Below are 55,836 nucleotides of genomic sequence, written 5' to 3' on the forward strand. Positions count from 1 at the left end.
CTGGAGACCGGCAAGCTCGCCGACCTGGTCGTGGTCGACTCGGAGGGCTACGACCTGGTCGCGGTGATGCGCCGCGGCCGGTGGATCGTCGGCGGCGAGAGGTTCTCCACCGTCGAGCCCGCCTGAGCGACGCCGACGGCCGCCCTCCCCCACGCGGGGACGGGCGGCCGTGGTGTGTCCGGAGGAGGGGCGGGCTCAGCCGCCCGGCTCGATGGTGATCTGGTCGACCAGGACCGCGCCGGAGGGCACCGTGAGGGTCACCGTGTTCGGCCCGGCCTGGAACTGCGGCAGTATCCAGGTGCTGTACCAGGCGGAGGTCTGGTCCTTGGGCTGCGGCCCGTAGATCCTGTACGTCACCCCGCTCGGCCAGTCCTTGCCGTTCACCGCGGCCGAGCCCTTGAACTCCGCGCCCGAGTAGTTGTAGTGCACCGTCAGCTTGTACGACCCGGCGGTGGCGATCTCGCCGGTCCAGGTCACCGAGCCGCCCGGCTGGAGCGTCAGGTAGCTGCCGTCGGCCGACTTGGCGCCCTTGACGGTGTTGCCGGAGGGCGCGTTCTGCCCCTGGAGCTGGCCCGCGTCCACGGTCGTCGGTCCGGAGACCGGGGTGGCGCTCGCCGAGGGGGAGCCGCTGGCGGTCGTGGCGGTCGGCCCCGGGGTGGTGGGGGCCGGCGGGGCGGTGGTGGCGGTGCCGCCCTTGCCGGTCTTGTTGTCGTCCGGGTCCCCGGTGGAGAGGGCTATGCCCGCCCCGATCGCTATCGCCGCGACCACGGCCACCGCGCCGATCACCGCGCCCTTGCTCCGGCCGCTGCTGCGCGGCTCCTCCCCCGGCTGCGGCCGGGAGTGCTCGGCGTAGCGGGTCTGCTGGGTGGGCGCCGCACCGTACTCGGGCTGCTGCGGCGGGCCGGGCTGACCGTACGGGGCCTGCGGCTGGCCGCCCGGGTACTGCGGCGGCATGCCCTGCTGGCCGTACGGCTGCTGCTGTTGCTGCTGTGCCCGCGGCGGGTAGCCGTACTGGGCGCGCCCGACCTCCATCGGGCGGCTGTACGGCGTGCGCGGGACCCCCTGCTGCGGCTCGGCCGGCTGCCCGGTGGAACCGTCGGCCGGGCGGTAGAGGTAGCCGAACGGGTCGTCGTCCTGCGGGGCACCGCCCCCCTGGCCCTCGGGCACTCCGTTGCTGCCGGCGGTCGTCACGGTGGTCTGCTCCCCCATCCGGTGCGCCGCCTGCTGCGGGCGGCGCAGATCATGGACGCTGTCGTACCGGGAACCCTACCTGCCGTATGTGACGGCGGGAAAAGAACCCTTGACAACTCACGGGTAACCGGGACCGACCAGGGCCGGCCCGGGCCCGCGGGGGCCGCCGCCGGCTCAGCCCGCGCGCCGGTGCGAGCGCTCGCCGCGCGCCCCGCGCACCGCCCCGCCCCGGGCCCGCTTCTCGTCGTACATCCGCTCGTCCGCGGTCTGCAGCACCTCCTCGATGCTCATCCCGCAGCCGGCCCACCCGACGCCGAGGCTCACCCCCACCCGCATCGCCCGTCCGTCGATCCGCATCGGCGGGATGATCGCGCCCCGCAGCCGGTGGGCGAGGTCCTTGGCCTCCTCGCGGCCGATCCCGTCCGCCAGCACCACGAACTCGTCGCCGCCGAGCCGGGCCACCGTGTCGCCGTCCCGGACGGCCTGGCTCAGCCGCCGGGCGACCTCGACCAGCACCGCGTCGCCCGCGTTGTGGCCGAACCGGTCGTTGATCGACTTGAAGCCGTCCAGGTCGCAGAAGAGCACCGCGAGCCCCTTGTCCACCGCCGCCGCCGCGCCGGAGCGGAACGGCGCCGACCAGGCCTCGCCGCCCGGCCCGTACTCGGCCGGGACCACCGCGTGCACGTGCTCCCCGAAGCCCGGGCCGAGCCCGCCCGGCAGCCCCTCGGGCAGGCCGTAGCCGTGCGCCGGCCCGGCGTACCGGTCCGCGCCCTCCAGCCCGTCGTGCGCCGCGTGCGCGCTGTAGGAGTCGGCCGGGTAGCCGTACGGCTGCGGGTAGGCCACCTCGACCTGCCCCCCGGTGGCGCCGACCGGCTGCGGCTGGGCGCAGAGCCGGCGGGCCAGCCGGGCCTTGAGCTCGGCGCCGTTCGGCAGCCCGGTCAGGGCGTCGTGGCTGGCCCGGTGGGCGAGCTGGAACTCGTGCCGCTTGCGGTCCTCGATGTCCTCGACGTGGGTGAGCAGGAAGCTCGGCCCCTCGGCCGCGTCCGCGACGATCGAGTTGCGCAGGCAGACCCACTGGTAGCCGCCGTCCCGCCGGGACAGCCGCAGCTCCGCGCGGCCGCTCTCGGCGCTGGTGCGCTCCAGCAGCGCCCGGTCCTCGGGGTGCACGAGGTCGGCGAAGCTCTGCTGGCGCAGCACCGCCCGGGGCCGGCCGAGCAGTCGGCAGAGCGCGTCGTTGACCCTGGTCAGCTGGCCGCGCCCGACGCCGTGCAGCTCGGTGATCGCCATCCCGCTGGGCGCGTACTCGAAGGCCTGGCGGAAGCTCTCCTCGCTGGCCCGCAGCGCCTGCTGCTCCTTCTCCAGACGGGCCAGCGCGCGCTGCATCTCGGCCCGCAGCCGGGCGTTGCCGATCGCGATGGAGGCCTGCAGGGAGAACATCTCCAGCGCCTCGCGGGTCCAGGCGCCGGGCCGCTTGCCGCTGCGCGGGCGGTCCACCGAGAGGACGCCGAGGAGGTCGCCGCCGGCGCTGTACATCGGGGCGAGCAGCCCGTCGGCGGGGTGCCAGTCGTTGGCGTACACCGGCAGCGGGCCGTCCCCGATCCAGCGCGGGATGTCGCTGGCGACGGCCCAGCCGCGGTCGTACGGCAGGAAGCGCAGGGTGCCCCAGTGGTCGCTGACGCCGAGCAGCCGGTCCCAGGACTCCCGGGAGCCGACCTGGCCGAGCAGGACGGAGGGGCCGCCCATCGGGCTCTCCTCCAGCTCCCAGACGGCCGCCACCACGAGGTCGCCGTCGGGCCGGACCAGGCTGACCGCGGCGGCGTCGAAGCCGAGCCCGTGCACCGCGCCCTCGACCACGGCCTGGAGCGTGCCAGCGAGGCTGCGGGCAGCGTTGAGGTCCGCCACGACCCGGTGCAAGGTGCGGAGGGTCGCGAGACGGACGTACGGCTCCGACTCGGCTTCCATGCGGGGGCTCCCCGGCTGCTTCGGATAGTTCTTGATTGGTTATCGTCCGATTGCCAGAAGAACTGAATCACAGGGAGCACAGCGCTCGGCACGCTCGGTCAGCAATAGGCCATCACTTGTGACTTAAATCACACGAGACTAATGCGCCCTTAATCAGTTCATCTGTCCCGTAGTGGGACATACAGCGCCATCGGAACTTTTCTGGTGGTCGACCGCATTGGCCGCCGACTGAAGCCGACTGCACCCGCCAGTCCGGTCGCTTCACTCCTGAGGGTGAGTTCGGCCACCGGGCGTAACCCTTCGGCCGGACCGCCGGTCCTACGACCAAGGCCCGATGCCGATCCTCCCGGGTGACGACTACCGTGCGGTACGTGTACCCGTCGCCGCAGCCCGAAGCTGCCCCCCACGCCACGCCCGACGAGTTCCGGGCTGCCCTCTCCCAGCTCGCCGCCGGCGTGAGCCTGGTGACCGTCCACGACCCGGAGGACGGCGAGGACGTCGGCATGACCGCCACGTCCTTCCTCTCGGTGTCGCTGGAGCCGCCGCTGGTGCTGATCTCGGTCCGCGAGGACTCCCGGATGGACGAGGTGCTCTCCCGGGTGGACACCTGGGCGGTCTCGGTGCTGACCGAGGGACAGAAGACGCTCGGCTCCCGGTTCGCCATGAAGGGCCGGCTCAGCGACCGGCTGCTGTTCGCGGACACCCCGCACCACCGCGGCCCGCGCACCGGCGCCCCGCTGGTCGACGGCGCGCTGGCCACCGTCGAGTGCCGCACCGAGCAGCGGATACCCGCCGGCGACCACACCCTGCTGCTCGGCCGCGTCCTGGAGGCCACGGTGCCCGACCCCGGCGGCCGCCCGCTGCTCTACTTCCGCGGCGGTTACCGCACCCTCGGCTGAGGGCCCGGCCGGCTACTCGCCGCCCCGCGGCGCCCGGCGGCCCTGCTTCAGCTCGGAGCGGTGCTTCTTGTTCTCCAGCCGCCGCTGGACCATCCCCCGGCTCGGCCTGGTCGCCCGCCGGGCCTTCGGCGGCGGCGCGCACGCCTCGGTCAGCAGCGCCGACAGCCGGGCCGCGGCCGCCTCCCGGTTGCGCCACTGCGAGCGGAACTCCGAGGCCTGGACCACCAGCACCCGGCCGTCCACCAGCCGGCCGGCCAGCCGCTCCAGCGCGCGCTCGCGCCACACCTCGGGCAGCGCCCTGGTCGAGGCCAGGTCGAAGCGCAACTCGGCCTTGGAGTCGGAGGTGTTGACGTGCTGGCCGCCGGGGCCGGAGGAACGCGAGAAGCGCCAGACGAGCTCGGCGTCGGGGACGACCACCGACCCCCGTACGCGGATGGGCTCGGACATGCGCCCATCATCCCGCGCCCGGCCCGTCCGGTCACCCGGATATCGGTACGCCCCCCGCTTCCGCACCCGGTTACCCCCGGGCGCCCCGAGCCCCGACAATGGCGTACGTGATCGAGCTCGGCTACTCCCTCTCCAACCAGTTCCCCGACCCCCCGCAGACGGACTACCGCACCGCGTCCGTGCACGCCCTGCGGTACGACCTGTTCTGCGGCGACGTCTACCTGGACGGCGAGGGCTCGGAACTGTCCACCGCCTGGGGCTGGGTGCCCGTGCTCGACTTCGCGTGGGCGCTGTGCGACGTCGCCGAACTCCTGGACCGCGACCCGGACGGCGTCCGGGCCGCCCGGGTGCAGACCGCCGACCTCGACTTCACCCAGAACACCGAGCTGCTGCGCTTCGCCCGCCGCTTCAACTGGGTCGAGGTCACCGCCACCTGGCTGCCGGACGAGCCGCCGGTGGTGGTCCGCCACGGCGAGCTGCGGCGCGAGGCCCGGGACTTCCTCCAGGACACCCTGGCCGACCTCTTCGACATGCACCCCGACCTGGCCGACAACCCGAACATCTGGACGCTGCAGGGCCGGTTCCGGCGCATCTGACACGTCCTTTGCCCGGTCTTTGCCCTCCGTTGGGCGCCCACGAAGAATTCACGGCCCCTGCGGAACCAAGCCACCGCGGTATTGCGTTGTCCCGGGAAATAGCGAACGAAGCGAACGAAGGGACTGCAATCGTCATGCCAGTGAGCCTCTCCAAGGGTGGCAACGTCTCGCTGACCAAGGAGGCCCCCGGCCTGTCCGCGGTCACCGTCGGCCTGGGTTGGGACGTCCGCACCACGACCGGCGCCGAGTTCGACCTCGACGCCAGCGCGATCGTCCTGAACGCGGACGGCAAGGTGCTGTCCAACGGCCACTTCGTCTTCTTCAACAACACCAGCACGCCGGACAACACCGTCGTGCACACCGGTGACAACCGCACCGGCGAGGGCGCGGGCGACGACGAGTCGATCAACATCAACCTGGCCGGCCTGCCGGTCGAGGCCGCCAAGATCACCTTCCCGGTCACCATCTACGACGGCACCGCCCGCGGCCAGAACTTCGGCCAGGTCCGCAACGCCTACATCCGCGTGGTGAACGCGGCCGGCGGCGCCGAGATCGCCCGCTACGACCTCTCCGAGGACGCCGCCACCGAGACCGCGATGATCTTCGGCGAGCTCTACCGCAACAACGGGGAGTGGAAGTTCCGCGCCGTCGGCCAGGGCTACGCCTCCGGCCTGGCCGGCATCGCCCAGGACTTCGGCGTCCAGCTCTGACGCACCCGCGGACAACGCCGCGGCGCGGGAAGTCGGTCCGTCCGACTCCCCGCGCCGCAGTTTCTCCGTTTCCGGGGCCCGGCGGGCCTCAGCGCGAGGCGCGCAGCTCCGGCAGCTGGATCAGCTCGGTCTCGTCCTCCGGCGTCAGGTCCACCACGGTCGGCCCGCCCTGCTCCGGCCGCTCGGCCGACTCCGCCGCCCGGGCCTCGGCCACGGCCTTCTCGGCCACCGCCTCGTCGCCCACCACGTCCGCCAGGTCGGCGCGCTCCCCCAGTTCGGCGACGCTGCCCACCGCCGGTGCCGGGGCTGCCGGGCGCGCCGGGGCAGCCGCACCGCGGCCGAAGAAGCTGAAGCCCTGCCCGCGGGCCGGACCGGACTGCGCCGGACGCGGCCGCTGCCGCTCCGCCGGCGCGGGCGCCGCGGCCGGCCCGGCCGACGCGCCGCCGAGCTGACCGACCGTCGCGGTCAGCGCCGGACGCACCGGCTCGGGCCGCACCGGCGCCGGGGCCGCCGGAGCCTGCCCCGGGGTCGGCACCGAGGGCGCCACCGGGGCCGGCACGGCCACCGACGCGGCCGGGGCGACCGGCGACTCCTTCGCGGGCTTCCGCAGGGCCACCTCCGCGCCCGCCGTACGCGCCCGCCGGGCCTCCTGCTCCGCCGCGCGGCGCTCCAGCAGCCGCAGCACGGACGCCGCCCGCACGTAGGCGGCCGGGCTGGCCGGATGCTTCGGACGGCTCGCGGCGAGCGCCTGCTGGGCCGCCTCGGCCTCCTTGAGCGCCTGCTCGGCCACCGCCACGGCCCGCTCGCGCAGCAGCCGGGCGATCTCGGTCTCGGCCTTCGCCAGCCGCGACTTCTCCGCCGTCAGCCGCCGACCGAACCGGGTGGCCCGCTCCTCGGCGACCTCCGCCGCGTACTCGGCCTCGGCCAGCTGCTCCTCGAACCGCTCCTCGGCGCGCAGCCGCTGGGCCGCGGACGTCTCGGCGGCCGCCCGGGCCGCCTTGTCCCGCTGGCGCAGCAGCAGCGCGAAGCCGAGCGTCGCGATCACCGCCGCGACGCCCACCGAGCGCACCAGGACGGTGTCCTGACTGAAAAGCAGAGCGGCCAGTGCGGCGACCAGCAGCACGCCGGCGGCGGTGGGGGGAAAGACCCGGCCGAGGACGGAGGAATGACGGTGGCGTCCGCGAGACATGTCCAAGAAACTAGCGTGCGAATTGGGGGCCTGTCAGCCCAGGGTCCCCTTCCGCCCTTGACAGGGTGCGGTTTTTACCGCACGTGCCCGGATTCTCACGCAAGATCACGAAGAAAGCCCTGCTCAGCGGTGCCGACGAGGCCGACGGTGCCGGCGGGGCCGTCGAGGCCCCCGTGACGCCCGGGCGGCGCCCCGGCGCTGCCCCGGCCGCGTCTCAGCGGTGCGACGCCGCCGGACCACCCGGGTCGTCGTGGTTCTCCGGCAGCTTGCACACGTGCTGGATCCAGAGCGCCGCCGCGATCACCGCGGCCCCCGCCAGCACCGCGAGCCCGGCCGTCACGGCCTGGTCCTTGCGGGCCGACACGTCCAGCTCGCCCAGCAGGTAGATCCCGGCCCCCGCGTAGATCCCGGTGACCACCGAGGAGACCAGCGCGCTGGCCTGCCCCAGCACCACCGCCCGGGCCGCCAGCAGCGGGTCGACCCCCTTCGCCCCGGGCTGCCGCTCGCGCACCGCCTTCAGCCGGGCCCGCAGCGACAGCGCGGTCGCCAGCAGGACCACCGCGACCGCCGCCAGCACCACCGGCGCCGCGGCCGGCACCGCCGGCAGCGTGTCCACGGAGGCCCACAGCTTGGAGCCGGCCCAGGACAGCGCCGTCGTGGCGGCGGTGATGCCGATCAGGAGGCGGAGGCGAAGCAGCTTCACTCGGAGGAGGTCCTTCCCGGGTACCCGAACCGGCCGCCCGCCCGGTGGCGCGGCGACGCCAGGCCACCGTACCGGGCCCGGCCGGGCGGACACCCGCGTGAACGGCGGACACCTACTCGTACGGCCGGGCCCCCGGCCGAGTTCCCCGGGCAACGGCCCCGGTCACCGGCCTCCGGACCTACTCGGGCAGCGTCAGCCCGATGTCCTCGCGGCGCTTCACGCCCTGCGCGTCCGGACCGCCCAGCGCGGTCAGCAGCGCGTCCACCCGCCCGTGCCCGGGCACCTCGGCCTCCGGCTGGGCGTCCAGCCAGGGGGCGAGCACGAAGGCGCGCTCGTGCGAGCGCGGGTGCGGCAGCAGCAGCTGCGGGTCGTCGCTCAGCACGCCCTCGTAGGCCAGGATGTCGACGTCCAGGGTGCGCGGGCCCCAGTGGACGGTCCGCACCCGCCCGAAGGCGTCCTCGATGGCGTTGCCGCGCTCCAGCAGGTCCCGCGGGGGCAGCGAGGTGCGCAGCACCACGACCGCGTTGTAGTAGTTCGGCTGCTCGTCCGGCCCGCCGACGGCCTCGGTCTCGTACACCGCGGAGACGGCCTTGATCTTCAGCCCCGGGGTGTCGGCGAGCGCGTCGACGGCCCCCTGGAGGGTGTCCAGCCGGTTGCCCAGGTTGCTGCCGAGCGCGATCACCGCGCAGCGCTGGCTGTGCAGCGTGGTGTCGGCGGAGTCCACCCGGCTCTCCAGGTCGAACGCGTTCGGCGTGGCGGTCGGGTCACTGGTGCTCATGCGCCCGCCTCGCTTCGCTCAGCAGGGGCACTCACCCATGCGCACCTCTTGATCATCCGCTCGCTTCGCTCGCTCATCGGAAAACGTCCTCTACATCGGATACCGGGCGCGCGGTGGGGGTCATGCGCGGCCCCGGTGGATGGTCACGGTCACGTCGTCGAACGGCACGGTGATCGGGGCGTCCGGCTTGTGCACGGTGACCTCGACCTCCTCGACCGCTTCGTGCTTGAGGCACTGGTCGGCGATCCGCTGGGCCAGCGTCTCGATCAGGTCGACCGGCTCCCCGGCGATGATCGCGGTGACCTCCTCCGCCACCAGCCCGTAGTGCGCGGTGCGGGTGAGGTCGTCTCCGGCCGCGGCGGGGCGGGTGTCCAGGTGGAGCACGAGGTCGACCACGAAGGTCTGCCCCTCGACGCGCTCGCGCTCGAAGACGCCGTGGTGGCCCCGGGCTCGCAGCCCCCGCAGGGTGACGCGGTCCAGCAAACGAATCACTGCTCCCAGTCGGACGGGCCCCGCCCGGAGAAAGGCATGGACGGGCAGGGCGAAGGCGGGCGGCACGCCCGCCACTCCGTTTCGAATCTACCCGCGAGCACGGACAACGCCTGACCGTCCTACCCGGCACGAACCGACGCCACGCGCACCGATATGGCGATTGACGTGAACGTTCGGTGACCACTCGGAAATTCCCGGCGACTTCCCGGCACCGCATTTCCGCAAGTGCCGGAATCAGCTCTCCTCGTCGTCGTCCCCGCTGGTCAGAACGGGTGAACCGTGATGCGACCAGAGCTTCCACCCGGCCGGGGTACGACGGAACAGATTCGTCGACACGACCTTTCCGCCGACCAGCGGCCCGAGTTCCCCCTCCTCCTCCGACTCTCCGCCGGACAGGATGTTCTCGGTGCACGTGACAAGGGCCACATCACCGTGCACCTCGGCCTCGACATCGGTCAGGAAGAACTGGATGTACTCCGTGTTCATCATGATCAGCATGTACGAACGGGTCACCTGGGCCCGACCGCGGAGCACCGGCCAGCCCGGGTGCACGCACACCACGCCACCCTTGTCGTCGGCGTCCGCGGCGCCCAGCCAGGCGTCCTCGACCGCTTCCAGGTCCCCCCGTTCCAGCGCCTCGTAGAGCCCCTGGTTCGCCGCCAGAACGGCCTCCAGGTCCGCCTCGCGGGCCCGCCCGGCCGTACCGCCGCTCAACCTGCCGTCACCTGTCACAGACCCTCCCTCACCCCAACCGCGCCGCGTGCTGCCAGGCCGCGACCACCCGGACGGCATCCGCCGTGCCGGACACGTCGTGCACCCGCACCGCCCAGGCTCCCGCCCGTGCGGACAGCACCGACACCGCGGCCGTCGCGTCGTCGCGCTCCCGGGCCGGGCGCAGTTCCCCGGTTGCCGGGTCGGCGAGCAGCGTACCCAGGAACCGCTTGCGCGAAGCCGCCACGAGCACGGGACGGCCGAGCGCGGTGAGCGCGTCCAGCCGGCCGAGCAGCGCCCAGTTGTGCTCGGAGGTCTTGGCGAAGCCGAGCCCCGGGTCGAGGATCAGCTGGTCCTCCTTGACCCCGGCCGCCAGCAGCGCGTCCACCCGGTCGGTCAGCTCGGCGACCACGTCCCGCACGACGTCGTCGTAGACGGCCATCCGGTCCATGTCGGCGGACTGCCCGCGCCAGTGCATCACCACGAAGGGCGCGCCGGTCTCGGCGACCACCCGGGCCATCGCCGGGTCGGCGAGCCCCCCGGAGACGTCGTTGACGATCGCGGCGCCGGCCTCGACGGCCCGCTCGGCGACCGAGGCGCGCATGGTGTCCACCGAGACCACCACCCCGGCGTCGGCGAGCTCGCGCACCACCGGGATCACCCGGCGCAGCTCCTCCTCCTCGGGGACCCGCTGCGAGCCCGGCCGGGTGGACTCGCCGCCGACGTCCACCAGGTCGGCGCCGCGGGCCCGCAGCGCGAGGCCGTGCGCGATCGCCTTGGCGGGGTCGTGCCACATCCCGCCGTCCGAGAAGGAGTCGGGCGTGACGTTGACCACGCCCATCACGGCGCAGCGCTCCAGTCGCGGCAGACCGGCCGGCAGGGAGAAGGAGGGCGAATCGTTCATGCTTCCCATTATCGAACGGGGCCCCCGCCGAGGATTCTCGGCGGGGGCCCCGTTCCGTGCCGTCGCGGCCCCGAAGGCCCGCGACGGGCCTCAGGCGGCCTCGGTGACCTCACGGGTCGACGGGACCGGCATCAGCCCCTCGCGCTGGCGCCGGCGGCCGAGACGCGGCATCCCGAGCGTGATGAAGGCCTCCGCCTGCATCGCGGCGAAGCCGATCCGCGGCAGGTCCCGGGTGCTCGGGAAGACCAGGAAGCGCGGCTCCCACTCGGGCTGGAACTTGGCGTTGAACTTGTACAGCGACTCGATCTGGAACCAGCGCGACAGGAACACCAGCAGCCCCCGCCAGGCGCGCAGCACCGGGCCGGCGCCGATCCGCTCGCCGCGGGCCAGCGCCGAGCGGAACATCGCGAAGTTGAGCGACACCCGGCGCACGCCCATCGCGGGCACCGCCTGCAGCGCGGCGACGATCAGCAGCTCGTTCAGGCCCGGGTCGGCGGCGCGGTCGCGGCGCATCAGCTCCAGCGAGATGCCGTCCGGCCCCCAGGGCACGAAGTGCAGCACGGCCTTCAGGTCGTCGCCCTCCTCGCCCTCCTCCGGGGCCTTGTGGGCGGTGACCACCACGCAGTCGTCGTCCAGCGGGTCGCCGAAACGGCCGAGGGCCATCGAGAAGCCGCGCTCGGTGTCGGTGCCGCGCCAGCGGGCGGCGGCGTCGGCGATCCGGTACTTCTCGTCCACGGTGAGCTCGGAGACCCGGCGCACCTGGCAGGAGTAGCCGTTGCGCTCGATCCGCTTGACCATCTGGCGCACGTTGCGCATGGCCCGGCCGGAGAGCGAGAAGGACGCGGTGTCCACGATCGCCTCGTCGCCCAGCTCCAGCGCGTCCAGGCCCGCCTCGCGGGTCCAGACCTCGCCGCCGACCTCGCTGCACCCCATCACGGCCGGCACCCAGGCGTGCTCGCGGGCCTCGGCCATGAACACCTTGATCGCGCCCGGCCAGGCCTCGACGTCGCCGACCGGGTCGCCGGAGGCCAGCATCACGCCGGAGACCACCCGGTAGGAGATCGCGGCCTTGCCGGTGGGCGAGAACAGCACGCTCTTGTCGCGGCGCAGCGCGAAGTAGCCGAGCGAGTCGCGCTCGCCGTGCCGCTTGAGCAGCTCGCGGACCTTCTCCTCGTCCTCCGCCGTCAGCTCGGGCTTCGGCTTGCCCGGGCGCAGCGCCAGGTACGCGGTGGTGAAGGCGGTCAGCAGGCCGAGCCCGCCGAGCAGGTAGGCGACCAGGTCGGACATCCGGACGTTGTTGTACCGGATCGGGCCCTCGAAGCCGAACAGTCCGTACCCGACGTGCTGCAGGCGCTCGGTCAGGCCCGGGTGGCCGATCTCGTACTTGGTCCGGGTGCTCACGATCAGCAGGCCGAGCAGCACGCTGAGGACGCCCATGACGACCAGGTTGACCACCGCCCGCCAGCGGGTGCGCGGGTCTGCCTTGGCGTAGAACTCGCGCTGGTGGACCAGCATCACGGCGAGGACCACCAGCGAGACGACCGCCGGGCCGATCTGGTGCCAGCGCACGATGTGCAGCCCGGCGCTGACCGGCAGCAGCACGCAGACCGCCCGCCAGGCCCGCCGCTTGCGCCGGCGCAGCGCGTGCGCCAGCGGCACCAGCAGGATGCCGACCATCAGCGCGCCGACCGCCGCCAGGCTGGTGGTGCCGCCCGGCAGCTGCCCCGCGAAGGTGTGCACCTTCGTGTGCCGGAGCCTGGGGAACACCGCGCTGGCGATGTCCACGAGCCCGATCAGCAGACAGGCGTAGCCGACCGCTCCGGGGAGCCAGGCCCTCGGGACGGCGGACGCCTGGTTGCGCAGCGTCTGCAGGCCGCGGCGACGGCGCGGCGGCTGCTCGGGGCTCGGCTCAACGGACACGGGAACGCTCATGGAAGCTCAGCGTAGAGGCTGCGGTGCGGTGTCCGGTCACTCCGGGGGAGGACGCGTGATGGACCTTCATGCCTATTCCTTCATCAGGCAATGCGCATACCAAGGACCCGGAAACGGTCGGTAAACCGGGGCCGTGGTCGCGCTGCGGGTTGAGCCGGCGGTGGGAGCCGGGGGCCCGCCGCAGCGTGGCGCGACGGGACCCTCCGGGACGCGTTACGTACGGTGGACGCCGCATTCTAGGGCGCCGGTTGCCTCCGGCTCTCCCCGCCCTACCAGCCCGCCCGGGCATCCGGACAGCCTAGCCACGGTGGCCCGGCCTGACGGACCGCCAGACGATGAAGCCTGCACCGACAGTGTCCCACCGGAAGGCCGACGGCATGGAACTGACCAGCGACGCGCTGGTGAACTCGCTTCTCGCACTCGGCGCCGCGGCGGTCGTCACGACCCTGTGGCTCTGGCCGCGGCTGGCGCCGCAACGTCCGCTGCCGGTGCTCGGCCGGATCGGGTTACTGACGGTCGTTCAAGCCTCGGTCCTGGCCGTGCTCGCGCTGTCGGTGAACAACTCCTTCGGGTTCTACACCTCCTGGGACGACCTGCTCAGCCCCGGCGGCGCCAAGCTCGCGCTGGCCGGCAACGAGAACCACAGGGGCGGCACCCCGGTCCCCGACGCGCTGGTCCAGCCCACCACCGAGGGCGGCCTGGAGACCATCACCAACCTGCCGAAGGGCCCGCCCGAGGAGGTCGGCAGGATCGAGTCGGTCCGGGTGAGCGGCAAGGAGACGGGCTTCTCCGACCAGATGTTCGTCTACCTGCCGCCCGCGTACTTCGACCCGAAGCTCACCCTGGTCCGCTTCCCCGTCCTGCTGGCCATCGCCGGCTACCCGGGCACCACCCTGAACCTGCTGCACGAGCTGCCCCTCGCCCAGACCGCGATCGAGCTGCAGCGCTCCGGCAAGATGCCGCCGACCGTCCTGGTGATGGCCCGCCCGGCGGTCGTCCCGTCCCGGGACACCGAGTGCGTGGACGTCCCCGGCGGGCCGCGCACCGAGACCTGGTTCGTCAAGGACGTCCCCGAGGCCATCCTCAGCGCCTACCGGGTCGGCCGCACGGCCGGCTCCTGGGGCACCCTCGGCTACTCCACCGGCGGCAGCTGCGCGCTGCGCCTGGCGATGCGCTTCCCGAACGTCTACGGCAGCGCGGCGAGCCTGCACGGCGACTTCACCGTGCGCCAGGACAACTACACCGGCGGCGACCTCTTCAACGGCGACAAGGCGCTGGCCCAGCAGCACGACCTCGGCTGGCGGCTGCAGAACCTGCCGGTCCCGGCGCTCAACGTGCTGGCGGTCTCCACCCGCGCGGAGGGGGACTACCCGCAGACCGTCCAGTTCGTCGACCTCGCCACCAGGACCGCGGCGGCCAACCCCCAGTTCAAGATCGACTCGCTCTACCTGGACGACGGCGGGCACAACTTCGACAGCTGGACCAGGGAGCTGCCGGCCACCCTCGAATGGCTGGGCTCGCACCTCGGCTAGCGCACGTGGGTGACTACCCGCCGGTCGGCCCGCCCGGCCGGCGGCCCGGGGGAACGTATCGCGACCGCCCGTCGGCCCCCGCCGGGCCCCCCGGACCCGCGCAGGAGGCACTGTGCTGAGCACCCGCTCGCTCTTCGACGAGATCTACCGCAACGACCAGGCGTACCAGCTGTTCTGCAGCATCGCGGCCGGCGGCGAGGACCAGGGCGGCTGGGAGAACGAGCGGATCGCCGCCCTCACCCGGGACCCGGTCCTCGCCCCGAAGGTCGCCCGGCACGGTGCCGACGAGCGCAAGCACGGCCGGATCTTCGCCCAGCTGCTGAACCGGCGCGGCCTGCCCAAGGTGCCCGTGCCCGACGAGACCGACTACTGCATGCTGCTGGAGCGCCAGGGCATCGGCCTCTCGCACGAACGGCTGAACAGCGACGTCCCGCTGACCGACCGCGAGCTCATCACCTACCTCGCGCACAGCCGGGTCACCGAGCAGCGCGCCGCCGAGCAGATGCGGCAGCTGGTCAGGGCGTACGCGGACAACCCGGCCCTCGGCCGGGCGATGCGGGTGATCTCCGCCGACGAGGACGACCACCTCGCCTACTGCCACGAGGAGCTGCTGCGGCTGATCTCCGAGGGCCACGGCCCGTACGTCCGGCACGCCCTGGAGACCAGCGCCCGGGGCGAGGTCCGCACCTACCGGGACGTCGGCCTCGCCGTCACCGCCCGGATGGCCCGGATCCTGCGCTGGCCGCGCTGGCAGCTCGCCCTGATCACCCTCGGGGTGCGCGCGCTCCACCTGTACGACCGCGCCTACGGCTGGCGCCGGATGGTCACGCTGCGGATGCCCGAGCACCGCAACGCGCTGGGCACCCCGGCTCCGCCGCACGCGGAGCACGAGGTGCCCGGTTCCTGAACCGTCGGCCCGGCCGGCGCCCTACCGGCCGATGATGAGGCTCATCGCCTCGGCCCGGGTGGCCGGGTCGCGCAGCTGGCCGCGCACGCAGGAGGTGATGGTCTTGGCGCCGGGCTTGCGGATGCCGCGCATCGACATGCACATGTGCTCGCACTCGACCACGACGATCGCCCCGCGCGGCTCCAGGATCCGCATCAGCGCGTCGGCGACCTGGCTGGTCAGCCGCTCCTGCACCTGCGGCCGGCGGGCGTAGACGTCGACCAGCCGGGCGAGCTTGGACAGCCCGGTGATCTTGCCGCTGGTGGACGGGATGTACCCGACGTGGGCCACGCCGCGGAACGGCACCAGGTGGTGCTCGCAGACCGAGGTCAGCTCGATGTCCTTGACCAGCACCATCTCGTCGTGGCCGAGGTCGAACGTGGTGGTGAGGACGTCCTCGGGCTCCTGCCAGAGGCCCGCGAATATCTCCTTGTAGGCGCGCGCCACCCGGGCCGGGGTCTCCAGCAGGCCCTCGCGGTCCGGGTCCTCCCCGACGGCGAGGAGCAGCTCGCGGATGGCGTTCTCGGCCCGCTTCTGGTCGAAGGTACCGACGGCGGGCGGACCGTCGAAGGTCACCGGGTCGATCATGCGGGCCTCGCTTATGTATCGGAAGACTCTGGCTGAACAGCACGGATGCCGCGCCTCCAGGGTACAAACCCTGGTGACGCGGCATCCATTCCCTACGGAGCGGGGGTCAGCCCTCGGTCGGCGGCTCGGTGGCCGGCAGCGGCGGGAGCTTCACGACGTCCACCGGAGCGGCCTCGCCGGAGGCGGCGCCGTTGGTGAGCGCCAGCTCCTTCGGGGACTGCACCGGAGGCCGGGTGGACGGCGTGCGGCGGGCGGAGCCCGTCCAGGCCGGCCGGGTCGGGCGCTTGACGATCGGGGCGAAGACCTCGGCGATCTGCTCCTTGTTCAGGGTCTCCTTCTCCAGGAGCTCCAGGACCAGGTTGTCGAGCACGTCGCGGTTCTCGACCAGGATCTCCCAGGCCTCGTTGTGCGCCGTGTCGATGAGCTTCTTGACCTCTTCGTCGACCAGCCCGGCGACCTCTTCCGAGTAGTCGCGCTGGTGGCCCATCTCGCGGCCCAGGAACGGCTCCGAGTTGTCCGAGCCGAACTTGATCGCGCCGAGGCGCTCGGTCATGCCGTACTGGGTGACCATGGCCCGGGCCGTCGCGGTGGCCTTCTCGATGTCGTTCGAGGCACCGGTGGTCGGGTCGTGGAAGACCAGCTCCTCCGCCGCGCGCCCGCCCATCATGTAGGCGAGCTGGTCGAGCATCTCGTTGCGGGTGGTGGAGTACTTGTCCTCGTCCGGCAGCACCATGGTGTAGCCGAGGGCCCGGCCGCGGGACAGGATGGTGATCTTGTGCACCGGGTCGCTGTACTGGCAGGCCGCCGCGACCAGGGCGTGGCCGCCCTCGTGGTACGCGGTGATCTTCTTCTCCCGGTCGGACATGATCCGCGTGCGCTTCTGCGGACCGGCCACGACGCGGTCGATCGCCTCGTCCAGGATGCCGTTGTCGATCAGCTTCTTGTCCGAGCGGGCGGTCAGCAGCGCCGCCTCGTTGAGGACGTTCGACAGGTCGGCACCGGTGAAGCCGGGGGTGCGCTTGGCGACGGCCGACAGGTCGACGTCGGGCGCGATCGGCTTGCCCTTCTGGTGCACCTTGAGGATGTCCAGCCGGCCCTGGAGGTCGGGGCGCTCGACCGCGATCTGGCGGTCGAAGCGGCCCGGGCGCAGCAGCGCCGGGTCCAGGATGTCGGGGCGGTTGGTCGCGGCGATCAGGATCACGCCGCCCTTGACGTCGAAGCCGTCCATCTCGACCAGCAGCTGGTTGAGGGTCTGCTCGCGCTCGTCGTGGCCGCCGCCGAGGCCCGCGCCGCGGTGCCGGCCGACGGCGTCGATCTCGTCGACGAAGACGATCGCCGGGGCGTTCGCCTTGGCCTGCTCGAAGAGGTCGCGGACGCGGCTGGCGCCGACACCGACGAACATCTCGACGAAGTCCGAGCCGGAGATGGAGTAGAAGGGCACCCCGGCCTCGCCCGCGACGGCGCGGGCCAGCAGGGTCTTGCCGGTGCCGGGCGGGCCGTAGAGCAGCACGCCCTTGGGGATCTTGGCGCCGACGGCCTGGAACTTGGCCGGCTCCTGGAGGAACTCCTTGATCTCGTGGAGCTCCTCGACCGCCTCGTCCGCGCCGGCGACGTCGGCGAAGGTGGTCTTCGGGGTGTCCTTGGTGAGCAGCTTGGCCTTGGACTTGCCGAACTGCATGACCCTGGAGCCGCCGCCCTGCATCTGGTTCATCAGGAACAGGAAGACCAGGACGATGATCACGATCGGGAGCATCGACAGCAGCAGGCTGACGAAGGTGCTCTGCTTCTCCGGGCTGATCGTGTAGCCCTCGGCGAGCGTGCTCGCGTCCTTGTCGTTGACCTGGGCCTGGAGCTTGTCGGCGATGGCGACACCCTGGTCGCCGATGTAAGAGGCCTGGAACTTGGTACCGGACGGGGTCTTGCCCGTTCCGGCACTGGGCAGCGTGGCGCCGTCCTTGAGCTGGATCTTGATCGTGTTCGAGTCACCGGTGGTGATCTGCGCCGACTTGACGTTGTGCGCGTCGATCGCCGCGACGACCTGACCGGTGTCCACCGTCTTGTAGCCGTTGGAGTCCGAAACGACCTGCATCAGCACGATGACGGCGAGGACGGCCAGCACGATCCACATGATCGGCGCACGGAAGTATCGCTTGACGTCCATCCATGCGGGGCGTTGCCGCCCCGTCCCTCCTGCCACTCAACGGCGCCGGGGGGCTGTTGGGCCGCGGCGCAATCCGATTGGTGCTCATGTGAAGAGCGGTTTATTGGACCGTACCGCAGTCGGACCCACCCATGGCGGGAGCACGGCGAGACGGCTGTGGTTCTTTGTCCCCGGGGGTCCAACGGGCGGGAACGGCCTACTGTTCCCGCCCGTAACCCGAACGGGGCCGTCAGCCGCCGTAGACGTGCGGGGCGAGGGTCCCGATGAAGGGGAGGTTGCGCAGCTTCTCCGCGTAGTCCAGGCCGTAGCCGACCACGAACTCGTTGGGGATGTCGAAGCCGACGTACTTGACGTCGATCTCGACCTTGGCGGCGTCCGGCTTGCGGAGCAGCGCGCAGACCTCCAGCGAGGCCGGACCGCGCGAGCCCAGGTTGCCGAGCAGCCAGGACAGCGTCAGACCGGAGTCGATGATGTCCTCGACGATCAGGACGTCACGGCCGGCGATGTCGGTGTCCAGGTCCTTCAGGATCCGCACCACACCGGAGGACTTGGTGCCCATCCCGTACGAGGAGACGGCCATCCAGTCCATGGTGACCTGCGAGTGCAGGGTCCGGGCCAGGTCGGCCATGACCATCACAGCCCCCTTGAGGACGCCGACGATCAGCAGGTCCTTGCCTGCGTAGTCCCGGTCGATTCGCTCGGCCAGCTCCAGGAGCTTGGCGTCGATCTCGTCCTTGCTGATGAGCACCTTCGCGAGGTCAGCGCCCATGTCGTTCTGGTCCACCGGGGATACGTCCTCAAACGTTCGGGGTCTGTGTGGCCGGCGGTCGGCTCCCCCTGGGCATGCCTCGCCCGTCAGTCGCCCTGCCGCCGAAAGACCAGCGTGCCACACCTGCGGGTGGCCTCGACGCCCCCGGGTAGGTGCAGCGGGCCCTGTCCGCGCCATCCGGTGACCAGCAGGTCGATCGTCTCCAGGTGCCGGGCGAACAGGTCCCCGGCCGGACAGCCCGCCCGCAGCGCGGCCCGGCGCAGCACCCGGCGGCGCACCGCGGGCGGCAGTTCGGCCAGCTTCACGGCGTCCAGCGCGCCGTCGCCCGTACGGAGGTCGCGTTCGGCCAGTGCGGCCCACTGGTCGAGGGCGTCGGCGTCGTCGCGGAACAGCCGGGCGGTGCGGGCCAGCGCCTCGACCACCCCGCCGCCCAGGTGCTTCTCCAGGACCGGCAGCACCTCGTGGCGGACCCGGGAGCGGGTGTAGGCGGGATCACAGTTGTGCGGGTCGTCCCAGACCGGGATCGACTGGGCGGCGCAGGCCTGCCGGGTGGCCGCCCGGTCCAGCTCCAGCAGCGGGCGGCGGTAGCGGCCCTTCTGGGCGGGCATCCCGGCCAGCGAGCGGGAGCCGGAGCCGCGGGCCAGGCCCAGCAGCACGGTCTCGGCCTGGTCGTCCCGGGTGTGGCCGAGCAGCACCGCGATCGCGCCGTGGCGGTCGGCGGCCGCGTCCAGGGCGGCGTAGCGGGCGTCCCGGGCGGCGGCCTCCGGGCCCCCGGCGCGGCCGACCCGGACCGGGACCGCCTCCACCGGGTCGAGGCCGAGGCTGCGCAGCCGGTCGGCCACCTGGGCGGCGCGCTCGGCGGATCCCGCCTGGAGGCCGTGGTCGACGGTGACGGCGCCGACCCGCAGGCCGATCTTGGGGGCTTCGAAGGCGGCGGCGATGGCCAGCGCCATCGAGTCGGCGCCGCCGCTGACCGCGACCAGGACCAGCGGCGAGCCGGGCGCGGCCGGGGTGCGGGGCAGCCCGGAGGGGTGGCGCGCGGCGTTGCCGATCAGGGTGGTGCCGACCGCGGCACCCACCAGCGGCGCCCCGGCCGGGCGCTCCCGCGGTCGGCGCACGGGCGCGGTGAAGGTGGAACCGGCCTCGGCGGCGAGGTCGGTGAGCGTACGGCGAACGGCCAGGCGTATCGCGGCGACGGCGGGGTGAGGACCCACGGCGGACGACTCCTCGACGGAGGGGGGACAGGACGTGCGGCGGACGCGGCGGGGACCGCGCACCCGCATGAGCACCCGGTTACCGGGCGCTCACAGATGGTGGCAGATAGTGGCCACCCACTACGCCACCCGCGCCCCCGGCAGGTCGACCGTCCCACGTTCGGGTGAATGAAGAAACGCTTCTTCACTCGTCGTCGGCCTGATTGGACCACTCGTACGAGCGGGTTTGACCGGCGCGCGCCGCTTGCCGTCCGGCGTACGGCGCGCCCGCGTCACGACCGCGCTCAGCGCGCCACCCGGGCCACCCAGGCGGCCGGGTCGTGGATCTCGTCCTTGGTGGGCAGGGTGTTCGGGGAGGTCCACACCCGGTTGAACCCCTCCATGCCGACCTGCTCCACCACCCCGCGCACGAACACCGCGCCGTCCTGGTACTGGCGCAGCTTCGCGTCCATGCCGAGCAGCCGGCGCAGCAGCAGGTCGAGCCGGTTGGCGCCGCGGTCCCGGCGCTGCTGGAACTTCTCCCGGATCTCGGCGACCGTCGGCACCACGGCCGGCCCGACGCCGTCCATCACCACGTCCGCGTGGCCCTCCAGCAGCGACATCACGGCCGTCAGCCGGCCGAGGATCTCGCGCTGCGCGGGCGACTGGACGATCTCCAGCAGGTTCCCGGAGGAGGCGCCCTCCCGGCTGCCGCCACCCGGCAGGCCGCCGAGCGAACCCGCCGCGTCCCGCAGCCGCTCCAGCAGGGCGCCCGGGTCGACGTCCGTCTCGGCGAGGAAGGACTGCACCTCGGACTGGATGTGGTCGCGCAGCCACGGCACCGCGGTGAACTGCGTCCGGTGCGTCTCCTCGTGCAGGCAGACCCAGAGCCGGAAGTCGGACGGGTCGACGTCCAGCTCCCGCTCGACGTGCACGATGTTCGGCGCCACCAGCAGCAGCCGGCCCGGCCCGGGGCCCTCCGGCCCCAGCCGCGGCTTGTCGAACAGCGCCGCCGGGCTGTCCGGCGCCTCCAGCGGGGGCTCGGCCGGGGCGAAGGTCTCGTACTGGCCCAGCACCTTGGTGGACAGGAACGCCAGCAGCGCCCCGACCTCGATCCCGGTCGCCTTCTCGCCCACCGCGCCGAACACCCCGGCCGCCGTGCTGTTCGCCCGACGCGCCTGGAGCTTCTCCACCAGCGGCTGGACGACCGTACGGAAGCCCGCCACGTTGGCCCGGATCCACCCCGGACGGTCCACCACCAGCACCGGCGTCGCCGCGGCCTGGGACAGGCTGGACGAACGCATGCCGGTGAACGCCCGCACGTGCTCCTCCGCCTCCAGGGCGTGCCGGCGCAGCTCGGCGACCACCGCCGCCGCTTCCTCCCGGCTCACTTCCGGACCCGGCCGCACCAACCTGGTCGCGGTTGCGACCGCGAGGTTCCAGTCGACCATGTCAGCACCGCCACTCGCGCTCGTCATGCCCTCACCGTACGTGCTCCCCACCACCAACGGCAGCCACCCGCCGCGAACACCTCTCCCCAACGGGCCCCGGCCCCACCGGTCTCCGGCCGCGACCGGGAGCCGGCCGGGCCCCGGGGCGTGCCCGGCGGTGGGCGGCGGACCGGTGCGCGGCGGCGGGGTGCGCGCGCCTCGCGGCGGGGGTGGGAGGGCACCTCCCGGCCGCGACCGGGAGCCGACGGGGTCCCGGGGCGTGCCCGGCGGTGGGCGGCGGACCGGTGCGCGGCGGCGGGGCGCGCGCCTCGCGGCGGCGGGGTTGTTGAAGGGCGGCGCCGGGTCAGTGGCAGCCGCAGGTGGTGAGGCGGGCGGCGACGCGGTCCATCGCGGCGCGGGCGGTGTCGGCGGGGGCGGCGGTACGGGTCATGACGGCGAAGGCGAGCAGGCGGCCGTCGGCGTCGACGACGGTGCCCGCGAGGGTGTTGACGCCGCTGAGGGTGCCGGTCTTGGCGCGGATCAGCCCGGCCGCGTCGGCGGCGCCGGACCCGGAGCCGTACCGCTTGTTGAGGGTGCCGGTGAAGCCGGCGACCGGGAGGCCGGTGAGCACCGGGCGCAGGGCGGAGTGCTGCTCGGAGGCGGCCAGCGCGAGGAGTCGGACCAGGACGGCGGGCGGTATCGCGTTGCCCGGGTGCAGGCCGCTGCCGTCGTTGAGGACCACGGTGCCCATCGGCACGCCGAGCCGGGTGAGCTCCTGGGTGACGGCGGCCGCGGCGCCCTCGAAGCTCGCGGGCTGGTGGGCGGCGATGGCGACCTGACGGGCGATCGCCTCGGCGAGCTGGTTGTCGGAGGTGGTCAGCAGGCGTTCGACCAGCCGGGCGACGGTCGGCGAGAAGACGTCGCCGAGGGGCGCCGTGCCGGTGGCGGTCGGGGCGGGCGCGGGCGCGGCGGCGGGGCCGGCCTTGCCCGTCACGGTGATGCCGCGGGCCCGGAGCAGCGCGGCGAAGGCCTCGGCGGCCGCGGCCGCCGGGTCGGCGACCCGGTCCGGCGCTTCCTCCCGGCTCTTCGGGTCCGCCTTGGCCTCGTCCACCATCAGCGGGACCACCAGGGCGATGTTCTGGGCGTCGTGGTTCCTGTGCTGCGGGCCGCCCGCGTACATCGACAGGTCGTAGTCCAGCTGGACCGTCGTGGTGCCGAGGCCCTTGAGGCTGTCGGCGGTCTGCTGGGCGAGGGAGTCCAGTGAGGCGGGGGCGGTGTCGGCGTCGGCCGGCTGACCGCCGATCTGCACCTGGTCGGCGGGCAGCGCGGTGAGCGTCGGGTCGCCGCCGCCGACCAGGGTGATGGTGCCCGGGGCCGCGCCCTGGACCACCCGGGTGTGCAGCCGGGTGTCGCCCGGGATGAGGGACAGGGCCGCGACCGCGGTGGCCAGCTTGGTGGTGGAGGCGGGGGTGGCGGGGGTGTTCTCCCCGGAGCCGTACAGGAGTTGGCCGGTGCCGGCGTCCGCGACGGCGAAGGTGACCTCGCCGAGGCTCTTGTCGGCGAGCACGGCGGCGAGCGCCTGCCGGAGGCCCTGCGCGGTGGGGACGGCGGCGCCCGGGCCGCCCTCGACGGCGGCCAGGACGGCGCCCGGCGCGGGGGCCGGGCGCGCAGCGGACGCGTCGCCACCCCCGGTGGCGGGCACGGGGGCGCCGGGCACGGAGGCCGCGGGCGTGGGCGCGGCGGGCGGCACGGCCCGACGGGCGGGTGCGGCGCCCGGGTCGTCGTTCGACCGGGGACCGGCGCCGCCCTTCCCGTGGTCGCCCTTCCTCCCGCCGTGGCCGTTCGGTCCGTCGTGGTCCTCGCCCTCGCCCGGCCCGGCGCTGTGCCCGCCCGGCGGCGGGGCCGGCTGCGCGACCGCACCACCCGAGGTCAGGACCGTACCGACGACCAGGAGCGCCGCTCCGAACAGCCCCGCGGCCGTCCCCCCGCGGCGGCCCGCCGCCCCTCCCCCTGTGCCCACCGACCGGCCCCTTTCCCGAGCACCCGCTCCCGTAGGAGACACTTGGATTCTGTCAGTCCCTACCTTGGAGGAACCGTTGGAGTTCGACGTCCTTATCGAAATCCCGAAGGGCTCTCGTAACAAGTACGAGGTCGACCACGAGACCGGCCGTCTGCGGCTCGACCGGATGCTCTTCACCTCGACCCGCTACCCGGCCGACTACGGCTACGTCGAGGGCACGCTCGGCGAGGACGGCGACCCGCTGGACGCCCTGGTCATCCTGGACGAGCCGACCTTCCCGGGCTGCCTCATCAAGTGCCGCGCCATCGGCATGTTCCAGATGACCGACGAGGCCGGCGGCGACGACAAGCTGCTCTGCGTCCCGGCGACGGACCCGCGCTGGGAGCACCTGCGCGACATCCACCACGTGTCGGAGTTCGACCGCCTGGAGATCCAGCACTTCTTCGAGGTCTACAAGGACCTGGAGCCGGGCAAGTCGGTCGAGGGCGCCAACTGGGTCGGCCGCGCCGAGGCCGAGGCCGAGGTCACCGCTTCGATCAAGCGTCTGGCGGAGCAGGGCGGCCACTGAGCCGTCGTTCCGATCCCACTCGGCCGGGGACGGTCGGAGGCAGGTCGGGACAGCCCGGGGCCGGGGTTCGCGGATTCGTCCGCGGACCCCGGCCTCTGTCGTGTCCGGGGACGGGACGTCTTGCCGACAGCCTGTCGGCAAGGCATGAAGTTAGGTTAGGCTAACCACATATTCAGCCGATTCCCACCGGCCGATCCCGGACCCTGGAGGCCGCATGCCCACGCCCGCGCCCGCCCCGTTCTCCACCGTGCTCCGCACCGCCAGCAGCGAGGAGCACGAGGCCGCCGAACACTCCTCGTTCATGAGCCGGCTGCTGGGCGGCGGTCTCGGGATCGAGGCGTACGCCGACCTCACCGGCCAGCTCTGGTACGTCTACCGGGCCCTGGAAGAGCGGGCCGAGCAGCTCGCGGAGCACCCGCTGGCGGGCCCCTTCATCGACCGGGCGCTGCTGCGCACCGCCGCCATCGAGCGCGACCTGGCGCACCTGCGCGGGCCCGACTGGCGGGACGGCCTGGCCCCGCTGCCGGCCACCGCCGCGTACGTCGCCCGGCTGGAGGAGCTGGCCGCCGAGTGGCCGGCCGGGTACCTCGCGCACCACTACACCCGCTACCTGGGCGACCTGTCGGGCGGTCAGATCATCCGGGGCATAGCGGAGAAGACCTGGGGCTTCGAGCGCAAGGGCGACGGCGTGCGGTTCTACGTCTTCGAGGAGGTCGACAACCCGGCCGCCTTCAAGCGCGAGTACCGGGCGAAGCTGGACGCGGCCGGGGAGGCGATGGACGAGGTCGAGCGGCGCCGGGTGGTCGAGGAGTGCAAGCGGGCCTTCGTGCTCAACGGGGCGGTCTTCCGCGACCTGGACACGCGCTACCCGCTGAGTGCGTAAACGTTCCTCCTTACCCCGGTCACGGGAAACGGCCCCGGCGAGCGCTTGCTCGCCGGGGCCGTTTCGGCACTCCGTCCGGGCGTCAGGCCTGGACCGCGCCACGGCGGTTGCGCACCAGGACGGTGGCGCTGCCGCCGACCAGCAGCAGACCGGCCGCGGTGGCCAGCAGCGGGACCACCGGGGTGTCCGCGCCGGTGGCGGCCAGCGAGCCGCCGCCCGTACCGCTCAGGCCGCCGGTGGTCAGCGAGGCCCCGCCGGAGGTACCGGTGCCGGTGCCCTGGCCGCCGCCGGCCGCGGAACCGCCGCCGGCGCTGCCGTTGCCGTTGCCGTTGCCGGAGGAGCCGGCCAGCGGCAGCTTGGCGTCCTTGTCGAAGGCGAGGGTGGCGCTGACCGGGTCCAGGGCCGTACCGGCCGGGTAGTTGGAGAAGGCCGGCACCCCCTCGGCGGTGAGCGTGGCCGGAACGCCGGAGAGCGTCACCACGCCGCCGACCGGCTTCAGGGCGGCGGCCGGGACGTCCAGCCGGGCGATCCTGACACCGCTCAGCGAGGTCGAACCGCCGTCCTGGGACTTGCCGTTGACGTCGGCGGTCAGGAAGGCGCCGTCCCGGTCGATGGTCAGGCCCAGCTTGGAGAGCGTGGTGTCCAGCGCCCAGCCGTCCTTGCCGGGGTGGCCGAGGAAGCGGACCGAGCCGTTGAAGGCGGCGCTCAGGGAGTGGTCGGTGGTGTTGTAGGCACCGGTGGCACCGCCGAAGCGGTAGTCGGCCGCGCCGCCGCCGAACTCGACCTTCCCGGCGGCCATCGGGGACTCCAGGTACGTGCGGAAGCTCTCCTTGACCTTCCAGTCCAGCGTCCCGTTCACCACCGGCAGGGTGGCCGGGGCCGTGCCGGGGCCCCCGCTCGCGGACGGGGAGGCGGTGGCGCCGGGCGCCTGGGTGGCCGACGGCGAGGAGCCGGCCGAGGGGGTGCCGGACGACGGGGCCGCGGTCGGCGTGCCGGTGGCCGTGGCGGTGGGGCTCGCGCTCGGGCTGCCGGTCGGGCCGCCGGTCGGGCCCGTGCTCGGCGAGGAGGTGGCGGACGGCGTGGCGGTGGCCGTCGCGGTCGGCGGCACGGTCGGCGGGGTCGTGGCCGGGCTCTGCTTCAGCAGCAGCGACAGCGGGTCCATGTCCGCCCCCGCCGGGTAGAAGCCGGCGAAGGCCCGGGCGCCCTGCTCGGTCAGCTTGGCCGCGGCGGGCGTCCCGTTGGTGGTGTCCCGCGCGACGGTGAACGTCACCAGCGGCACGTCGTCCCGGCGGGTGACGTCGGCGGCGCCCACCGACTCCTTGGAGGCGGTGTCGGCGGTCAGCGTGCCGGTGGTGCCGGAGGTGGTGATCCGCAGGTCGCTGAGCGCGACGTCCAGCGCGCCGTGGTGGGCGGTGAAGTGCACGCCGCCGGTGAAGGAGGAGCTGAGCGCGTGCGTGGTGAGGTCGTACGCCGCGTTCGCCAGGCCGAAGTGGAAGGTGCCGTCGGCGTTGCGGGTCGCGCCGCCGGTCAGCTCGATCGCGCCGCCCTGGGAGGCCGGGCCCTCGATGTAGCTGCGGAAGCCGGCCTTCACACCCCAGTCCAGCGCTCCGGTGTCGTACGTGACGCTGCTCGGGCCGCCCGCGCCGAAGGCCAGTGCGGGGGCGCCGAGGGCGGTCAGGCCGAGGCCGGCGGTGGCGGCCGCGAGGGCGGCCAGCCGGGTGCGGTTGCGGGACATGCTGGGTACTCCGTTCGGATGGGGGGAGGGAGCGGGGGGACGCTCCCGGAGGGGTCAGGCCGCGTCGTCGGCGTCGGGCCCGGTGGCGGGGGCCCCGGCCGCGGCGGCCGCCCGGCGGCGGCGGACGAGCAGGCCGCCGGTGGTGGCGAGGGCCGCCACCAGCACCGCGCCGCCGACCACGGCCGGCACCGGAACGCCGTCCGGGGAGGACGCGGCGACGGGCGCGGCGGCCGGGGAGGCGGGCGGGCTCGCGACGGCGCCCGGCGGGGTGGCCGGGACGCTGCCGAGGTCGGGCAGCGGGGGCAGCGCGGCGGCCGGGTCGAGGGCGACGGCGAAGCTCAGCGGGTCCATCGCGGTGCCCGCCGGGTACAGGCCGCCGAAGGCCTCGGCGCCGCCCTCGGCGAGCGTGAGCGGCAGTTCGACGGCCGTCAGCAGGCCGCCCTCGGCCTTGAGGCCGGCCGGGTCGAAGGTCGCCAGCTCGACGCCGGGGAGCTGCCGGGTGCCACCGTCCGGGGTCCGGCCGGAGACGTCGGCGAGCAGTCGGCCCTGGCCGCCGGAGACGCTGACGCCCGGGTTGGCGAGGGTGAGGTCCAGGCCGTAGCCGTCGCCGGCGCGCATGCCGGTGAAGCGGACGGTGCCGGTGAAGGCGGCGGTCAGCTCGCCGGTCGCCGGGTCGTACGCGCCCTTGGCCGGGGTCCAGCGGAAGAACGCGCCGCCGTCGGCCGCGCCGCCGCCGAGCTCCCAACGGCCTTGGGCGATCGCGCCGGTGACGTAGTCGCGGAAGGTGCGGCGCACGCCCCAGTCGAGGGCGCCGTCGGCGAACCCGGTACGGGCCGGGGCCTGGGCGGCCGGCTCGGTGGCCGGCGGGGCGGCCGGCTCGGCCGGCGACGGGGCGGTCGCCGGCGGCATGGTCGCGGGCGCGGTCGTGGCGGCCGCGCCGGACGTCGGGGCGGGTGCCGCCGGCGTCGGCTGCGCGGCGGGCAGGTCGACCGAGAGGCTGAGCGGGTCGAGGGCCGTGCCGGCCTGGTAGAAGCCGCCGAAGGCCTTCGCCCCGGCGTCGGTGAGGGTCGCCGGGACACCGCTCAGCGTCAGGGTGCCGGCCGCGCCGCGCAGGTCGACGCCGGCCAGCGAGAGGTCGGCCAGCTTGGCCTGGCTCGCGCTGCTGACCTGCCCGGTCTCCTTGGACTTGCTGCTGACGTCGGCGTACAGCCCGGCCGCGCCGCCCTGGACGGCCTTGAAGGTGAGCCGGCCGATGCTCAGGTCGAGCGCGTCGGAGCCGCCCTCCTGGTGCCCGGTGAACCGCACGCCGCCGGAGAAGGCGGCGGTCAGCGCGCCGGCCGCCGGATCGTACGTGCCGTTCGCCGAGTGGAACCGGAAGGTGCTGCCGCCGACCGTGGCCGCGCCGCCGGTCAGCCCCCAACTCCCCTTGGCGATGGGCCCGGTGACGTAGGTCAGGAAGGACTGCTTGATGCCCCAGTCCAGCCGTCCGCCGGAGACCCTGCCCTCGGCGGCGGCCGCCGGCCCCGGCGACAGGCCCACGGCCAGCAGGGCGGCGAGGGAGGCCACCAGGGCGGCGGCCAGACGGCGGAGCCGGCTGGACAGGGGCACGGCGAATCACTCCTCAGGGGGCATGGGGGATGCCGCAAAGGGGGCCCGGCGGGCACCACCCCCTTGCGGAACTCAGGTAAGGCTAACCTAATATATGAGTCAAGAGCCCCGCCGCCCCCTCCCCCGGCGGCGGGGCGCCACAGGCACCAACTCCCGGTGAAGGGAACCAGGTTGAGCAGCGTTACGATCCGATCCGGGGCGGCCCGCGGGCCCGTCCTCCTGCTGCTCGCCCTCGGCCTGCTGCTCGCCCTCACCGCCTGCGGCGCCGCGAGCGGGACGGCCGGGGCAGCGGGGGCGGCCGTCTCCCGCACCCCCGACGCCGTCGAACCGCTGCCCGGCGAGCCCGTCCCCCGGCTCCCGGCCACCACCGCCTCCGCCGACGGCCGCCAGGTCACCGTCACCAGCGCCGAACGGGTCATCCCGCTCAACGGCAGCCTCGCCGAGCTGGTGTTCAGCCTCGGCCTCGGCCCCAAGGTGGTCGCCCGGGACGTCTCCACCACCTTCGAACAGGCCGCCGCCCTGCCGGTGATCACCCAGGCCCACGACGTCTCCGCCGAGGGCGTGCTCTCACTGCACCCCACCGTCGTCCTCGCCGACCGCTCCACCGGCCCGGCCGAGGCGATCGCGCAGATCCGGGCGGCCGGCGTCCCGCTGATCGTCCTGGACGACGCCAAGCGGCTGGCCGACGTCGGACCGCGCATCGACACCGTCGCCGCCGCACTCGGCGTCCCGGACGCCGGACGGCAGCTCAAGGAGCGCACCGAGCAGCGGATCGACCAGGCCATGGCCGCCGTCCCGGCCGACGGCCGGCACCCCCGGGTCGCCTTCCTCTACCTGCGCGGCAGCGCCTCCGTCTACCTGCTCGGCGGCCCCGGCTCCGGCGCCGGCTCGCTGATCGAGGCGGTCGGCGGCGAGGACGCCGGCACCGCCGCCGGCCTCACCAACGACTTCGTCCCGCTCACCAGCGAGGCCCTGGTCAAGGCCGCGCCCGACGCGATCCTGGTGATGAGCAAGGGGCTCGACTCGGTCGGCGGAACGGACGGCCTGCTCAAGCTGCCCGGCGTCGCCCAGACCCCGGCCGGGCTCGACCGCCGGATCGTCTCGATCGAGGACGGCCAGCTGCTCAGCTACGGCCCGCGCACCCCGCAGGTCCTGCGCGGGATCACCGCCCAGCTCTACCCGGCGGACGCCAAGTGACCACCGCCGTACGGGAGGAGACCTCCCGCGAGGCGCCCGGGGAGAGCGCCGCGCCGACCGCCGGCCGGACCGCCCTGCTCACCGCCGGACTCGCCGCCGCCCTGCTCCTCTGCGCCCTCCTCGCGGCCGGCGTCGGCGCCTACCGCATCCCGCTCGGCGACATCCTCGCCTCCACCGCCCACCGCCTCGGCCTCGGCGGCCACGCCCTGGACCGGGTGCCCGAGTCCGTGCTGTGGAACGTCCGGCTGCCCCGGGTGGTGCTCGCCCTGCTGGTCGGCGGCTCGCTCGGCTGCGCCGGGGCACTGATGCAGGGCGTGTTCGGCAACCCGCTCGCCGAGCCCGCCGTGATCGGGGTCTCCTCCGGCAGCGCGGTCGGCACGGTGGCCTGCATCGTGCTCGGCCTGAACACCCTGGGCGGTTGGACGGCCCCCGTCTTCGCCTTCGCCGGCGGCCTGCTGACGGTCGTCGCGGTGTACGCGATGTCCCGCTCCGGCGGGCGCACCGAGGTGGTCACGCTGATCCTCACCGGCGTCGCCGTGAACGCCTTCTGCGGCGCGCTGATCGGCATCCTGCTGTTCATCGCCGACCCCGCCGCGATCAGCCAGGTCACCTTCTGGCAGCTCGGCTCGCTCTCCCAGGCCACCTGGGGCAAGGTGCTCGCCGTCCTGCCGTTCGCGCTGGCCGGCCTGGCCGTCGCCCCGCTGTACGCCCGCAGGCTGGACCTGCTGGCGCTCGGCGAGCGCCCGGCCCGCCACCTCGGGGTGGACGTCGAGCGGATGCGGCTGGCGCTGATCACCGTCGTCGCCCTGCTCACCGCGGCGGCCGTGGCGGTCAGCGGCATCGTCGGCTTCGTCGGCCTGGTCGTCCCGCACCTGCTGCGGATGCTCGCCGGGCCCGGCCACCGCTTCCTGCTGCCCGCCTCGGCACTCGGCGGCGCGCTGGTGCTGGTGGCCGCCGACCTCGCCTCCCGCACCGTCGCCGAGCCCGCCGAGATCCCGCTCGGGGTGGTCACCGCACTGATCGGCAGCCCGTTCTTCTTCTGGCTGCTGCGCCGGACCAGGACCAGGCAGGGAGGCTGGGCGTGAGACTGCGACGCCACCGGGAGATCCCCGAACGACCGGCGCCCGGAACCGAGTTGCTCGCCGCCGAGGGCGTCCGACTGAGCCTCGGCGGGCGCCCGCTGCTGGACGGCGCCGCCGTCCGGGTCGCGGCCGGAGAACTGGTCGCGCTGCTCGGGCCGAACGGCGCCGGCAAGTCCACCCTGCTGTCCGTGCTGGCCGGCGACGTCCGGCCGGACGGCGGGTCGGTCACCCTGCGCGGCCGCCCGCCGGCCGACTACGGCGCCGCCGAACTCGCCCTGCACCGCGCCCTGTTGCCGCAGTCCGCCGCACTGTCCTTCCCGTTCCCGGCCGGCGAGGTGGTCCGGATGGGCCGCGCGCCGTGGGCGGGCACGGCGGCGGCCGCCGAGGACGCGGCGGCCGTGGCCGAGGCGATGGCGGCCACCGAGTCCACCGCCTTCGCCGGGCGCCCGTTCACCGCCCTGTCCGGCGGCGAGCGGGCCCGGGTGGCGCTGGCCCGGGTGCTGGCCCAGCGCACCCCGCTGCTCCTGCTGGACGAGCCGACCGCCGCCCTCGACCTGCGCCACCAGGAGCTGGTGCTGCGGGTCGCCCGGGCCCGGGCCGCGGCCGGGGACGGGGTGGTCGTGGTGCTGCACGACCTGTCCCTGGCGGCGGCCTACGCGGACCGGGTGGTCCTGCTGACGGGCGGGGCGACGGTCGCGGACGGGCCGGTCGCCGAGGTGCTGCGGGCGCCGCTGCTCAGCGAGGTGTACGGGCACCCCGTCGAGGTGCTGGCGCACCCGCGCACCGGGGTGCCGCTGGTGCTGCCGGAGCGCTGAACGCGTCGCCGGCGCTCAGTCCTCCAGCCGGAAGCCGACCTTGATGCACACCTGGTAGTGCTTGATCCGGCCGTCCTCCAGGTGGCCCCGGACCTGCGAGACCTCGAACCAGTCGAGGTTGCGCAGCGTCCGGGAGGCCCGCTCCACCCCGTTGCGGATCGCGGCGTCGACGCTCTCGGCCGAGGACCCGACGATCTCGGTCACCCGGTACACATGGTCGGTCATGGCGGACTCCCTCAGCTGTACGGACGCCCCCGGTCCACCGTGCACCGACCCGGGTCCGCCCGCACCCCGACGGGCGGCCTCCCGCTTCCGGAGAGGCCGCTTAGAACGCCGCCCGCACCTCGCCGACCGGCACGCCGCCGCCGAGCAGCGGGGCCGCGCCGATCCGCTCGACGGTCCCGTCCGCCCCGGCCACCCCGAGCCGGCGCAGCGCGGCCGCCAGCACCGGGCCGCGGGCCCGCTCGGCGCCGTCCTCGATCTTGAAGGCCAGCGCCCGGCCGTCCGGCAGCGCGACCACCTGGACGGCCTCGGCGCCCATCTTGGACAGCGCGCCCGGCACCGCCCGCATCAGCCAGGTGTCGGCCCGGCGGGTGCCGGCCACGTACTCGGGGTGGGCGCGCATCGCGTCGGCGACGCGGCGCGGCCCGCTGCCCTCGGCGGCCAGCAGCAGGCCGCGGTAGCCGCGGGCCAGGCCGGTCAGCGACACGGCCAGCAGCGGCGCGCCACAACCGTCCACCCCGGCGTGGGCGGCGGTCTCGCCGGTGGCCTCCTCCAGGGCCTCGCGGGCCAGCCGCTGGATCGGGTGGGCCGGGTCGAGGTAGCTCTCGGTGTCCCAGCCGTTGGCCGTGCAGGCGGCCAGCCAGCCGGCGTGCTTGCCGGAGCAGTCCATCAGGATCGGGGCGCGCCCGCCGCCGGCGGCGAGCAGCAGCTCCGCCTCGGTCTCGTCCAGCGGCAGGTCGGCCGGGGTGCGCAGGGCCGACTCGTCGAGCCCGGCGGAGCCGAGGATGCTCCGCACGCCATCGAGGTGAAACGATTCCGCGGAGTGGCTGGAGGCCGCCAGCGCCAGCAGCTCGCCCTCGATCGCCAGCCCGGCCCGCAGCGTGGCCACCGCCTGGAACGGCTTGGCGGTCGACCGCGGGAAGACCGGGGCGTCCGGGTCGCCGAGCGCGAACTCGACCGAGCCGTCGGCCGCGAGCAGCACCAGGGAGCCGCGGTGGCGGCCCTCGACGAAGCCGGAGCGTATGACCTCGGCGAGAACGGGCGCGGGGGCGGGCAGGGACATGGCGGTGTGAGCCTTCCGGGGCGAGGGTGGGCCGGGAGCGAGCCGGGCCTCACCCGCCCGCGGCGACCCACCCGGTCAGAGCGGCCCCCGTGCGAGCAGGTCGTCGACCCGTGCTTCCCCATCACGGTACCTGCGGGTGATCTCGGCGTTGCAACCGTCGGCCGTGCGCAGCAGCCGCTGGCGCCGTCCGGACACCTCCCGCTCGTACGCCCGCAGCCGCTCCAGGGCGGCCAGCAGCTCCTCGGCCGGGTGCGCCGCCAGGTCGGCGAGCTGGACGTCGCCCATCAGCGCGTCCGCCTCCAGCCGGGACTCCCGGGTGCGCGGCGGCCCGAGGGTGACGTGCCGGGCCGAGCGCCGCACGGTGGAGGGCGCGTCGGTCAGGATGGCCGGCAGCCGGTCCAGCAGGTCGCCGGGGGCCGGGTCGGGGCCGGCCGGGTCGGCCGTACGGACCGGGCCCGTGCCGGGCCGCCGGTCGAGTTCGGCGCGCAGGATGTCCATCCGCCCGTGCAGCAGCCGCCGCAGGTAGGACAGGTCGGCCTCCTGCTCCAGGGTCTCCCGGCGCAGCACCCGCAGCTGCTCCAGGCCCAGCCCCTCCAGGTCGGGCTCGTCCTCCGCGCCCGCCGCCGGACCGTCCGGGCCCCCGGGGGCCCGCACCACCGACCCGGACCGGTCCCGCGCCACGCTGCTCGCGTCCATCACCCAACCACCTGACGTCGTCCGATCCCGCCCGCTCGCGGCACCCCGTCGCTGCCGCCGGTCCGACCCGTCCCCCGACGGGCCGCGCGTCCCGTCCACCGGCCCGCCGGGAACCCCCGGAGGCTCCGGTCCCCGGCCGTGACGCCCACCGGGGCGGCACCGCCAGACGCCTGACCTACCGGCTCGACCGCCCGGCCGAACCCGGGTCCGGCGCGGCGGACCTCCTGGCGCCCCGGACCCCTCGTACGGTCCACCAGCGTGCCACCCCACCCGGCGCACGCGCACCGCCCGTGCACCCGAACGGCCCCCTGGCGAACGGGGGTGGCTGATATGACCAGCCCTTTCCCCAGGAAGAGTGGCGCCCGATTCCGCGCAGGCGCGCACCCCAGGGCGTGCACGGCTTCCATGCGCGCCCCTGGTGTGCGCCCTGGGGAGGCCGCCGGGGCGGAGGGACGGGGCCGACCGGAGGGGCGGCCGGGCGGAACGGCCGGGAAGGGTGCGGCGCGGAGCCGGGGGCACGGCGGATGCGCGGGCGCGGAGCGGCGGCGGACGCGCCGGGCGCGGGCCGCGCGGGACGCACCCGGGGCTCCTCCGGGGGCCGTACGGCGCTCCGGCACAATGGCGGCATGCGAGCAGTGGTGCAGCGAGTGACCGAGGCCCGGGTGACCGTGGCCGGTGAGACCGTCGGCGCGATCGAGGGGCCCGGGCTCTGCGTCCTGGTCGGCGCCACCCACGACGACACCCCCGCCAAGGCCGCCCAACTGGCCCGCAAGCTCTGGACGCTGCGGCTGCTGCCCGCGAACGACGAGGGCGTCGAGCAGAGCTGCTCGGACCTCGGCGCCCCGCTGCTGGTGATCAGCCAGTTCACGCTCTACGGCGACGCCCGCAAGGGCCGCCGCCCCACCTGGAACGCCGCCGCCCCCGGCCCGGTCGCCGAGCCGCTGGTGGACGAGGTGGTGGCGCAGCTGCGCGCGCTGGGCGCCAAGGTGGAGACGGGCCGGTTCGGCGCCGACATGCGGGTGGCGCTGGTGAACGACGGCCCGTTCACCGTCCTCGTCGAGGTCTGACCCCGCCGGGGCCCCACCGGGCCCGGCCGGGGCGCCGAGCGGCCCCGGCGCGGCCCTGGACGGCCCTACTGCGGGACGATCACGTCCTGGGTGCCCGGCACCGTGCCGGCCAGCAGCACGGCGTCCACCGGGACGTTCCGCTTGACGATCGCCAGCGCGATCGGCCCCAGCTCGTGGTGCCGGGCCGAGGAGGTCACGAAGCCCAGCGCCCGCCCGTCCGGGTCGGTGGCCAGCCGCACCTCGGTGCCGTGCGGGGGCAGCGTCTCCTCGGTGCCGTCCAGGTGCAGGAAGACCAGCCGGCGCGGCGGGCGGCCCAGGTTGTGCACCCGGGCGACGGTCTCCTGGCCGCGGTAGCAGCCCTTCTGCAGGTGGACGGCGGTGCGCAGCCAGTCCACCTCGTGCGGGATGGTCCGGTGGTCGGTCTCGAAGCCCAGCCGGGGCCGGTGGCCCTCGATCCGCAGCGCCTCGTACGCCCAGACCCCGGCCGCCGGGCCGTACCCGGCGGTGAGCCGCTCCAGCTCGGCGCGCGGCACGAACAGGTCGCGCCCGTACGGGAGTTCGCGGACGGCGGCGGCGCCCTCGACGGAGGCGGTGGAGCCGGCCGGCAGGTGCACTACGGCGTACTCGGCGGTCGCGTCGGCGACCTCCACCCGGTAGAAGAACTTCATGCCCTCCAGGTAGGCGACCAGCGCCTCCTGGGTGCCCGGCTCGACGTGCGCCCAGGTGGTGGTGCCGTCGTCCACCAGGTAGAGCGCGTGCTCGACGTGCCCGTTCGGGGAGAGCACCAGCGCCTCGGCGGCCTGCTGCGGCGGCAGCTCGCTGACGTGCTGGGTGAGCAGCAGGTGCAGCCAGGAGAGCCGGTCCGCGCCGGTCACGGTGACCACGCCGCGGTGCGAGAGGTCGACGAAGCCGACGCCCTGCGACAGCCTGCGTTGCTCGCGGAAGATGTCGCCGTAGTGGGCGGCGACGCCCTCGTCGGCCCCCTCGGCGGGGACGGCTCCGGGCAGGGAAAGCAGCGGGCTCTTCACACCGGTCATACCGGCCAGCTTACGGCTGGTCCCCGACGAGCTTGGCGGTGCAGTCGGCGCAGCGGCCGAAGATGGCGAAGTGCTTGAGGTCGGTGTCGAAGCCGTGCCGCTCGCGCAGGCTGTCGATCAGCGGCTGGGCGATCTCGGTGCCGGTCTCGGTGACCTTGTCGCAGTCCCGGCAGACCAGGTGCAGGTGGTGGTGGCGGCCGGCCAGGTGGTAGGTCGGGGCGCCGTGGCCGAGGTGGGCGTGCGAGACCAGGCCCAGCTCCTCCAGCAGCTCCAGGGTCCGGTAGACGGTGGAGATGTTGACGCCGCTGGCGGTCCGGCGGACGTGGCAGAGGATGTCGTCGGGGGTGGCGTGGTCGAGCTCGTCGACGGCCTCCAGCACGAGCTGCCGCTGCGGGGTGAGCCGGTACCCGCGTTCGCGCAGGTCGGCCTTCCAGTCGCCGGAGAGCTGCCAGTCGGTGGTGCCGGTGTCCGCCACGGTACTCGTCCCTGCCAATGGTCGGGGGTCCTGGAGCAAGTGTAGGGACCGGCCGGGGGCCGGTCCCTACCTCGTGCACGGAAGTGCCGGTCGCGCGATCGGCCTACTTGAAGAAGGCGATGCCGTCGTCCGGCAGGTCGTTGATGTCCTTGATCAGCTGGGCCGGGCTGAGCACCTTCTTCAGCTGGGCGGACATGTACGGGCGCAGCGGCACGCTCGGGGCGGCCTTCTCGCCGACCCAGAGCAGCTCGCCGTTGACGAAGCCGTACAGCCGCTTGCCGCCCGAGTACTCCGGGGAGCCCTCGATCCGGGCGACCGCGTCGGTGGAGACGTCGACCTGGGGCTTGCCGTCGGCCAGCTCGCCGTACCAGATCTCGACCGTGCCGTCGTCGCGGACGGAGGAGATCTCGATCCCCCGGACACCGCTGGTGCCGTCGTGGTTGCTGGTGATGCGCCAGAACGCGTGCTCGTTCTCCAGCGGACGGACCTTCTCGCCCTCGCTGTCCAGCACCCAGGTCCGGGAGCGGAACTCCAGGAAGGGGCGGCCGTCGTGGCGGATCACGATCTCCTGGCCGAAGTTGCACTTCTCCGCGCCCGGGAAGTCGTAGACGCCCGCGCCCTCCCAGGTGCCGAGGAGGAAGGCGAGCGGGACGACGTCCCTGTGGAGGTCAGAAGGGATCTCGATCATGTTCCTGGTCGCTGTTCTCGTCGGTGTGGGACTGCCTCAACCGTACGGCAGTCTCAGCGCTGGCCCTGGTACAGCTTCATCACCGAGAAGATGGCGAACCAGGTGATCAGCACGGCCATGAGGGCCAGCAGACCGTCGAAGAAGATTTCCAGACCGGACACGGGTGGCTCCCAGGCGGCGACAGTGTGGTGGATTGTGCTCGGCTCACTCTATCCGCCGGGTTCCGGAGGGTCGCGGTGAGCCCCACCACGTCGCCGTTCGCGCCGTCCTCCCGCGGCTGCTCAAGCTTTGCCCAAGGCTTCCGGGGATGCCGGACGGCGGGGGCGCCGGCACCTCTAAGGTGGCGCCATGGCGAAGAAACTGGTCATCAAGGTCACCGCAGGGGCGGACGCGCCGGAGCGGTGCTCGCAGGCGTTCACGGTGGCGGCGGTGGCCGTCGCCAGCGGGATCGAGGTCTCGCTCTGGCTGACCGGGGAGTCCTCCTGGTTCGCGCTGCCGGGCCGGGCCGCGGAGTTCGAACTGCCGCACGCGGCGCCGCTGCCGGACCTGCTGGAGTCGATCCTGGCGGCCGGCTCGGTGACGCTGTGCACCCAGTGCGCGGCCCGGCGCGGGATCACGCAGCAGGACACCGTCGAGGGTGTCCGCATCGCGGGCGCCCAGGTCTTCGTCAGCGAGATCATGTCGGACAACGTCCAGGCGCTCGTGTACTGAGGCACCTCGCGTATTGACGCCTACGGGCGTTCCTCGTGGTCGGGGCGGTCCCGGTCGTGGCCGGGCTCGTCCCACTTCGGGTCGTCCCAGCGCGGGTCGTTCCACCAGTCGTCGTCCGGGTCGCGCTTGTTGGCGAACACCGCGGCGGCCGGCGGGATGACCATCGCGACCACGCACATGCCGATCGCCGCGCCGACCGAGAAGAACCGCACCACGCCCCAGGCCATGACGAACAGGCCCAGACACACGCCCATCATGGCGAAGTAGTAGCGACGCCGCCGCCTTGCCTGCACCCCTCCACGGTACGACCGAGGGCCCCTGCTCGGCAGGGGCCCTCGGAGTCTGGTCCGGGATCGTCCCGGCTCCGGTCAGACCGCGATCGCGACCTCGACGGCGGTGCCCTGGGAGGCCACCACCTGACGGTCCACGGTCTGGCCCGGCACCAGCGCGCGCAGGGTCCACTTGCCCGGGCGGGCGAAGAACCGGAACTGGCCGGTCGCCGAGGTGGGCACCTCGGCCGTGAACTCGCCGCCCTCGTCCAGCAGCCGCACGTAGCCGTTGACCGGCTCTCCGTCGCGGGTCACCGAACCCTGGATGATCGTCTCGTTCGCCACGTCAACTCCTGCCAGGTCCGGGCCGCCGGCCTTCGCACCGCACATGTCTGTCTCCTTCTGACTTACGGGTCGAGCCGGGGGCTCAGTTGCTGCCGAGCTCGATCGGCACGCCGACCAGGCTGCCGTACTCGGTCCACGAGCCGTCGTAGTTCTTGACGTTCTCCTGGCCGAGCAGCTCGTGCAGCACGAACCAGGTGAGCGCGGAGCGCTCGCCGATGCGGCAGTAGGCGATGGTGTCCTTCGCCAGGTCGATGCCCTCGGCCTCGTACAGCGCCTTGAGCTCGTCGTCGCTCTTGAAGGTGCCGTCGTCGTTGGCGTTCTTGGCCCACGGGATGTTGCGGGCGCTCGGCACGTGGCCGGGGCGCTGCGACTGCTCCTGCGGGAGGTGCGCCGGGGCGAGCAGCTTGCCGGAGAACTCGTCGGGCGAGCGGACGTCGACCAGGTTCAGGGTGCCGATGGCGGCGATCACGTCGTCGCGGAAGGCGCGGATCGAGGCGTCGGCGGCCTGCGCCGTGTACTCGGTGGCCGGGCGGGCCGGCACCTCGGCGACCAGGTCGCGGGAGTCCAGCTCCCACTTCTTGCGGCCGCCGTCCAGCAGGCGGACGTCGCCGTGGCCGTACAGCTTGAAGTACCAGTAGGCGTACGAGGCGAACCAGTTGTTGTTGCCGCCGTACAGCACCACGGTCTGGTCGTTGGCGATGCCCTTGGCGCTCAGCAGGGCCTCGAAGCCGGCCTGGTCGATGAAGTCGCGGCGGACCGGGTCCTGGAGGTCCTGCTTCCAGTCGATCCGGACGGCGTTGCGGATGTGGTTCTTCTCGTACGCGGAGGTGTCCTCGTCGACCTCGACGATGACGACCTTCGGGTCGTCCAGGTGGGCCTGGACCCAGTCGGCGTCGACCAGGACGTCGCTGCGGCTCATGGTGGGTTCTCCATCCGAGGGCGGTTGTGCGGAAGGTGCTGCTCAGGAGGGTGCTGCAGGGTGCCCGGGAGGGTGCGGTCCGAAACCCTGTCCGAATAGCGGGACGAGGGGGTGGGCCGGTGCGGCCGGGCAGGAGACTGCGGAGTACCTCGGCGACCGCCGGCCCGGGGGGCCGGGCGCGGTCGCCGGAAAGATCGGCGGCGGGCGTCAACTGCCCTGCCGGGGGCGCCGAATCAGCGCATTCGACACAGACAGGCGGCCACGCGGCACAGGTCTACCGCCCGCCGCTTCGTGAGGTCCGTCTGTCGCTTCATGCCGACGATGCTAGGGACACCGGAGGCCCGCTGTCATCAGCGTATCGAATAGTGGGATCAGAACGACCGGATGATGGGATTTGCCCCCGGTCCGGCCTGTCCGGGCCCGGCCGGCGGCCCCCGGAGAGCGTGCGCGGGGCGCGAACGACACCGCTCCACGGCCCGCGCTGGACAGCGCGTCTCGCGGAGCGGAACGATTCGGCACAGCCGTGGGCGGGCCCCGAGGACGGGCCGGGCACGGGCCGCGCACGGGCCTGGATCAGCCCAGGAGCTTGACGTCCTTGCCGTCGAAGGTCAGCTGGAGGCCCTCCGGCAGCGGCGTCACACCGCCGCCCCCGCCCTCCTTGTCGGCCAGCTTCAGCCCGGCCGGCAGCGAGTCCAGGGTGAAGCTCATCGGCTCCAGCTGCTGGTTGGTCGCGCCGGCCACCAGCCCCGCCAGCGAGCTCAGCCGGAAGCCGTCCACCGTGACGGTGTTCCCCTTGTTGCGCACGCTGCCCTCGCCGATCTCGATCGGACCCAGCGAGGCCTTGACCTTGCCCGGACCGGCGTAGGCCAGGCTCAGCCGGGAGTTGCCGCCCACCGGCAGCTTGGCGCCGTGCAGCAGCTGGGAGGCGGGCGGCAGCAGCTGCGCGAGGTCCGGGTAGGAGATCACCCCGCTGCCGGTGCCGCTGTCCACCGTGGCACTGCTCATGCTGTCGCTGACCTTGACCCCGGCGAGCCTCGCCTTGAACGAGTGCAGCGCCACCTGGTGGCTGCCGTCGCCGACGGCCAGGCCGTCGGAGGAGATCCGGACGTCGTCCAGCTTCATCGACAGCACCTGGGTGAGGAACGGGAAGCCCTCGATCGAGACGTCCGGGCGCTGGCTCATCCGGCCGCTCTTCACGATCCGGTCGGCGGCCTCGTCCTCGGCCACGCCCACCGCGATCCGGTCCGCACCCAGCAGCAGGCCGGAGAGCACCGCCAGGCCGATCGTGGCCTTCAGCCATCCGCGCATCGTGTCCCCCGTCGTCGCCGGTCGCTGTGGTCGTTCGTCGCTGTGGTCGTTCGCAGTGGGTCGTTCACCGTTCCGTGGCGGACGCAGGACACGTCCGCCCTCGCACGACCGTACGACGTCCCGCCCCGGAACATGGTTCCGGGGCGGGAATTCGACCTGAACAGGCCTGGACGGGTGGGTACGGGTGGCTCAGGCCAGCAACTCGGTGGCGATCCAGGCCAGCGGCGCGGCCACCGCCAGCGGCAGCGCCACGCCCGCCGTCATGTGCACGAAGCGGGACGGGAAGTCGTACGCCGCGACCCGACGGCCGACCAGCGCACCCAGCCCGGCCAGCGCACCGAGCGCCGGCGGGGCCCCGACCAGCAGGCCCAGCAGCACCGCCGCGGCCAGGCCCAGCACCGGGCCCAGCTGCTTCGGCCCGGGCAGCGGCGCCGCGGCCAGCAGGGTGGCCAGCGCCACCGCGCCCACCGCGGCCGGCACCCAGTCGGCCAGCAGCAGCGCGGTGCACAGCACCGTCACCACGGTGGCCGAGCCGAGCACGGTCAGCGCGTAGAACCGCTCCTTCGGGTCCGACGGGCGGAACGTCTGCAGCACCAGGACGAGCAGGAAGAACCCGCCCAGGGTGCCCACCACGGCCGCCACGCCGCCGTCGGAGTCCGCCAGCAGCACCGCCACGTCCGCCGTCAGGCCCGCCAGCGCGGCGAGCAGGATGCCCTGCCGGGCCGGCCACATGCCGTTCAGCCGGAACCAGCCGGCCGCCGTCAGCAGCTGGAGCGGCGCGACCACCAGGGCCAGCGCGACCTGCCCGAGCGCGGCACCGCCGGCCAGCAGCGCGGCCACGGCGGCGGTGATCAGGGCCGGCTGCAGGCCCGGGTCGATGATCGGCGAGCCGGTCCGGCCGCGCGGACCGGCGGGCGGCGCCGCCTGCGGCGGGACGGCCCCGTACGGCGGCGCGGCGGAGGCGCCCAGCGGGCCGGGGGCCACCGGGCGCTTGAGCGTCATGGTCGGCGGGTCGAAGGCCTCCGCCGCCTGCTGCGCGGGGGCCTGCTGCGGCGCCGGGGCCGCGTGCCGGGCCCGCGGCCCCGGCGGCCGGGGGAGCTGCAGCTGGATCGTCGGATCCGGCTGGGGCTGCACCGGCTGCTCCGGCGGCCGCCGCCGCTGCCGCGGCTGCGGAGCCTGCTGCGACTGCGGGACCTGCTGGGGCTGCGGGACCTGCTGGGGCTGCGGGACCTGCTGGGGCTGCTGGGCCTGCGGGACCTGCGGCGGCTGGTACGGCTGGTGGGCCTGCTGCGGCTGGTGACCCTGCGGCTGCTGCGGCTGGTGACCCTGCGGCCGGGGCGCGCCCGACAGCGGACCGGACACCACCACCGGCGGCAGCAGCGCCGTCGCCTCGGCGTCGCTCACCGCCGGCACCGGCGGCAGCAGGGTGGTCGCGGCCGCGTCGTCGAACGCGGGCACCGCCGGCAGCACCGCGGTCGCCGCCGCGTCGTCCACCGGGTAGCCGTACGGCGACTGGTGGCCGGGCTGCTGCGGCGGGACGTACGGCTGCTGCTGCGGGTACGGCTGCTGTCCCTGCGGCGGGTAGGGCTGGTGGGCCTGCTGCGGCCACTCGCCGTGGCCGCCGTGGTTCGGGTGGTTCGGGTTGTTCATGTCCGTCACGCCGCTCAGCCTCCCGCGAACGGCGGGAGGACCTCGACCGTCCCGCCCTCGGTCAGGGCGACGGTCGCGTGGTCGCGGCCGCCCACCTGGGCCCCGTCGACCAGGTACGAGCAGTGCCCGAGCAGCTGGACGAGCTTCGGCCGGTCGGCGTGCCGCGCCCTGGCCGCCACCAGCGCCTCCGCCAGGGTCGCCGCCTCGTACGGCTCCTCGGCCAGCCCGGCCTCGGACTTCGCCGCCGCCCAGTAGCGGATCGTCCCGCGCACCCGGGCGCCGCTCGCGGGCTCGGTGGTCGCGCCCATCGGGCCACCCCTTCTCGTCGTCCTCGCCCGGCTCCGGTACCCCGGTCCGGCTCGCCACCGCGACGGCCGCCCGACCACCCGAACGATGGACCCGAACAGCGCCTCCGATGTGCGCCCCCCATGATGGCGTGTCGGCCACCACGAGCGGCAATCGCCCTGGCCGGACCGGCACGGAGTGCGCACCGGCCTCGCACCGGACCGCCACCCGGAGGCGCCGGACCAGCGCCGGACCGGCGCTCGAAGCTGTGTCCAGCCTCACCCGGCGCACGCCCGAATTGGGCGGACCGCCGGATTCCGGCACTCCCGGCGGAGGGGGCGGTCGGCTATCCTCGACCACCAAGAGGGATCCGGGCAGAGTCGCCCCCGGGTCCTTTTGTGCTTCCAGGACGCCGGTACGGACGTTCTTGCGATTCGTCGGCCCACCCCCGGCGCGCAGCAGGGACCTCCCGGCCGGCGCGGCACAACGACGTGCCCCGGCCGGCCGGGGCATCGCCACCCGGCACCGGGCCGCCACCCGGCGCCGGACCAGACCGGAGGGTTCGCGGTGAGGAACAGGGCAGAAACGGTGCGCCCGGGGTTGCGGGACCCCCGGCGGACCCGCCGTCGCGCCCCGCACGCCGTCCGCTCCCCCGGTCCGCCGCGACCGGCCGTCGTCCTCCCCTCCCCCTCAGCACGTGCGCCATCCGGCTGTGGCGGCAGCCGTCACGCGACCGCGACGACCCGGAAAGGGGACCACCGGGTATGAGTTCTCTCCTCCTCCTCACCAATGCGCTGCAACCGTCCGCCGAAGTGCTGCCCGCCCTCGGACTGCTGCTGCACAACGTCCGGGTGGCCCCCGCCGAGGGCTCGGCCCTGGTGGACACGCCCAGCGCGGACGTCATCCTGGTCGACGGCCGGCGTGACCTGCCGCAGATCCGCAGCCTCTGCCAGCTGCTGCGGTCCACCGGCATCGGCTGCCCGCTGATCCTGGTGGTCACCGAGGGCGGCCTGGCCGCCGTCACCGCCGAGTGGGGCATCGACGACGTCCTGCTGGACACCGCGGGCCCGGCCGAGGTCGAGGCCCGGCTGCGGCTCGCGCTCGGCCGCCTCCAGGTCGTCACCGACGACAGCCCGATGGAGATCCGCAACGGCGACCTCTCGGTCGACGAGGCGACCTACTCCGCCAAGCTCAAGGGCCGGGCGCTCGACCTCACCTTCAAGGAGTTCGAGCTGATCAAGTACCTCGCGCAGCACCCCGGCCGGGTCTTCACCCGGGCGCAGCTGCTGCAGGAGGTCTGGGGCTACGACTACTTCGGCGGCACCCGGACGGTGGACGTGCACGTCCGGCGGCTGCGCGCCAAGCTCGGCGTGGAGCACGAGCAGCTGATCGGCACGGTGCGCAACGTCGGCTACCGCTTCGTCGTCCCGGAGAAGCCCGAGAAGGGCGAGCGGCCGGAGCTCGCCCAGCGCCCCGCCACCCCCCTGGACGCCTGAGGACCGGCCGGGCGGGCCGTCCCCCGCCCGGCTTGTCCGGTTCCTCCCGGAGCCGCCCGCCGGCCTGCCGAACAAGGCCCCAGCTCCCCCTGCCGCCCCGGAGGCCACACGCGTAGACTCCCCCCGTGGCCAAAGTGACGCGCGACGATGTAGCCCGGCTGGCTGGTACCTCGACCGCGGTCGTCAGCTACGTCATCAACAACGGTCCGCGCCCGGTCGCACCCGCGACCCGGGAGAAGGTCCTCGCGGCGATCGACCAGCTCGGCTACCGGCCGAACAGCGTCGCCCAGGCGATGGCCTCCCGGCGCACCAACCTCATCGGCATGGTCGTCCCGGACGCCCGCCAGCCCTTCTTCGCCGAGATGGCGCACGCCGTGGAACGGGCCGCCTCCGAGCGCGGCAAGCTCGTGCTGATCGGCAACTCCGACTACGTGGACGACCGCGAGGTGCACTACGTCCGCGCCTTCCTCGGGATGCGCGTCTCCGGCCTGATCCTGGTCAGCCAGGGCCCCTCGCAGCGCGCCGCCGAGGAGTTCGCCGCGATGGAGGGCGCCAAGGTCGTGCTGCTGCACCGCCGGCCCGAGGCGATCGACGACGTCGCGGTGGTCACCGACGACGTGGCGGGCGCCGAGGCGATCGTGCGCCACCTGCTGGAGGTGCACGGGCACCCGTACGTGGCCTGCTTCGGCGGCCCGGTCGAGTCCCCCGCCCCCGGCGACCCGGTCATCGACCACGTCGAGGGCTGGCAGCGCGCCATGGACGCGCACGGCGTCCCCACCGAGCCGCACCTGATCGACGCGCCCTTCCACCGCTACGGCGCCTACGACGTCGCGCTCGGCGTGCTCCGCTCGCCGGACCGGCCGCGGGCGATCTTCTGCTCCACCGACGACCAGGCGATCGGCGTGCTGCGGGCCGCCCGCGAGGTCGGCCTGCGGGTCCCGGAGGACCTCGCGGTGGCCGGCTTCGACGACGTGCCGGAGGCCGCGCTCGCCGACCCGCCGCTGACCACCGTCGCCTCCGACCGCGACGCGATGGCCCGGGCCGCCGTGGACCTGGTGCTGGACGACTCGCTGATGGTGCCCGGCTCGGACACCGAGCGGGTCCGCACCTTCCCGTCCCGGCTGGTCATCCGCCGTTCCTGCGGCTGCGGCGGCGACGCCCCCGGCCGGTCCGTAGCGGAGTAGCCGGCCCGGACCGGAGCGGCGGGCCCGTACCGGAGCGGCCAGTTCCGCTCGGCAGGCGGGCTGACCAGGCTTTATGAGAACCCAACGGGCTTCTCTCCCCGTTCTGAGCCGGTTCTCATCCACTCCTCATGCACCGGGCCGAGCTTGGTCGACATGAGCGAGAAGCAGCAGCACCCCAGCGAGCAGTACGGCCCGTACGAGCCCCACGAGCAGTACGACCCCTACCAGGCCCACGGCCGGTACGGGCAGCACGGCCAGTACCAGGCCCCCGGGCAGTACGAGGCCCAGGAGCCCCGGGTGATCGAGGGCACCGTGCTCGGCGGCGGCCCGGCCGCCGGCGGCTCCGGCACCACCGGCGCGGACGGGTACGGGCCCGGGTACAGCTACCGCGAGGACCACTCCGACGGCGGCTTCGACGCCCCGCCGCCGCCCCCGCCGATCCCGCCCGAGCCGCCCACGATCCTCGGACCGGGCTCCCCCGAGGGCCCCGGCCACCACGGCGGCCGGGCCCGGCGCGGACTGCTGCGCGGCCGGCTCGCCCTGGTCACCGCCGTCGCCGCGGTCGCGGCCGTCCTCGGCGGGGTCACCGGCGGCCTGGTCGCCGCCGACCACCAGGGCTCCGAGAACCGCGTCGGCACCATCGCCAGCCCGGTCTCCGCCCGCTCCGACGGCACCGCCGACGTGGCCGCCGTCGCCGCCGCCGTCTCGCCCAGCACCGTCGAGATCACCGTCAAGACCGGCAACGGCACCGCCACCGGCACCGGCGTCGTCCTGAACACCGACGGGCAGATCCTCACCAACTACCACGTGATCGACACCGCGTCCGCCGGCGGCCGGATCACCGTCACCTTCAAGGACGGCTCCACCGCCCAGGCCACCGTCACCGGCACCGACAAGGCCCTCGACGTCGCCGTGATCACCGCCACCGGCGCGAAGAACCTCACCCCCGCCGTCCTCGGCGACTCCTCCGCCGTGGCCATCGGCGACCCGGTCGTCGCCATCGGCAACCCCGACGGCCTCACCGGCACCGTCACCTCCGGCATCATCAGCGCCGAGAACCGCGACGTCACCGTCCAGCTCGACGAGGGCAGCACCAGCAACAACGGCGGCTTCGGCCTCCCCTACCTGCCCGGCGTGCCCGGCCTGCGCGGCACCGCCCCGCAGTCCGACAGCGGCAGCACCACCACCTACAAGGCCTTCCAGACCGACGCCGCGCTCAACCCCGGCAACTCCGGCGGCCCGCTCATCAACGCCAACGGCCAGGTCATCGCCATCAACTCGGCGATGTACGCGCCCGGCGGATCCGGCTCCTCCGGCGGCTCGGCCGGCAGCGTCGGCCTCGGCTTCGCCATCCCGATCAACGACATCAAGCAGGTCCTGCCGAAGCTCGAAGCCGGCCAGAACCTGTGAGCACCGCTCCCTGAGACGGACAATTGCTCCCAGCAGGCCCTCCACCCGACGAGAAAGGGCACCCGCCCATGACCCCGTCCGCCGACGACCGCACCACCGCCGAGGCCGGCCACCCCTTCGCCCGGCTCCTCGTGGTCGACGACGAACCCGCCCTCCGGGACGCCCTGGAGAGCAGCCTCGCCTTCGAGGGGTACGAGGTCGCCACCGCCACCGACGGCTACGAAGCCCTGGAATCCGTCGAACGCGACCGGCCCGACCTCGTCCTGCTGGACATCATGATGCCCCGGATGGACGGCCTCACCGCCGTCCGCCGGATGCGCTCGCGCGGCGACACCGTCCCGGTGCTGATGCTGACCGCCCGCGACGCCGTCGGCGACCGCGTCACCGGTCTCGACGTCGGCGCCGACGACTACCTCGCCAAGCCCTTCGAGCTCGACGAACTGCTCGCCCGCGTCCGCGCCCTGCTGCGCCGCAACGCCCTCGCCGCCGAGGCCGCCGCCCGCGCCGCCGTCGAGGACGAGAGCGAGGTGCTCGCCTTCGCCGACCTGCGGATGAACACCGCCACCCGCGAGGTCACCCGGGCCGGCAAGCCGATCGAGCTCACCCGCACCGAGTTCATGCTGCTGGAGATGTTCCTCGCCCACCCCCGCCAGGTCCTCACCCGCGAGCAGATCCTCAAGGCGGTCTGGGGCTTCGACTTCGAGCCCTCCTCCAACTCCCTCGACGTGTACGTGATGTACCTGCGCCGCAAGACCGAGCAGGGCGGCATGCCCCGCCTGATCCAGACCGTACGCGGCGTCGGCTACGCCCTGCGCCCGGCCGCCGGCACGAGCGCGTGAACCACGTCCCGCCCCCACCGCTGGCACCCCCGCTGGCACCGCCCCGCACGCCCCGCCGCCGACAGCGCCTCCTCCACTGGTTCCGCTCCCGCTCGCTGCGCAGCCGCCTCACCTTCCTGAGCGCGGCGGCGGTGGCGGTGGCGATCGCGCTGTCGGCGCTGGCGTGCTGGTTCATCGTGGAGAAGCAGCTCTACGACCAGGTGCGGACCGACCTGGCCAACGCGACCGTGCCATCGGCGGCCCGAGTACCCCTGCTCCTCTGTTACCCGACCGCGGAACAGGCTCTGGCGAACCAGCCTACGAGCACCACCTCGGAGAACAGCATCGCGGTGGCCCGGGACACCCAGTTCGTGGTGGCCAACCCGACGGGCGTCTGCCTGCCCCCGAACGCGACCAAGGCGATCGTGGTCCAGCCCGGCGACACAGCCGGGTTCAGGCTCAAGAACGGCCAGTCGATCATCCGCGACGGCCGTTTCACCGACGGGACCCCGGCGGTCGTCCGGATCTCGCTGGCCCACTCCGTGTCGGGGCCGGCGCTGCTGATGGTCGCCACCTCCACCCAGCCCGTCGAGGACTCCCTCCAGGGCCTCGCCATCCTCCTCGGCTCCGTCTCCGCCGGCGGCATCCTGCTCGCCGCCATCGCCGGCCGGCTGGTCGCCCGTTCCTCCCTCAAGCCCGTCGACCAGCTCACCGACGCCGTCGAGCACATCGCCCGGACCGAGGAGGTGGGCACCACCATCCCGGTCAACGGACACGACGAGATCGCCCGCCTCTCCACGTCCTTCAACTCGATGAGCACCGCCCTCGCCAACTCCCGCGAGCGGCAGACCCGGCTGATAGCCGACGCCGGGCACGAGCTCCGCACCCCGCTGACCTCCCTGCGCACCAACGTCGACCTGCTGATCCGCAGCAACGACACCGGCCGCCCGCTGCCCGCCGCCACCAAGACCAAGCTGCTCGGCAACATGAAGGCGCAGATGCAGGAGCTCACCGTGCTGATCGGCGACCTGCTCCAGCTCTCCCGCCCGGACACCCCGAAGAGCGGCCCGGCCCCCACCGTGGTCGCCCTGCACGAGCTCGCCGGACGGGCCGTCGAACGGGCCAAGCTGCGCGGCCCGGGGCTGGTCTTCGAGACCGACACCGAGCCCTGGTACGTGCACGGCGACGCGGCCGGGCTGGAACGGGCGGTGATCAACCTGCTGGACAACGCGGTCAAGTACAGCCCGCCCGGCGGCACCATCGACGTCCGGCTGCACCGGGGCGTGCTGACCGTCCGCGACCACGGCCCCGGCATCCCGCCGGACGAGCTCCAGTACGTCTTCGACCGGTTCTGGCGCTCGCCCTCCTCGCGCCAGCTGCCCGGCTCCGGCCTCGGGCTGTCGATCGTCGCGCAGAGCGTCCGGGAGGCGGGTGGCGAGGTCACCCTCGGCCCGGCCGCGGACGGCGGTCCGGGCGCGCTGGCCACCGTCCGCCTGCCCGGCGGCCCCGCCCCGGAATGACGGAATGACGGAATGACGAAAGGGGCGGGTGGGGCGCCCCGACAGCGCCCCACCCGCCCCCGTCCCAGGGCTCACGCCCCGGAGCCGGCTCACGGTCAGTCGATGTCGCTGCCCGGGCCGATGATCTTGATCCGGTCCCGCGCCGGGGCCTGGAGCGGCGAGGCCGCCGTGCTGTGGGCGCTCAGGTAGGCCACGAAGACGTCCAGGTCCGAGGCGCCGACCAGCTTGTCGGTGCCGGCCGCGAAGGCCGGGAAGCCGTCGCCGCCGCCGGCCAGGAACTCGTTGGCCGCGACCCGGTAAGTGGCCGCCGGGTCGACCGGCGCGCCGTTCAGCCGCACCGAGTCCACGACCACCCGGTCCGCACCGGTCTTGCGCATGTCCAGGGTGTAGTGCAGGTTCGAGGACACCTGGAGGACCTTCGGCGCGGCCGCGTTGGAACCGCTCACCTGCTGCTGGAGCAGCTGGATCAGCTGGGCCCCGGTCAGCGTCTTGACCTGCATCATGTTGGTGAACGGCTGGACGGTGAACGCCTCGCCGTAGGTCACCACGCCGTCGCCCTCGCCGCCGGAGGCCTTGTAGACCAGGTCGGAGCGGATGCCGCCGGGGTTCATGAAGGCGACCTGCGCGCCGCCCTTGTCGGCCGGGGCCAGCCCGGCGAGCTGCGAGTCGGCGATCACGTCACCGAGCGGCTTCTCCAGGTCGCTGCTGCCGCGGCCGTTGATGTCCGAGGCGACGTAGCCGACCGGACGGTTGGCGATCGGGGCGGCCAGCTTGGAGTAGTGGTCGACCAGCGCCGTCATGTCCGACGCCTTCTCGACCGTGCGGCGCACCACGTGGTTCTCGGCCTTGACCGAGGGGCGCACGATCTCGCCGGTGGTCTTGTCCAGCTTCATGTCGATCTCGGTGAAGAGCCGGCCGAAGGAGGCGGCACTGGTCACCGAGCGCGGGACGCCATTGGGGTCGGGGATGCTGCAGGCGTACGCGTTGTGGGTGTGGCCGGTGACGATGGCGCCGACCGCCGGGTCGATCTTCTTGGCGATGTCGACGATCGGGCCGGAGACGCCCTGACCGGCCGCGCCGCAGTCGTAGTTGTAGACGCTGCTGGCCGGGTAGCCGCCCTCGTGGATCAGCGCGACGATCGAGTTGACGCCCTTGGCCTTGAGCTCGGCGGCGTACTTGTTGATCGTGGTGACCTCGTTGGCGAACTTCAGGCCCTTGACGCCCTCGGCGGTCACGATGTTCGGCGTGCCCTCCAGGGTGACGCCGATGAAGCCGACCTTCACGCCCTGGGACTTGGTCACCCAGTAGGGCGCCAGCAGCGGCTTGCCGGTCTTCTCGTCGGTGACGTTGGCCGACAGGTAGTTGAAGTTGGCGCCCTTGAAGGTGCGGCCGGGCTCGTAGCAGCCGTCGGTCGGGTGGCAGCCGCCGTCCTGCATGCGACGCAGCTCCTGCGCGCCCTCGTCGAACTCGTGGTTGCCCACGGAGGTGACGTCCAGGCCGAGCTTGTCCATCGCCTCGATGGTCGGCTCGTCGTGGAAGAGCGCCGAGGTCAGCGGGCTGGCGCCGATGATGTCGCCGGCCGCGACGGTGATCGAGTCGTCGGCCGGGATGCGCGCCTTGCGCAGCTCGGTGGCCAGGTACTCGATGCCGCCGGCCGGGGTGGCGACCTCCTTGCCGGTGGCCGGGTCAATCTCCTTGATCGTGCCGGACGAACCGGCCGGAGGCTCCAGGTTGCCGTGGAAGTCGTTGATCGCCAGCAGCTGGAGGTTGACGGTCTTGTGGCGCTTGGCGTCGGCGGCCTGGGCGGCCGTCGGCACGACGACCGTGCCGAGCAGACCAGCGGCGGCGACGACGGCGAGCGCCGTCCGTCGGGATCTGACGGTGAGCATGAAGGGTTCCCCTGCACCTTGGAGGGAGCACCGGCTGCGGACAGCGGCGGCGTTCGGGCGTGTGACATGTGTTGCGACTGCGAAGCCTAGGGTCAACGCGCGTAGCTGTCAGGACGTGGAACGTAACGAGAGGATTACCTACGGACGAACCGTCACCGTCCGCCGGGTGCGGAGCCTGCGGAGAAGGCCCCTCAGACCCCCGGCTCGGCCGCCAACTTCTGGTCTGCGCGCACCCGTTCGGCCACCGCGTCCTCGGTCATCGCGCGGTCGGTGTAGACCAGCGGGCGCTCCGCCTCGGTGATGATGTGTTTGACCACCTGGACGTTGCTGTTGACGTCCCAGACCGCGATGCCCGGCGACAGGGTCGGGATGATCTCCACCGCCCAGCGCGGCAGGCCCAGCACCCGGCCGGTGGCCCGCGCCTCCTCGGCCTTCTGCATGTAGATCGTCCGGGTCGAGGCCATCTTCAGGATCGCCGAGGCCTCCTTGGCCGCCGCGCCGTCCACCACGTCGGACAGGTGGTGGACCACCGCGACGAAGGACAGGCCGAGCCGGCGGCCGAACTTCAGCAGCCGCTGGAACAGCTGGGCCACGAAGGGGCTGTTGATGATGTGCCAGGCCTCCTCGACCAGGAAGATGCGCTTCTTCCGGTCCGGCCGGATCCAGGTGTGCTCCAGCCACACCCCGACGATCGCCATCAGGATCGGCATCGCGATCGAGTTGCGGTCGATGTGCGAGAGGTCGAAGACGATCAGCGGCGCGTCCAGGTCGATGCCGTCGGTCGTCGACCCGTCGAACATGCCCCGCAGGTCGCCGTCGACCAGCCGGTCCAGCACCAGCGCCACGTCCAGGCCCCAGGACTGCACCTCGCCCACCGCCACACCCAGCGACTCCACCGAGGACAGTTCGGGGTTGCGCAGGGTGTCGATGATGTCGTCCAGCACCGGCTGGCGGTCCTTCACCGAGGCCACCACGTGGGCGTGCGCGGCCTTCAGCGCGAAGCCGGCCCGCTCCTCCAGCCCGCGCCCCATCGCCACCTCGACGATCGTGCGCAGCAGCGACAGCTGGCCGTTCTGGGTGATCGCCGGGTCCAGCGGGTTGAGCTTCACCCCGCCGTCCCGGGCCGCCATCGGGTCCAGCCGGACCGGCTTTATGCCCAGCGCGTTGGCGATCAGGTTCCACTCGCCCACGCCGTCCTCGCCCTGCGCGTCCAGCACCACGACCTGGCGGTCGCGGAACCTCAGCTGCCGCAGCACGTACGTCTTCTCCAGCGCCGACTTGCCGTTGCCGGACTCACCGAGCACCAGCCAGTGCGGGGCGGGCAGCTGCTGCCCGTACAGCTGGAAGGGGTCGTAGACGTACCCCTTGCCGCTGTACACCTCGCGCCCGATGATCACCCCGGAGTCGCCCAGCCCCGGCGCGGCGGTCGGCAGGTAGACGGCCTGCGCCTGGCCGGTGGAGGTGCGCACCGGCAGACGGGTGGTCTCCACCTTGCCGAACATCAGGCTGGTGAACGCCTCGGAGAGGTTGCCGAGCGCCATGGGCGGGCTCCTGACGGGTCAGCGGTGGACGGACGTACGGGTGTGCGGGTGCACGGGTGTGCGGGTGCGTCCGCTCAGCGGCGGATGCCGGTGGCGAACGGGAGGGTGTTGACGAAGGCCCGGTGGTGCTCGCGGTCGCACCACTCCAGCTTGAGGTAGCTCTTGCCGGCCGAGGCCCGGATGGTCCGCTTGTCGCGGGCCAGCGCGTCGGGGTTGCGCGAGGAGACCGTGATGTAGCCGACCAGGTTCACCCCGGCCGCGCCGGAGGCCAGGTCGTCGCCGCGCTGGTCCACCCGGCCGGTGTGGGCCAGGTCGCGCGGGTCGACCGTGCGGTTCATCTTGGCCGCGCGGCTCGCCTCGGCCTCGTCGTTGGTCTTCTCGGTCAGCATCCGCTCGATCGCGACGTCGGTGGGCTCCAGGTCCATCGTCACCGCGACCGTCCGGATCACGTCCGGGGTGTGCACCAGCAGCGGCGCCAGGAAGTTGACGCCCACTGGGGTGAGCGGCCACTCCTTGATCCACGCGGTCGCGTGGCACCACGGCTCCCGGGTCGCCGACTCCCGGGTCTTCGCCTGCAGGTACTGCGGGTCGGTCGCGTCCAGCTCGGCCGGCCAGGCGTTGCGCCGGGACATCGCCTGGATGTGGTCGATCGGGTGGTCCGGGTCGTACATCGAGTGCAGCAGCGAGGAGAGCCGGGCCTGGCCCAGCGGCTGGCGCACCCGGATGTCCGCCTCGGCCAGCCGGGCGCAGATGTCGGTCAGCTCGCGCGCCATCACGGCCGCCAGCCCCTCGTCGTCCCGCGCCCGCCGCCCGGTGGCCGTCCGGCCCATCGCGTGCGCCTCGGCGGCCAGGTCACGGGTGTAGTGCATGCAGGCCACCAGGTACGCCCGGTGCTGCTCCGAGGAGGTCGACACCATCGACTGGAGCTGGTCGTACGAGTCCTGCAGCCAGCGCGGCGAGGACGGGTCCCCGCGCCGCTCGACGTCCTTGGCGTGCGCGTCCGGGTCGGCCGGCAGGGTCCGGGCCAGGATCTGCAGCCGGGTCACGAAGCCGTCCCCGTTGGCGACGTGCTTCAGCAGCGTCCCGAAGCGGTCGACCAGGGCCTCCTGGTCCTCCGAGTCCCGCAGGCCCACGCCCGGGCCCTCGATCTCGATCGCGGCCGTCACCGTGCGCCGCTCCAGGTGCATCAGCACCCCGACCTCGTCCGGCCCGAACGGCGCCGTCAGCCAGCGCAGCCGCCCCACCCCCGGCGGCGGGCCGACCTCCACCTCCCGGCCGTCCAACCGGGTGCCCGCGTCCATCACGTCCGAACGCCACACCGCCCGCCCGCTGCGGACCGTCCGGCGGTAGGTGCGGTTGATCTCCACCCACTTGTAGAACGTCCGCCTGCGGTACGGCACGTACACCGCCGCGATGGCGAGCGCCGGCAGACCGACCAGACCGCCGATCCGCAGCGGCAGGACCGGCATCAGCAGGCCCCAGAGCATGCCGAGGAAGGCCCCGAAGATGATCAGCACGATCTCGCCGGACTCCCGGTTCCGGCCGATCGGCGCGTTCGGGCGGGCCTTGCCGATCAGGTAGGTGCGGCGCTGGTGGACGTACGGCTGGGCGTACTGGGCACCGTACTGGCCGAGCGGTTCACTGCTCACTTACCCGTCACCCTCCCTTCGCTGGATTGCTGTCGCGGATCGGAACCGGGCCCTGCTTCGGCCCGCCCTGCGGCGGCGGGGACGGCGTCCGCCCGGCGTGCGCGGCGATGCCCGGCGCGACCGAACCGCCGCCGGCACCCCCGCCGCCCCCCGTACCGGCCGCCTGGCCGCGGTCGCCGTGGGTGCTGATGCCCTGCTTCATCAGGTTCGCGGTGCCGTTGATCATCGCCGAACCGGCCTGCACGGCATTGGCCCGGGCCCCGCGCATGTTCAGCATCTCGTCGCCGAAGCCCGGCACGAAGCGGTAGACCGAGGCGCTCGCGAAGATCGACAGGAACAGGATCGCCAGCCCGGACAGCACCCGGGCGAAGTCGTCGTCCGCCCCGGAGCCGGTCGCCACCGCGCCCGCCAGGCCCAGGATGACCACGATGATCGGCTTCGCCAGGTCCACCGCCAGCATCACCCCCGCCCAGCGCCGCACGTGCTTCCACAGCTGCCGGTCCACCAGCCCCGCGTACACCGCCGTACCCAGCAGCGCGCCGACGTACAGCATCGCCGCCCGGATCAGAAGCTCCACCCAGAGCACCGCCGCCGCCAGCACCGCGACCAGCGACACGATCACGAGTATCAGCGGGCCGCCGCCCATGTCGCCCTTCTCCAGCGTGTCGGCGAAGCCCCCCAGGTACGACCCGGTGTCCGTCTTCGTCCCGACCGCGATCGCCTTGGTCAGCCCGTCCGTCACGCTCACCACGGTGTACAGGATCAACGGCGTGAACGCGGACGCCACCACCGTCAGCCACAGGAAGCCGATCGCCTCCGAGAACGCCGTCGCCAACGGCGCCCCCCGCACCGCCCGCTTCGCCACCGCCAGCAGCCACAGCACCAGCGTGATCACCGTCGACACGGCGAACACCACGGCGTACTGCTGCAGGAACGACGCGTTGGTGAAGTCCACCTGCGTCGTCCCGTCGATCGCCCCCGACAGCTTCCGCACCACCCACGCCGCGGCCTGCGCACAGCTCTTGGCCAACGACCCGAGCGGATCGGCCACGGCCCCGACGGCGCCGCCACCGGGGACCGAACCTCCGGGCTTGGAGGCACAGTAGACGTCGCTACCGGGCAACGGCAGGACGTCGCAGTTGTTGCTGGCCGAAGGGCTCGGGCTCGGGTCCGCGATGGCCCGGGACGCCATACCGATGGCTGCGGCCTGGAAGAGAGCGAAGGCCGTGACGACCCGGCCGAACCGAGGAAGCCGTTTCCTGATCTCACCGTCAACGCGCATAGCGGAACCCTCCGAACTGCTCTGCTGATCCGGCGATCTCATCCGCTGTGGCCGCCTGCTGGTCGCCCGGCAGGGGCGCCGGGCCTGACTTACGAGTGAAGTCGGTGAGCTTCCAGTCGCTGCCCGTCCAGTGCAGCGAGAGCGTGAGGGTGAACCAGTTGGTGGTCACCGGCTGGACGGAGTGCTCGCCGGCGAGGCCGGTGAGGCCGGTGCACCACACCTCGACCTTGGCGTCGCCGTCGCTGTAGCCCGTCGACTTGGTGCCGACCGGTACCGTGCGGCTGACGAAGGTGAGGCCCTTGGGCGCGTGGCCCTGGGCGTCGAGGCCGTAGCGGGTGGCGGTGTCGCCGCCGAAGCCCTGGTCCAGCCGGCCCTGGAGCCCTGCCAGGGCGTCCGGGTCGGCGATGGTGGTGATGATGCCGTGCCGGCTGTCGGTGCGGAACATGTCCGCGGAGCCGATCGCCACCGCGTAGTTGGTGGCGGCCGACTGGGCACCGGGTTCGGTGTGCGGGTAGCCGGTGGGGATGCCGTTGACGGTGGTGCCGACGGGCTGGTCGCCGCTGGGGGCGGGGCCGGCGCCGGAGCCGGCGCGGTCGGCGGAGGCGCCGCCGCCTCCGGTGCCGCTTCCGCTGCCGGGTGTGACCCGGTTGGCGATGGCGATGGCCACGACGAGCAGGGTGACGACCACGAGGACGGCCAGCAGAGCGCGCAGCGGGCGGGACTGACGGTGGTTCTGCTGGGGGGAGGACTGTTCGCCGACCGGCAGGCGCGTACGGGTGCGCGGCTGGTCGTCGGACAACGGCACGGCGGCCCTCCTGGTGCGGGGAGCCGGGGCGGCTCCGGGGGCCCTCCGCCCGGGGGCGGGCGCGAGCGGAGGGTGGGAACGGGGGTGGGGTCCTGGCGGGCCGGCCGTCGGAGGGGGTCCGGACGGGGACCCGGTCTCAGGCAGATCGGACTACTGCTGTCCGATCGTCAGATCGCCATGCCGTAGACAATGGTGAACAGAGTGCCGAGTGATCCGATGATGAACACGCCGGTCAGTCCGGCGACGATCAGCCCCTTGCCCTGTTCGGCGCCGAAGCTGTCGCGCATCGCGGTCGCCCCGATCCGCTGCTTGGCCGCGCCCCAGACCGCGATGCCGAGGCAGAGGAGGATGGCGACGGCCATGATGACCTCGACCATCACCCGCGCCTCCGACCCGAGGGTCGCGAACGGCCCCCAGTCCGGGGCGATTCCGCCGATGATGGTGTCGATGTTCGGCTTCTTGGGGG

54 protein-coding genes (1 of these 54 only partly in view) are annotated in these 55,836 nt (G+C 73.6%); 17 read left to right on the top strand and 37 right to left on the bottom strand.

The genetic code is table 11. From position 1 onward, the window contains the following. Positions 1-195: 195 nt before the first annotated feature. Together ACFVXH_RS39145 and ACFVXH_RS39150 are read right to left on the bottom strand one after the other, a co-directional pair. Entirely contained in the window at positions 196-1,209 is a 1,014-nt protein-coding gene (locus ACFVXH_RS39145) for a hypothetical protein (RefSeq protein WP_117489047.1), read from the bottom strand. A 156-nt stretch (positions 1,210-1,365) separates the two neighbouring features. Further along, entirely contained in the window at positions 1,366-3,153 is a 1,788-nt protein-coding gene (locus ACFVXH_RS39150) for a diguanylate cyclase domain-containing protein (RefSeq protein WP_387830946.1), read from the bottom strand. Between the two features lie 350 nt (positions 3,154-3,503). Between ACFVXH_RS39150 and ACFVXH_RS39155 the strand changes: the two genes are divergently transcribed. Next, positions 3,504-4,052, top strand: coding sequence for a flavin reductase family protein (locus tag ACFVXH_RS39155; protein ID WP_049655173.1), 549 nt, complete (start codon positions 3,504-3,506; stop codon positions 4,050-4,052). A 12-nt stretch (positions 4,053-4,064) separates the two neighbouring features. On the opposite strand, the gene arfB is transcribed toward ACFVXH_RS39155, so the two are convergent. Beyond that, positions 4,065-4,499 carry an alternative ribosome rescue aminoacyl-tRNA hydrolase ArfB gene (gene arfB / locus ACFVXH_RS39160; protein ID WP_117489044.1) on the bottom strand — a complete coding sequence of 145 codons (435 nt, stop codon included), beginning with the start codon at positions 4,497-4,499 and terminating at the stop codon, positions 4,065-4,067. A 98-nt stretch (positions 4,500-4,597) separates the two neighbouring features. On the opposite strand from arfB, the gene ACFVXH_RS39165 reads away from it, so the two are divergent. Beyond that, entirely contained in the window at positions 4,598-5,095 is a 498-nt protein-coding gene (locus ACFVXH_RS39165) for a hypothetical protein (RefSeq protein ID WP_387830949.1), read from the top strand. Positions 5,096-5,229: 134 nt separating this feature from the next. After that, on the top strand, positions 5,230-5,805 hold the full coding sequence (locus ACFVXH_RS39170; RefSeq protein WP_049655167.1) for a TerD family protein: 576 nt from the start codon (positions 5,230-5,232) through the stop codon (positions 5,803-5,805). 88 nt (positions 5,806-5,893) lie between these two features. Here ACFVXH_RS39170 and ACFVXH_RS39175 read toward each other — a convergent pair whose 3' ends face one another. The 7 genes from ACFVXH_RS39175 to ACFVXH_RS39205 form a co-directional block, all read right to left on the bottom strand. Further along, positions 5,894-6,994, bottom strand: a complete 1,101-nt coding sequence (locus ACFVXH_RS39175; RefSeq protein WP_387830951.1) for a hypothetical protein — start codon at positions 6,992-6,994, stop codon at positions 5,894-5,896. A 214-nt stretch (positions 6,995-7,208) separates the two neighbouring features. Continuing rightward, on the bottom strand, positions 7,209-7,697 hold the full coding sequence (locus ACFVXH_RS39180; RefSeq protein ID WP_049654061.1) for a DUF3180 domain-containing protein: 489 nt from the start codon (positions 7,695-7,697) through the stop codon (positions 7,209-7,211). A 178-nt stretch (positions 7,698-7,875) separates the two neighbouring features. Then, positions 7,876-8,475, bottom strand: coding sequence for a 2-amino-4-hydroxy-6-hydroxymethyldihydropteridine diphosphokinase (folK, locus tag ACFVXH_RS39185; RefSeq protein WP_117489038.1), 600 nt, complete (start codon positions 8,473-8,475; stop codon positions 7,876-7,878). 120 nt (positions 8,476-8,595) lie between these two features. Continuing rightward, the gene (gene folB, locus ACFVXH_RS39190) at positions 8,596-8,955 is read right to left on the bottom strand and encodes a dihydroneopterin aldolase (RefSeq protein WP_049654068.1); all 360 of its coding nucleotides are present in this window, start codon (positions 8,953-8,955) and stop codon (positions 8,596-8,598) included. 246 nt (positions 8,956-9,201) lie between these two features. Continuing rightward, on the bottom strand, positions 9,202-9,681 hold the full coding sequence (locus tag ACFVXH_RS39195; protein ID WP_049654066.1) for a nuclear transport factor 2 family protein: 480 nt from the start codon (positions 9,679-9,681) through the stop codon (positions 9,202-9,204). A gap of 28 nt (positions 9,682-9,709) precedes the next feature. Then, entirely contained in the window at positions 9,710-10,582 is an 873-nt protein-coding gene (gene folP, locus ACFVXH_RS39200; RefSeq protein ID WP_049654059.1) for a dihydropteroate synthase, read from the bottom strand. 90 nt (positions 10,583-10,672) lie between these two features. After that, positions 10,673-12,514 carry a phosphatidylglycerol lysyltransferase domain-containing protein gene (locus tag ACFVXH_RS39205; protein ID WP_387830954.1) on the bottom strand — a complete coding sequence of 614 codons (1,842 nt, stop codon included), beginning with the start codon at positions 12,512-12,514 and terminating at the stop codon, positions 10,673-10,675. Positions 12,515-12,891: 377 nt separating this feature from the next. Here ACFVXH_RS39205 and ACFVXH_RS39210 point away from each other — a divergent pair, with 377 nt between their 5' ends. Next, positions 12,892-14,046: an esterase family protein gene (locus ACFVXH_RS39210; protein ID WP_063780220.1), complete on the top strand. Its 1,155-nt coding sequence runs from the start codon at positions 12,892-12,894 to the stop codon at positions 14,044-14,046. Positions 14,047-14,158: 112 nt separating this feature from the next. Then, positions 14,159-14,953, top strand: a complete 795-nt coding sequence (locus tag ACFVXH_RS39215; protein ID WP_049654056.1) for a ferritin-like domain-containing protein — start codon at positions 14,159-14,161, stop codon at positions 14,951-14,953. 21 nt (positions 14,954-14,974) lie between these two features. Here ACFVXH_RS39215 and folE read toward each other — a convergent pair whose 3' ends face one another. The 6 genes from folE to dacB form a co-directional block, all read right to left on the bottom strand. Then, the gene (folE, locus tag ACFVXH_RS39220; RefSeq protein ID WP_049654054.1) at positions 14,975-15,580 is read right to left on the bottom strand and encodes a GTP cyclohydrolase I FolE; all 606 of its coding nucleotides are present in this window, start codon (positions 15,578-15,580) and stop codon (positions 14,975-14,977) included. Positions 15,581-15,686: 106 nt separating this feature from the next. Next, entirely contained in the window at positions 15,687-17,741 is a 2,055-nt protein-coding gene (gene ftsH / locus ACFVXH_RS39225; protein WP_074006436.1) for an ATP-dependent zinc metalloprotease FtsH, read from the bottom strand. 229 nt (positions 17,742-17,970) lie between these two features. Continuing rightward, positions 17,971-18,525 carry a hypoxanthine phosphoribosyltransferase gene (hpt, locus tag ACFVXH_RS39230; RefSeq protein ID WP_049654051.1) on the bottom strand — a complete coding sequence of 185 codons (555 nt, stop codon included), beginning with the start codon at positions 18,523-18,525 and terminating at the stop codon, positions 17,971-17,973. Between the two features lie 71 nt (positions 18,526-18,596). Then, on the bottom strand, positions 18,597-19,724 hold the full coding sequence (gene tilS / locus ACFVXH_RS39235; RefSeq protein WP_074006435.1) for a tRNA lysidine(34) synthetase TilS: 1,128 nt from the start codon (positions 19,722-19,724) through the stop codon (positions 18,597-18,599). A 284-nt stretch (positions 19,725-20,008) separates the two neighbouring features. Then, positions 20,009-21,181, bottom strand: a complete 1,173-nt coding sequence (locus tag ACFVXH_RS39240) for a zinc-dependent metalloprotease (RefSeq protein WP_049659916.1) — start codon at positions 21,179-21,181, stop codon at positions 20,009-20,011. Between the two features lie 316 nt (positions 21,182-21,497). Further along, positions 21,498-23,153 (bottom strand): D-alanyl-D-alanine carboxypeptidase/D-alanyl-D-alanine-endopeptidase, encoded by a 1,656-nt coding sequence (dacB, locus tag ACFVXH_RS39245; RefSeq protein WP_387830958.1) that lies wholly within the window; start codon positions 23,151-23,153, stop codon positions 21,498-21,500. 76 nt (positions 23,154-23,229) lie between these two features. Between dacB and ACFVXH_RS39250 the strand changes: the two genes are divergently transcribed. Both ACFVXH_RS39250 and ACFVXH_RS39255 read left to right on the top strand, forming a co-directional pair. Beyond that, positions 23,230-23,721, top strand: a complete 492-nt coding sequence (locus ACFVXH_RS39250; RefSeq protein WP_030244505.1) for an inorganic diphosphatase — start codon at positions 23,230-23,232, stop codon at positions 23,719-23,721. A 214-nt stretch (positions 23,722-23,935) separates the two neighbouring features. Then, positions 23,936-24,604, top strand: a complete 669-nt coding sequence (locus tag ACFVXH_RS39255) for a heme oxygenase (biliverdin-producing) (protein ID WP_387830960.1) — start codon at positions 23,936-23,938, stop codon at positions 24,602-24,604. Positions 24,605-24,686: 82 nt separating this feature from the next. On the opposite strand, the gene ACFVXH_RS39260 is transcribed toward ACFVXH_RS39255, so the two are convergent. Together ACFVXH_RS39260 and ACFVXH_RS39265 are read right to left on the bottom strand one after the other, a co-directional pair. Continuing rightward, positions 24,687-26,339 (bottom strand): HtaA domain-containing protein, encoded by a 1,653-nt coding sequence (locus ACFVXH_RS39260; RefSeq protein ID WP_387830962.1) that lies wholly within the window; start codon positions 26,337-26,339, stop codon positions 24,687-24,689. Between the two features lie 54 nt (positions 26,340-26,393). Further along, complete coding sequence (locus ACFVXH_RS39265; protein ID WP_387830964.1) at positions 26,394-27,947, bottom strand: HtaA domain-containing protein; 1,554 nt, start codon at positions 27,945-27,947, stop codon at positions 26,394-26,396. Positions 27,948-28,118: 171 nt separating this feature from the next. Here ACFVXH_RS39265 and ACFVXH_RS39270 point away from each other — a divergent pair, with 171 nt between their 5' ends. The 3 genes from ACFVXH_RS39270 to ACFVXH_RS39280 all read left to right on the top strand — a co-directional run bounded on the left by ACFVXH_RS39270 (position 28,119) and on the right by ACFVXH_RS39280 (position 31,041). Further along, positions 28,119-29,144 carry a hemin ABC transporter substrate-binding protein gene (locus ACFVXH_RS39270; RefSeq protein WP_234348688.1) on the top strand — a complete coding sequence of 342 codons (1,026 nt, stop codon included), beginning with the start codon at positions 28,119-28,121 and terminating at the stop codon, positions 29,142-29,144. Positions 29,145-29,218: 74 nt separating this feature from the next. Further along, positions 29,219-30,229: a FecCD family ABC transporter permease gene (locus tag ACFVXH_RS39275; RefSeq protein WP_380778621.1), complete on the top strand. Its 1,011-nt coding sequence runs from the start codon at positions 29,219-29,221 to the stop codon at positions 30,227-30,229. 2 nt (positions 30,230-30,231) lie between these two features. Then, positions 30,232-31,041, top strand: coding sequence for a heme ABC transporter ATP-binding protein (locus ACFVXH_RS39280; protein WP_387830997.1), 810 nt, complete (start codon positions 30,232-30,234; stop codon positions 31,039-31,041). Positions 31,042-31,056: 15 nt separating this feature from the next. Here ACFVXH_RS39280 and ACFVXH_RS39285 read toward each other — a convergent pair whose 3' ends face one another. From ACFVXH_RS39285 to ACFVXH_RS39295, 3 genes are all read right to left on the bottom strand, one after another. After that, positions 31,057-31,266: a dodecin gene (locus ACFVXH_RS39285; protein WP_049661518.1), complete on the bottom strand. Its 210-nt coding sequence runs from the start codon at positions 31,264-31,266 to the stop codon at positions 31,057-31,059. Positions 31,267-31,366: 100 nt separating this feature from the next. Further along, positions 31,367-32,326, bottom strand: coding sequence for an asparaginase (locus ACFVXH_RS39290; protein WP_387830966.1), 960 nt, complete (start codon positions 32,324-32,326; stop codon positions 31,367-31,369). 75 nt (positions 32,327-32,401) lie between these two features. Continuing rightward, positions 32,402-33,022 (bottom strand): ABC transporter substrate-binding protein, encoded by a 621-nt coding sequence (locus tag ACFVXH_RS39295; protein ID WP_387830968.1) that lies wholly within the window; start codon positions 33,020-33,022, stop codon positions 32,402-32,404. Between the two features lie 626 nt (positions 33,023-33,648). Here ACFVXH_RS39295 and dtd point away from each other — a divergent pair. Continuing rightward, the gene (gene dtd / locus ACFVXH_RS39300; RefSeq protein ID WP_049656260.1) at positions 33,649-34,089 is read left to right on the top strand and encodes a D-aminoacyl-tRNA deacylase; all 441 of its coding nucleotides are present in this window, start codon (positions 33,649-33,651) and stop codon (positions 34,087-34,089) included. A gap of 65 nt (positions 34,090-34,154) precedes the next feature. Here dtd and ACFVXH_RS39305 read toward each other — a convergent pair whose 3' ends face one another. The 3 genes from ACFVXH_RS39305 to ACFVXH_RS39315 all read right to left on the bottom strand — a co-directional run bounded on the left by ACFVXH_RS39305 (position 34,155) and on the right by ACFVXH_RS39315 (position 36,289). Continuing rightward, entirely contained in the window at positions 34,155-35,117 is a 963-nt protein-coding gene (locus ACFVXH_RS39305; protein ID WP_117491889.1) for a folate-binding protein YgfZ, read from the bottom strand. A 19-nt stretch (positions 35,118-35,136) separates the two neighbouring features. Further along, positions 35,137-35,601: a Fur family transcriptional regulator gene (locus ACFVXH_RS39310; RefSeq protein ID WP_049656259.1), complete on the bottom strand. Its 465-nt coding sequence runs from the start codon at positions 35,599-35,601 to the stop codon at positions 35,137-35,139. Between the two features lie 103 nt (positions 35,602-35,704). After that, the gene (locus ACFVXH_RS39315; RefSeq protein ID WP_049656257.1) at positions 35,705-36,289 is read right to left on the bottom strand and encodes an FABP family protein; all 585 of its coding nucleotides are present in this window, start codon (positions 36,287-36,289) and stop codon (positions 35,705-35,707) included. Between the two features lie 348 nt (positions 36,290-36,637). On the opposite strand from ACFVXH_RS39315, the gene ACFVXH_RS39320 reads away from it, so the two are divergent. Then, positions 36,638-37,000 carry a DsrE family protein gene (locus tag ACFVXH_RS39320; RefSeq protein WP_049656255.1) on the top strand — a complete coding sequence of 121 codons (363 nt, stop codon included), beginning with the start codon at positions 36,638-36,640 and terminating at the stop codon, positions 36,998-37,000. Between the two features lie 20 nt (positions 37,001-37,020). Here the strand turns inward: ACFVXH_RS39320 and ACFVXH_RS39325 are convergent, their stop codons facing one another. The 7 genes from ACFVXH_RS39325 to ACFVXH_RS39355 all read right to left on the bottom strand — a co-directional run bounded on the left by ACFVXH_RS39325 (position 37,021) and on the right by ACFVXH_RS39355 (position 41,799). Next, complete coding sequence (locus ACFVXH_RS39325; RefSeq protein ID WP_082346012.1) at positions 37,021-37,293, bottom strand: DUF3099 domain-containing protein; 273 nt, start codon at positions 37,291-37,293, stop codon at positions 37,021-37,023. Positions 37,294-37,368: 75 nt separating this feature from the next. Then, positions 37,369-37,659 carry a DUF1416 domain-containing protein gene (locus ACFVXH_RS39330; protein ID WP_030059605.1) on the bottom strand — a complete coding sequence of 97 codons (291 nt, stop codon included), beginning with the start codon at positions 37,657-37,659 and terminating at the stop codon, positions 37,369-37,371. Between the two features lie 37 nt (positions 37,660-37,696). Further along, a complete protein-coding gene (locus tag ACFVXH_RS39335) occupies positions 37,697-38,533 on the bottom strand; it encodes a sulfurtransferase (RefSeq protein ID WP_049656251.1) in 837 nt (278 codons plus the stop codon). A gap of 233 nt (positions 38,534-38,766) precedes the next feature. Next, positions 38,767-38,847, bottom strand: coding sequence for an Ms5788A family Cys-rich leader peptide (locus ACFVXH_RS39340; protein ID WP_350517234.1), 81 nt, complete (start codon positions 38,845-38,847; stop codon positions 38,767-38,769). A gap of 259 nt (positions 38,848-39,106) precedes the next feature. Beyond that, entirely contained in the window at positions 39,107-39,841 is a 735-nt protein-coding gene (locus tag ACFVXH_RS39345) for a DUF2993 domain-containing protein (RefSeq protein WP_049656250.1), read from the bottom strand. Positions 39,842-40,030: 189 nt separating this feature from the next. Then, positions 40,031-41,500, bottom strand: a complete 1,470-nt coding sequence (locus ACFVXH_RS39350) for a hypothetical protein (RefSeq protein ID WP_387830972.1) — start codon at positions 41,498-41,500, stop codon at positions 40,031-40,033. A gap of 5 nt (positions 41,501-41,505) precedes the next feature. Then, positions 41,506-41,799, bottom strand: coding sequence for a MoaD/ThiS family protein (locus tag ACFVXH_RS39355; RefSeq protein ID WP_387830974.1), 294 nt, complete (start codon positions 41,797-41,799; stop codon positions 41,506-41,508). Between the two features lie 741 nt (positions 41,800-42,540). Between ACFVXH_RS39355 and ACFVXH_RS39360 the strand changes: the two genes are divergently transcribed. The 5 genes from ACFVXH_RS39360 to ACFVXH_RS39380 all read left to right on the top strand — a co-directional run bounded on the left by ACFVXH_RS39360 (position 42,541) and on the right by ACFVXH_RS39380 (position 48,204). Further along, positions 42,541-43,272 carry a response regulator transcription factor gene (locus tag ACFVXH_RS39360; RefSeq protein WP_074006427.1) on the top strand — a complete coding sequence of 244 codons (732 nt, stop codon included), beginning with the start codon at positions 42,541-42,543 and terminating at the stop codon, positions 43,270-43,272. A gap of 125 nt (positions 43,273-43,397) precedes the next feature. Then, complete coding sequence (locus ACFVXH_RS39365; RefSeq protein ID WP_049659714.1) at positions 43,398-44,456, top strand: LacI family DNA-binding transcriptional regulator; 1,059 nt, start codon at positions 43,398-43,400, stop codon at positions 44,454-44,456. A 153-nt stretch (positions 44,457-44,609) separates the two neighbouring features. After that, positions 44,610-45,866, top strand: coding sequence for a S1C family serine protease (locus ACFVXH_RS39370; protein WP_387830977.1), 1,257 nt, complete (start codon positions 44,610-44,612; stop codon positions 45,864-45,866). 68 nt (positions 45,867-45,934) lie between these two features. Further along, positions 45,935-46,705 (top strand): response regulator transcription factor, encoded by a 771-nt coding sequence (locus ACFVXH_RS39375; RefSeq protein ID WP_074006426.1) that lies wholly within the window; start codon positions 45,935-45,937, stop codon positions 46,703-46,705. Beyond that, a complete protein-coding gene (locus ACFVXH_RS39380; protein WP_387830979.1) occupies positions 46,702-48,204 on the top strand; it encodes an ATP-binding protein in 1,503 nt (500 codons plus the stop codon). The genes ACFVXH_RS39375 and ACFVXH_RS39380 overlap by 4 nt, the downstream gene beginning before the upstream one ends. Positions 48,205-48,299: 95 nt before the next feature. Here ACFVXH_RS39380 and ACFVXH_RS39385 read toward each other — a convergent pair whose 3' ends face one another. From ACFVXH_RS39385 to ACFVXH_RS39410, 6 genes are all read right to left on the bottom strand, one after another. Then, positions 48,300-50,093 (bottom strand): bifunctional metallophosphatase/5'-nucleotidase, encoded by a 1,794-nt coding sequence (locus tag ACFVXH_RS39385; protein ID WP_387830981.1) that lies wholly within the window; start codon positions 50,091-50,093, stop codon positions 48,300-48,302. Between the two features lie 191 nt (positions 50,094-50,284). Then, positions 50,285-51,634 carry an ATP-binding protein gene (locus tag ACFVXH_RS39390; protein WP_049654291.1) on the bottom strand — a complete coding sequence of 450 codons (1,350 nt, stop codon included), beginning with the start codon at positions 51,632-51,634 and terminating at the stop codon, positions 50,285-50,287. A gap of 74 nt (positions 51,635-51,708) precedes the next feature. Beyond that, positions 51,709-53,283, bottom strand: coding sequence for an SCO6880 family protein (locus tag ACFVXH_RS39395; protein WP_049654294.1), 1,575 nt, complete (start codon positions 53,281-53,283; stop codon positions 51,709-51,711). 7 nt (positions 53,284-53,290) lie between these two features. Beyond that, entirely contained in the window at positions 53,291-54,313 is a 1,023-nt protein-coding gene (locus ACFVXH_RS39400) for a hypothetical protein (protein WP_387830984.1), read from the bottom strand. A 241-nt stretch (positions 54,314-54,554) separates the two neighbouring features. Then, on the bottom strand, positions 54,555-55,370 hold the full coding sequence (locus ACFVXH_RS39405) for a hypothetical protein (protein WP_387830986.1): 816 nt from the start codon (positions 55,368-55,370) through the stop codon (positions 54,555-54,557). Between the two features lie 167 nt (positions 55,371-55,537). Then, positions 55,538-55,836, bottom strand: partial view of a hypothetical protein gene (locus ACFVXH_RS39410; RefSeq protein WP_049654299.1) — the 3' portion only. It continues 52 nt past the right edge of the window; only the last 299 of its 351 coding nucleotides appear in the window; its start codon lies off the right edge, out of view — the gene reads right to left on this strand; the stop codon is at positions 55,538-55,540.

It is taken from the genome of Kitasatospora sp. NPDC058184 (genome assembly GCF_042883725.1).
Lineage (GTDB): Bacteria > Actinomycetota > Actinomycetes > Streptomycetales > Streptomycetaceae > Kitasatospora.

Bases quoted from the DNA above. Each gene is read 5' to 3' on its own strand.
- ACFVXH_RS39210 (WP_063780220.1), top strand. From the start codon at position 12,892: ATGGAACTGACCAGCGACGCGCTGGTGAACTCGCTTCTCGCACTCGGC.
- ACFVXH_RS39375 (WP_074006426.1), top strand. From the start codon at position 45,935: ATGACCCCGTCCGCCGACGACCGCACCACCGCCGAGGCCGGCCACCCC.
- ACFVXH_RS39205 (WP_387830954.1), bottom strand. From the start codon at position 12,514: ATGAGCGTTCCCGTGTCCGTTGAGCCGAGCCCCGAGCAGCCGCCGCGC.
- ACFVXH_RS39335 (WP_049656251.1), bottom strand. From the start codon at position 38,533: ATGAGCCGCAGCGACGTCCTGGTCGACGCCGACTGGGTCCAGGCCCAC.
- ACFVXH_RS39175 (WP_387830951.1), bottom strand. From the start codon at position 6,994: ATGTCTCGCGGACGCCACCGTCATTCCTCCGTCCTCGGCCGGGTCTTT.
- ACFVXH_RS39315 (WP_049656257.1), bottom strand. From the start codon at position 36,289: ATGATCGAGATCCCTTCTGACCTCCACAGGGACGTCGTCCCGCTCGCC.
- ACFVXH_RS39370 (WP_387830977.1), top strand. From the start codon at position 44,610: ATGAGCGAGAAGCAGCAGCACCCCAGCGAGCAGTACGGCCCGTACGAG.
- ACFVXH_RS39360 (WP_074006427.1), top strand. From the start codon at position 42,541: ATGAGTTCTCTCCTCCTCCTCACCAATGCGCTGCAACCGTCCGCCGAA.
- dtd (WP_049656260.1), top strand. From the start codon at position 33,649: ATGCGAGCAGTGGTGCAGCGAGTGACCGAGGCCCGGGTGACCGTGGCC.
- ACFVXH_RS39330 (WP_030059605.1), bottom strand. From the start codon at position 37,659: ATGTGCGGTGCGAAGGCCGGCGGCCCGGACCTGGCAGGAGTTGACGTG.
- ACFVXH_RS39240 (WP_049659916.1), bottom strand. From the start codon at position 21,181: ATGACGAGCGCGAGTGGCGGTGCTGACATGGTCGACTGGAACCTCGCG.
- ftsH (WP_074006436.1), bottom strand. From the start codon at position 17,741: ATGGACGTCAAGCGATACTTCCGTGCGCCGATCATGTGGATCGTGCTG.
- ACFVXH_RS39170 (WP_049655167.1), top strand. From the start codon at position 5,230: ATGCCAGTGAGCCTCTCCAAGGGTGGCAACGTCTCGCTGACCAAGGAG.
- arfB (WP_117489044.1), bottom strand. From the start codon at position 4,499: ATGTCCGAGCCCATCCGCGTACGGGGGTCGGTGGTCGTCCCCGACGCC.
- ACFVXH_RS39290 (WP_387830966.1), bottom strand. From the start codon at position 32,326: ATGTCCCTGCCCGCCCCCGCGCCCGTTCTCGCCGAGGTCATACGCTCC.
- ACFVXH_RS39320 (WP_049656255.1), top strand. From the start codon at position 36,638: ATGGCGAAGAAACTGGTCATCAAGGTCACCGCAGGGGCGGACGCGCCG.
- folK (WP_117489038.1), bottom strand. From the start codon at position 8,475: ATGAGCACCAGTGACCCGACCGCCACGCCGAACGCGTTCGACCTGGAG.
- ACFVXH_RS39390 (WP_049654291.1), bottom strand. From the start codon at position 51,634: ATGGCGCTCGGCAACCTCTCCGAGGCGTTCACCAGCCTGATGTTCGGC.
- ACFVXH_RS39340 (WP_350517234.1), bottom strand. From the start codon at position 38,847: ATGAAGCGACAGACGGACCTCACGAAGCGGCGGGCGGTAGACCTGTGC.
- ACFVXH_RS39285 (WP_049661518.1), bottom strand. From the start codon at position 31,266: ATGACCGACCATGTGTACCGGGTGACCGAGATCGTCGGGTCCTCGGCC.
- ACFVXH_RS39165 (WP_387830949.1), top strand. From the start codon at position 4,598: ATGGCGTACGTGATCGAGCTCGGCTACTCCCTCTCCAACCAGTTCCCC.
- ACFVXH_RS39255 (WP_387830960.1), top strand. From the start codon at position 23,936: ATGCCCACGCCCGCGCCCGCCCCGTTCTCCACCGTGCTCCGCACCGCC.
- ACFVXH_RS39150 (WP_387830946.1), bottom strand. From the start codon at position 3,153: ATGGAAGCCGAGTCGGAGCCGTACGTCCGTCTCGCGACCCTCCGCACC.
- ACFVXH_RS39345 (WP_049656250.1), bottom strand. From the start codon at position 39,841: ATGCGCGGATGGCTGAAGGCCACGATCGGCCTGGCGGTGCTCTCCGGC.
- ACFVXH_RS39385 (WP_387830981.1), bottom strand. From the start codon at position 50,093: ATGCTCACCGTCAGATCCCGACGGACGGCGCTCGCCGTCGTCGCCGCC.
- ACFVXH_RS39355 (WP_387830974.1), bottom strand. From the start codon at position 41,799: ATGGGCGCGACCACCGAGCCCGCGAGCGGCGCCCGGGTGCGCGGGACG.
- folE (WP_049654054.1), bottom strand. From the start codon at position 15,580: ATGATCGACCCGGTGACCTTCGACGGTCCGCCCGCCGTCGGTACCTTC.
- ACFVXH_RS39260 (WP_387830962.1), bottom strand. From the start codon at position 26,339: ATGTCCCGCAACCGCACCCGGCTGGCCGCCCTCGCGGCCGCCACCGCC.
- ACFVXH_RS39145 (WP_117489047.1), bottom strand. From the start codon at position 1,209: ATGGGGGAGCAGACCACCGTGACGACCGCCGGCAGCAACGGAGTGCCC.
- ACFVXH_RS39295 (WP_387830968.1), bottom strand. From the start codon at position 33,022: ATGGACGCGAGCAGCGTGGCGCGGGACCGGTCCGGGTCGGTGGTGCGG.
- folP (WP_049654059.1), bottom strand. From the start codon at position 10,582: ATGAACGATTCGCCCTCCTTCTCCCTGCCGGCCGGTCTGCCGCGACTG.